This window comes from Nocardia sp. JCM 34519.1, assembly GCF_020361265.1.
Taxonomy (GTDB): Bacteria; Actinomycetota; Actinomycetes; order Mycobacteriales; family Mycobacteriaceae; genus Nocardia; species Nocardia arthritidis_A.
Window position 1 is genome coordinate 286,473 of record NZ_JAIRBR010000007.1, and the last position, 57,671, is coordinate 344,143.

The following is a 57,671-nucleotide window of genomic DNA, read 5'->3' on the forward strand; positions in this document are numbered from 1 at the left end:
ATGGCGCACCAATACGCGAAAACGGGTCCGATCGCGCCGCTGGCGGGCCGCAATACCGAACTCGGCGAGGCGAGCCTGCCGATTCTGCGGCATCAAGATCAAGATCTGTATTTCCGGGAACATGTCGACCGAATCGGGATCGGCTATTACGGCCACCGGCCGATGCCGATAGATCCGGTCGATTTACCGGAACCCGGTGTGGCGGCGAGCATGCCGTCGATGCTGCCGTTCACCGAGGCCGATTTCGGGCCCGCCTGGCACGAGTCGGTGGAACTGCTTCCGGCGCTCGGTGATTCGAAGGTGGAGGAAGGCTTCAACGGCATCTTCTCCTTCACCCCCGACGGTTTCTCGATCATGGGCGAACACCGCGAGTTGGCCGGATTCTGGGTGGCCGAGGCGGTTTGGGTGACGCACTCGGCGGGCGTCGCGCGCGCGACGGCGCAGTGGATCGTGGACGGCACGCCCGGCACCGACGTGCACGAATGCGATCTGTACCGCTTCGAGGACGTCGCGCGCAGTGCGGAATTCATTCGCGAAACCAGCGCGCAGGCCTTCGTCGAGGTGTACGACATCATCCATCCGCACCAGTACCGCACCGCGCTGCGCGGGCTGCGCACCAGTCCGTTCCACACCCGGCAGGTGGAGCTCGGCGCCTATTTCTTCGAGGGCGGCGGCTGGGAGCGCCCCGCCTGGTACGAGGCCAATGCCGAACTCGCGCAACGGCTTCGCGCGGCGGGTGTGCCGTTCCCGGAGCGCGACGAGTGGTCGGGCCGGTTCTGGTCGCCGATATCGATCGCCGAGGCGCACTGGACCAGGCAACGCGTCGCGATGTACGACATGACGCCGCTCACCCGCTACGAGCTGTCCGGCGCGGGCGCCCTGGCCCTGCTGCAGCGGCTCACCACCAACAACCTGGACAAGAGCGTCGGCTCGGTGACATACACCCTGCTGCTCGACGAAAACGGCGGTATCCGAAGCGATCTCACCGTGGCCAGGCTCGGTGCCCACCTGTTCCAGGTGGGCGCCAACGGTCCGCTCGACTTCGACTGGTTCACCAGACATCTGCCGGACGACGGCTCGGTGACGCTGCGCGATATCACCGGCGGCACCTGCTGCGTCGGGGTGTGGGGGCCTGCGGCGCGAGATCTGGTGCAGCCCCTGTGCCCAGACGATATCTCGCATGCGGCGTTCAAATATTTCCGCGCCCTGCGGACCCACCTCGGCGCGATACCGGTGACCATGCTGCGCGTCTCCTATGTCGGCGAGCTCGGCTGGGAAATCTACACATCGGCCGAATACGGCGGCGCGCTCTGGGATCTGCTGTGGACGGCGGGGCGGGCGCACGAGATGATCGCGGCGGGCCGGATCGCGTTCAACAGCCTGCGCATCGAAAAGGGTTACCGTGCTTGGGGGATCGATATGACTCCCGAACACTCGCCCGCCGCCGCGGGATTGGATTTCGCGGTACGCATGGATAAGGGCGATTTCATCGGGAAGGGCGCGTTGGAACACTCCGTACCCGAAAAGACGCTGCACAGCATAGTTTTCGATGATCCGGCGGCGGTGGTGCTCGGTAAGGAGCCGGTGTACGTCGGCGATACCTGTGCGGGTTATGTGACCAGCGCGGGCTATTCGGCCACCATCGGCCGCTGTATCGCCTATGCCTGGCTGCCCGCGGCGGTCGAGCCCGGCGCGGTGGTGCAAGCCGAATATCTCGGGCAGCGCCACACCGCGACCGTGCACGCGGAACCGGTGGTCGACCCGGCGATGGCCCGGATCAGGAGGTAGCCAATGACGACAGCATCGCGGAGCGATTCGGTGGGGGGTGGTGGTCGGGCGACGGGTGGGCCGACGGCCACTGGGGGTTACGACGTCATCGTGATCGGCCTCGGCGGAATGGGCAGCGCCGCGGCATATCACTTGGCCGCGCGCGGGCAGCGGGTGCTGGGTTTGGAGAAGTTCACCCCCGCGCACGATCGGGGTTCCAGCCACGGCGGTTCCCGGATCATCCGGCAGTCCTATTTCGAGGATCCCGCCTATGTCCCGCTGCTGCTGCGCGCGTACGAACTGTGGGAGCAGTTGGCCGCCGACAGCGGCAGCGAGGTCTTCCGGATCACCGGCGGCCTCTACCTGGGTCCGCCCGACTGCCTGACCGTCGCGGGCAGCCTGCGCGCGGCCCGCGAATGGTCGCTGCCGCACGATGTGCTCGACGCCGCCGAAATCCGCCGCCGCTTCCCGAATTTCACCCCGGATCGCGACGATATCGGTTTGTACGAGGCGAAGGGCGGATTCGCCAGGCCCGAGTTGACGGTGCGGGCACATATCGATCTCGCACTGCGGGCCGGGGCGACGCTGGCGTTCGGCGAGGAGGTGCTCGGCTGGTCCGAGGACGAGCACGGGGTGCGGGTCACCACCGCGCGCACCACCTACCGGGCGCATCAGCTGGTGATCTGTCCCGGCGCGTGGGCGCCGAAGCTGTTGGCGGAGTTCGGCATCCCGATCACCATCGAGCGGCAGGTGCTGTACTGGCTCGATCCGGTCGGCGGCATCCGGGCCTTCGAGGATCAGCCGGTGTACATCGACGAGGACGCGGCGGGCAGCCAGATCTATGGATTCCCGGCCATCGACGGTCCGGACGGCGGCGTGAAAATGGCATTCTTCCGCAAGGGAATCGAATGTACGCCCGACACCATCGATCGGGTGGTGCATCCGCAAGAGATCGCGGAGATGCGCGAGCGGGTCGGGAAAATCCTTCCGGCACTGGACGGTCCGGCCGTGCACACGGCGACCTGCATGTATTCCAACACCCCCGATCAGCATTTCGTCATCGCCCGGCATCCGGACGCGGCCAGGGTGACCATCGCCTGTGGCTTCTCCGGTCACGGCTTCAAATTCGTTCCGGTGGTGGGGGAGATCCTGGCCGATCTGGCCATCGAGGGGAAAACCACCCACCCCATCGCACTTTTCGATCCGCAAAGGTTGGTGACGGCATGACGACGACGGACGGGCCCGCGCTCATACCGACCCTGGGCGGCAACTGGTATGTCGACGACCGTGTTTTCGCGGCCGAGCAGGAGCGGCTGTTCGAGCGAATGTGGTTCTGCGCGGTGCGATCCGGCGATCTGGCCGAGCCCGGCCAGTTCCGGCGGGTGCAGGTGGGCCGGGAGAGCGTGCTGGTGGTGCGCGGCCGCGACGGCGAGCTGCGCGCCTTTCTCAATATCTGCCGCCACCGCGGGGCGATGCTCTGCACCGAGGACACGGGCCAGGTGCGCCGCAATCTGCAGTGCCCGTACCACGCCTGGACCTACGGGCTGGACGGAAAACTCGTCGCGGCACCGAATATCGCCGCGCTGAAGGATATTTCGGGGGTGCCGATCGACCGGACGGCCTACGGTCTGATCCCGGTGGCGCTGCGGGAATGGCTCGGCTACGCCTGGGTCTGCCTGGCCGACCAGCCGCCCTCGTTCGAGGCCGATGTGCTGGGCGCGGTCACCGAACGGCTGGGCGACCCGTCCGCCATCGACGCCTACGATATCGAGCGGCTCGCGGTCGGCCGCCGCGTCGTCTACGACGTCGCGGCCAACTGGAAGCTCATCGTGGAGAACTTCATGGAGTGCTACCACTGCGCCACCATCCATCCCGAGCTCACCGAGGTGCTGCCCGAATTCGCGCAGGGGCTCGCCGCCCAGGTCTTCGTCGGGCACGGCGCCGAATTCGGCCCGGGCATAGCGGGTTTCACCGTCGACGGCTCGGCCGGATTCGATCCGCTGCCCGGTATCCGGGCAGACCAGGATCGCCGATACTTCGCGATCACCATCCGGCCGCAGGTCTTCGTGAATCTGGTGCCCGATCACATCATCTTCCACCGGATGTATCCGCTCGCGGTCGACCGCACCGTGGTGGAATGCGACTGGCTGTACACGAAAGATGTTGTGGCACAGGGTCGGGACGTGTCGCGCTCGGTCGAGCTGTTCCATCGGGTGAACGAGCAGGATTTCGCGGCGTGCGAGCGCACCCAGCCGACGATGTCCTCGCGCGCCTACCGCGACGGTGGGGTGCTGGTACCGGCCGAGCATCACATCTCGGAGTTCCACGATTGGGTTTCGCGCCGAGTGAGTGCGCCCGCGCAGTCCGATTGCTCGGGAAGATCGCGAGCGCACGGGAGAGGTAGTGCCCGATGAACGGCGAGCCGGACCTGTTCATCGGCGGCCACTGGGTGCACGCCGCCGACGGTGGCATCCGCGAGATCATCGACCCCGCCAGCGGTTCCGTCGCCGCGACGGTGGACGAGGCGACACCGGACGATGCGCTGCGCGCGGTGGCCGCCGCCCGCGCGGCCTTCGATGACGGCGCCTGGGCGGCGACACCGGCCGCCGAGCGGGCCGCGCTACTGCTGCGAATAGCCGACCTGCTGGTGCGCGACCGGGAGGAACTGGCCCGGCTGGAGACCGTCGACACCGGAAAGACGTTGGCGGAGAGCCGGATCGATATCGACGATGTGGTCTCGGTATTCCGCTACTACGCGAATCTCGTCGGCACACAGGCGGATCGGCTGATCGATGTCGGCGATCCGGCGGTGCTGAGCCGGGTGGTGCGCGAGCCGATCGGCGTATGCGTGCTGATCGCGCCGTGGAACTATCCGCTGCTGCAGATGTCGTGGAAGGTGGCGCCCGCGCTGGCCGCGGGCTGCACCATGGTGGCCAAGCCGAGCGAGGTCACCCCGCTGACCACCATCGCGTTCACCCGGTTGGCGGAGGCGGCGGGGGTACCCGCCGGAGTGCTGAACCTGGTGCAGGGCAGCGGATCCGCGCTCGGCGCGGCGCTCACCGCCAATCCGGATGTCGACCTGATCTCCTTCACCGGCGGATCGGCGACCGGGCGGATCATCGCCAGGGCCGCGGCCGAAAACCTCACCAGGGTCGCGATGGAACTCGGCGGCAAGAATCCGCATATCGTCTTCGCCGACGCCGAATGGGCCAGCGCGGTCGATCAGGTGCTGACGGGCGTATTCCTGCATTCGGGCCAGGTGTGTTCCGCCGGAACGCGACTCATCGTCGAGGCGTCCATCGCCGACGATTTCGTGGCCGAATTGGCGGACCGGGCCGAACGGATCAAGGTCGGCCCCGGCCTCGATCCGGCGAGCGAGACCGGCCCGCTGGTCTCGGCCGCGCACCGGGCGAAGGTGGAAGACTATGTCGCGCTGGGTATTTCGGAGGGCGCCAAATTGGTCACCGGTGGTACGCGCCCGGCCGATCCGGCGCTCGCCGACGGCAGCTATTTCCTGCCGACCATATTCGATCACTGCGACCGCACCATGCGGATCGTCCGGGAGGAAACCTTCGGCCCGATCCTGACGGTGGAGCGGTTCACCACCGAGGCGGAGGCGATCCGGCTCGGCAACGACACCGAATACGGCCTCGCCGCCGGGGTGCGCACCACGGACGCCGCGCGCGGCGAGCGGGTGGTGCGCGCGCTGCGGCACGGCACGGTGTGGCTCAACGACTTCGGCTACTACACCGCGGCGGCGGAGTGGGGCGGATTCAAGAAGTCCGGGAACGGCCGCGAGCTGGGCCCCAGCGGGCTCGCGGAATATCAAGAGATCAAACATATCTGGCACAACACGGCACCGAAGCCGGCGGCGTGGTTCAAGGGCGTCTAGCAGCATTTTCAGTTTTACGGCCGGACAGCCCGTACGGCCACGCACCGCGAAAGGCACGGTGTCGCAATGGTAGTCAAGGAACACAGCGTTTCCGACGATAACGGCATGGGGGATTTCGGGTATCGCGAAACCCTCGACCGAAGTATCGGGAAGTTCGCGAGTTTCGCGGCCGGGGTGAGCTATATCTCGATCCTGACCGGCACCTTCCAACTGTTCTACTTCGGCTTCGGCAGCGCGGGCCCGGCATATCTGTGGTCGTGGCCGCTGGTATTCGTCGGGCAGCTCGCGGTGGCGCTGTGCTTCATGGAGCTGGCGGCGCGGTATCCGGTGGCCGGCTCGGTCTACAACTGGTCGAAGGCGTTGGGCAGCAAGCTCCTCGGGTGGTCGTCGGGGTGGCTGATGCTCACCGCGTCCATCGTGACGCTGTCGGCCGTCGTGCTGGCGCTGCAGCTGAACCTGCCCCGGCTGTGGTCCGGCTTCCAGCTGATCGGCGACGGCACCGGTCAATACGATTACGCCACCAACGCGGTGGTGCTCGGCACCGTCATGATCATCTTCACCACCCTGGTGAATGCCTTCGGGGTGCGACTGATGGCGATGATCAACAGCGCGGGCGTATTCGTCGAGCTGATCGCCGCCGTGCTGATCGCGATCATCCTGGCCGCCAACGCGACTCGCGGTCCCGCGGTGTTCTTCTCCACGCACGGATACGGTGCGGGGCAGGCGGGCGGCTATCTCGGCGCGTTCCTGGTGGCCACGCTCGCCTCGGGCTATGTGATGTACGGCTTCGACACCGCGAGTTCGCTCGGCGAGGAGACGGTGGAACCCCGCCGCACCGCGCCCAAGGCGATTCTGCGCGCCGTACTCGCCTCGTTCGTGATCGGCGGGGCCATCCTGGTTTTCGCCGTGATGGCCGCACCCGACCTGGCCGATAAGAAGATCGGCAGCAGCGACGGCGGCCTGCAATACATCGTGGAGCAGGTGATGTGGGGCCCGTTGGGCCGGATCTTCCTGTGCTGCATCGTGGTCGCGGTGACGGTGTGTTCGCTGGCCGTGCACACCGCGGCGATCCGACTGGCCTTCGCGATGGCGCGGGACAACGCGCTGCCGTTCGGCGAGAAGTTGGCCCGGGTGCACGCCAAGACGCAGACACCGCTGGTGCCCGCGGTGGTGATCGGCGTGCTTTCCGCGCTGATCCTGCTGATCAATATCGGTCAGCCCAAGATATTCACGGTGCTCACCTCGATCGCGATCATCATGATCTACCTGGCGTACCTCATGGTGACGGGCCCGATGCTGCGCAAACGACTCCAAGGGCAGTGGCCGCCAAGGGATTTGGTGGAGGGCGGATATTTCACCATGGGACGGTGGGGTCTGCCGGTGAATATCGCCGCGGTGGTGTGGGGTGTCGGCATGGCGCTCAACCTGGCCTGGCCGCGGGCCTCGGTGTACGGCACGCCCTGGTACAACACCTGGGGCGCGTTCGTCTACATCGGCGCCATTCTCGGGGTCGGGCTGCTCTGGTATCTGCTGAAGGGCAGGCGCGGTATCGGCACGCTGGCGTCGCATGCGGTCGACGCGGCACTCGAAGGGGCGAAAAGCGATGTCTGACAGCGGCTTCGACTATGTGATCGCCGGCGGCGGCACGGCCGGATGTGTGCTCGCGGCCCGGCTCAGCGAGAATCCGGACGTGACGGTGTGCCTGCTGGAGGCCGGACCCTCCGATGTCGGCAACGAGGACATCCTGCGGCTGGACCGGTGGATGCATCTGCTCGACTCCGGCTACGACTGGGACTACCCGGTCGAACCGCAGTCGCGCGGCAACAGCTTTCTGCGGCACGCCAGGGCGAAGGTGCTCGGCGGATGTTCATCGCACAATTCGTGTATCGCGTTCTGGCCACCCGCCGAAGGGCTCGACGAGTGGGCGGCCATGGGCGCCAAGGGCTGGAGTGCGGCCGAGGTGCTGCCATATGTCGCCCGGCTCGAAAACAACGATGCCCCAGGCGATCACCACGGGCGCGGCGGCCCGGTGCGGCTGCGCGATATCCCGCCCGCCGATCCGTGCGGGGTCGCGGTGCTGGAAGCCGCGGCGGCCGCCGGGCTGCCGACGGTCGAATTCAATCGCGGCGCGACGGTGCGCAACGGCGCGGGCTGGTTCCAGATCAACGCGGACGAGGACAACACCAGGATGTCGTCCTCACACGCGTATCTGCATCCGATCCTCGGTGCTCGGCCGAATCTGGTTGTGCGCACCGGGCATCGGGTCAGCGAAATCCTGTTCGACGAGGCGCGCAACGCGACCGGCGTGCGCTGTCTGCGGCCCGACCTGACCGGATACGATACGGTGTCCGCGCGCCGCGAGGTGATCGTCACGGCGGGCGCCATTGATACGCCGAAGTTGTTGCTGCTCTCCGGAATCGGACCGGCCGAACATCTGCGGGAGATCGGCGTGCCGGTGCGGGTCGACGCGCCCGGCGTCGGCTCGAACCTCGACGATCACGTGGAGGGGCTGGTGTTCTGGGCGGCCGCGCGGCCGATGGTGACCACCTCGACGCAGTGGTGGGAGATCGGGATATTCGCGACCACCGACGAGGCGCTGCGGGTGCCGGACATCATGATGCACTACGGCAGCGTGCCGTTCGATATGAACACCGTGCGCCACGGCTATCCGACCACCGACAACGGATTCTGCCTGACCCCCAACGTGACTCAGGGCCGCTCGCGCGGCACGGTCCGGTTGCGCAGCCGCGATTTCCGGGACCGGCCCCGGGTGGATCCGCGCTACTTCACCGATCCGGACGGCCACGACGAACGAGTGATGCTGGCCGGAATCCGGTTGGCGCGCAAGATCGCCGGGCAGACGCCGCTGCGGGAGTGGATCGCCGAGGAGTTGGCGCCCGGACCGGACGCGGTGACCGATGACGAACTGCTGGATTACGTTCGGGCGACGCACAACACCGTCTACCATCCGGCGGCTACCGCGCGGATGGGCGCGGCGGACGATCCGATGGCGGTGCTCGATCCCGAACTCCGGGTGAAGGGCGTCGCGCGGCTGCGGGTGGTGGATGCCTCGGCCATGCCGAAACTGCCTGCGGTGAACCCGAATATCACGGTGATGGCGATGGCGGAGAAATGCGCCGATCTCATCCGCGGCGGCTGACCTCATCGGCGGTGGCTGAAACCGGGGACTTATCCGGGTGGGCCGAGCCGGGAGTGATCGAGGTGCGGCGGCGACCTCCGCTTAGAATGGCGTTGTCATGGCGAAACAGGATCTCGAGGAGAGCGGGCGGACCGCCGCGGTGCAGTCCGTCGACCGCGCGCTGCTCGTCATGGAGATCATCGCCAAACTCGGCCAAGCCGGTGTCACCGAGATCGCCGCCGAACTCGGCGTGCACAAATCCACCGTTTCGCGGCTGGTCGCCGTGCTGGAATCGCGGGGGTACGTCGAGCAGCTGTCCGAGCGGGGCAAATACCGGCTCGGGTTCTCGATCGTCCGGCTGGCCGGATCCACCAGTGCGCAGGCCGATCTCGTCGGGCAGAGTCAGGGCGCGTGCAACGCGCTCGCGGCCGAATCCGGCGAGACGACGAATATCGCTGTGCTGGACGGTGATCGGATCATCAATATCGTCGAGGCGATCGGTCCGGGTTCGATCGCGCTGCGGTCCTGGGTGGGGCAGAGCTGCCCGGCGCACGCGACCTCGAGCGGCAAGGTGCTGCTGGCCGCGCTGGAACCGGCGGCGCTGCGCAAACTTGTCGGGACCAAGCTGGCCGGGTACACCGCGAACACCGTCACCAAGGTGACCGACCTCACTGCGGAGCTGGCGGGGGTGCGGCAGCAGGGCTGGGCCGGCGTGCGCGAGGAGTTGGAGATCGGGTTGAACGCGGTCGCCGTGCCGGTGTACGACAGCAGTGGTTCCGTCGTTGCGGCGCTGAGCGTTTCGGGGCCGTCCTATCGGCTCGGGCCGGAGAAGTTCGCGCGCACGGCCGAGTTGGCCCGCGCGAGCGCGGCGGGGATCAGCCGCAGGCTGGGTTACCTGGGTTGAGCGCCGCGTTGACAAGGGGTGTGACCCCGGCAATACTGAGTTGCGCATCGAACATCTGTTGCGTTTTACGCAACAATTGAAATACGCCGTAATTGAATAAAATATACAGCCGTTCAGCCGCGGCGAGAGATCTCCACTCCGGTGGAGAGCCGAAGGAGCAACATCCTCCCGGGAATCTCTCAGGCCCAGTATCGCCGCGGACAGGCAACTCTGGAAAGTAGTGCGCCGCAAGCGTACTCGCCGACGGGGCAAGCGCGATCGCCGCGCGAATCTCTCAGGCCATTGGACAGAGCGGGAGGAGCCGAAACCCCACGCATCCGCGTAGACGAAAGGCTCCCCATGGCCGAACCAGCATCCGCCGTCCATTCGCAGCTCGACCAGCCGCTGCGCGAATTCGACCCGGCAGTGGCCGAATTGGTCGACCGCGAAATCGACCGCCAGCGGCGCGGCCTGGAAATGATCGCCTCGGAGAATTACGCGCCGCTCGCCGTCATGCAGGCGCAGGGCACGGTGCTCACCAACAAATACGCCGAGGGCTACCCGGGCCGCCGCTACTACGGCGGCTGCGAGCACGTCGACGAGATCGAGGCATTGGCCATCGCGCGGCTGCGCGCGCTGTTCGGCGCGGAATACGCCAACGTGCAACCACATTCGGGCGCACAGGCCAATGCCGCGGTGATGCATGCGCTGCTGCGGCCCGGTGACGCCATCCTCGGGCTCGCGCTGGATCACGGCGGCCACCTGACGCATGGCATGAAGATCAACTTCTCCGGCCGGCTCTACGATGTCGCGGCCTACCATGTGCGGGCCGAGGACCAGCTGATCGATATGGCCGAGGTGGCGCGGTTGGCGCGCGAGCACCGGCCGAAGCTGATCGTCGCGGGCTGGTCGGCCTATCCGCGGCACCTGGATTTCGCCGAATTCCGCCGGATCGCCGACGAGGTCGGGGCCCACCTGATGGTGGATATGGCGCATTTCGCGGGCCTGGTCGCGGCCGGGCTGCATCCGTCCCCGGTGCCGCACGCGCACGTGGTCACCTCGACAACGCATAAGACCCTCGGCGGTCCACGCGGCGGATTCGTGCTCGCCACAGCGGAATTGGCGAAGAAACTGGATTCGGCGGTGTTTCCGGGACAGCAGGGCGGGCCGCTGGAACATGTGATCGCCGCGAAGGCCGTCGCCTTCAAGATGGCGGCCGAACCGGCATTCCGCGAGCGGCAGGAGCGCACGCTGACCGGCGCCCGGATCCTGGCCGACCGATTGCTTGCCGCCGACTGCCGGGACGCGGGTATCGGCCTGGTGAGCGGGGGCACCGATGTGCATCTGGTGCTCGTCGACCTGCGCGCCGCCGAACTGGATGGCAAACAGGCCGAGGATCTGCTAGCGGAAATCGGAATCACGGTGAACCGCAACGCGGTTCCCTTCGATCCGCGACCGCCGATGGTGAGTTCGGGGCTGCGCATCGGCACCCCGGCGCTGGCGGCGCGCGGCTTCGACCCGGCCGCGTTCACCGAGGTGGCCGATATCATCGCGGCCGCGCTGTGCCGCACCGAACCCACCGCGGCGCTCGCCGCCCGGGTAGACGCACTGGCGCAACGCTTTCCGCTCTACACCGGACTGCGGGGCCCGGCGTGACGATCAGCGTCTTCGACCTGTTCCGGGTCGGCATCGGGCCGTCCAGCTCGCACACCGTCGGGCCGATGCGGGCCGCGGCGGCCTTCGTCGACCGGCTGAAATCGGCTGGTCTGCTGCATGATACGGCCACGATATCGGTGGAGCTGTACGGTTCGCTCGGGGCGACCGGACACGGGCACGGCAGCGTCGAGGCCGTACTCGCCGGGCTCGCGGGGGAGCGGCCGGAAACGGTCGACCCGGATGTGGTGCCCGCCATCGCGGCTCGGGTGCGCGAGACGGGGCGGCTGTCACTCGGCGGCGTGCACCCCATCGCCTGCGCCATCGACGACGTTGTGCTGCTCGGCGGCACCAAACTGGCGTTCCACACCAACGGAATGTTGTTCCGCGCCAAGGATATCGATGGCCGGGTCCGGTTCGAGCGCACCTATTATTCGGTCGGCGGCGGGTTCGTGCTCGACGAGGACGAGATCGACCGGTCGATCACCGCATCCGTCGCGGTGCCGCATCCGTTCCATACCGCCGATGAACTGCTCGCGCTCACCCGCGCCACTGGACGGTCCATCGCCGAACTCGTACTGGCCAACGAAATGTCTTGGCGCGGTGCGGATCAGGTGCGCGGCGAGCTGCTCGGCATCTGGGATGTCATGCGGCAGTGCGTCGATCGCGGTATGACGGGCACCGGCGTGCTGCCCGGCGCGCTGCGGGTGCGGCGGCGGGCGGCGGCGCTGCACGAGCGGCTCTGCGCCGAATCCGACGAGCGCGATCCGCTGCGCGCGATGGAGTGGGTCACCCTCTACGCCATGGCGGTGAACGAGGAGAACGCCGCGGGCGGGCGGGTCGTCACCGCGCCGACCAACGGTGCGGCGGGCATCGTGCCCGCGGTGCTGCATTATGTCCGGCGATTCGTCACCGACAGCGCTGCCAGCGTCGTCGAATTCCTGCTCACCGCGGGCGCGATCGGGCAGCTGATCAAGGAGAACGCCTCGATCTCCGGCGCCGAGGTGGGCTGCCAGGGCGAGGTCGGTTCGGCGTGCGCGATGGCCGCGGCCGGACTCGCCGCCGTCCTCGGCGGCACGCCCGAGCAGATCGAGAACGCCGCCGAGATCGGCATCGAACACAATCTCGGCCTCACCTGCGATCCCATCGGCGGTCTGGTGCAGATCCCGTGCATCGAGCGCAACGGCATCGCCGCGGTCAAGGCGATCACCGCGGCGCGCATGGCCGTGCGCGGCGACGGCAGGCATCACGTCTCGCTGGACAAGGTGATCCAAACCATGCGCGCCACCGGCGCCGACATGCTCGACAAATACAAGGAGACCTCCCGCGGCGGTCTGGCCGTCGCCGTCGTCGAATGCTGACCGCGATCCGACGTGACGGATCGCGGTGCTGGAATAGCGATCAGGCCGTCGAGTCGGGAGGTTTTCGCATGCGCGCAGCCGTGGTAACGCGGTTCGGACCCGCCGCCGAGGTGGTGCGGGTTCAGGATTACGAGCCGCCCGCGCTCGGCGCCGGTGCGGTCTCGGTGCGGATGCTCGCGGCGGCGATCAACCCGTCGGATCTGGTGACCGTCTCGGGTGCCTACGCCTCGCGCACCGAGTTGCCGCTGGTGCCCGGATTCGAAGGTGTCGGGCGGGTCTGCGGCGTCGGGCCGGGTGTCACCACCCTGGCGGTGGGCGACCGAGTGCTGCCCATCGGAAGTGCGGGCGCCTGGCAGCAGGTGAAGACCACCGAGGCGCGCTGGTGTTTTCCCGTGCTGCCGGACCTGACCGACGAACAGGCCGCGCTGTCCTATATCAATCCGCTGACCGCGGTGCGGATGGTCACCGACTTCGCGCTGCCCCGCGGCGCGCCCGCGGTGGCGGTGAACGCGGCGGGCTCGGCCATCGGCGGCATGCTGGCGCGGCTGCTGAACCGGCACGGGATCCGGCCGGTCGCGCTGGTGCGCGGCGACGCGGGCGGACCGGGAACCGCCGGACCCGAATGGGCCGGGGTGCTCAGCACCCGGGAGCCTGGTTGGGAGCGGGAGCTGATCCGGTTGACCGGCGGCGGACCCGAAATCGGCTACGACGCGGTGGGCGGTGCGGAGGGCGACGCGCTTTATCGCGACGCTGCGGTCCGGCGGCAGCCTGGTGCATTACGGGCTGCTGTCGGGTCGTCCGCTATCGGCTCGCCGCCCCGACGTATCCGTCGTGCTGTACCGCCTGCGTGATTGGGTGCACCGGGCAGGACGCGAGGAATTGCGGTCGGCCTTGGACGAGGCGGGCCGCCTGGTCCTGGACGGCACTGCCGCCTCGACCGTGCAGGGGATATTCCCGCTCGACAACGTGCGCGCGGCGATTCTGGCGACCCAGCGATCCGGCGGGCGGGGAAAAGTGTTGCTGCTGCCCTGATTACAGCCGCACGCTTACTATCGGCGCATGCGTATCGCTGCGGCACAGGCTCGGCCGGCCTGGCTCGATTCAACGGCCGGAACGAAACTCGTGATCGAATGGCTGACCGAGGCCGCCGGACAAGGGGTCGAGCTGGTGGCCTTTCCGGAGACCTTCCTGTCCGGCTATCCGATCTGGTTGGCGCCGCTGGATGGGGCGCGGTTCGACGATCCGGTTCAAAAGGCCGCTTACGCTTACTATTTGGATGCCGCGGTCGAGCTAGACGGGCCGCAGTTGGCGACCGTCCGGGCGGCGGTCGGCGATCTCGGGATGTTCTGCTATCTCGGCATCACCGAGCGAGTGCGGGGCACGGTGTACTGCACACTGGTCGCGATCGACCCGGTTCGCGGCGTGGTCGGCGCGCACCGCAAGCTCATGCCGACCTACGAGGAACGCCTCGTATGGGGGATCGGCGACGGAAACGGTTTGCGCGCGCACGATTTCGGCGGATTCCGGGTGAGCGGACTGTCCTGCTGGGAGAACTGGATGCCGCAGGCCAGGCACGCGCTGTACGCCGACGGCGCGACCCTGCACATCTCCACCTGGCCGGGATCCATCCGGAATACCAGGGATATCACGCGTTTCATCGCGCTGGAGGGCCGGGTCTACTCCCTCGCCGCGAGCGCGGTCCTCGAATACGCCGATGTGCCAGCCGATTTCCCGCTGCGCGCCGAACTTCTCGCGCTGCCCGAGCCGGCGGGCTTCGACGGCGGATCCGCGATCGCGGGCCCGGACGGCCGCTGGCTCGTCGAACCCGTGGTCGGCGCGGAGCGGCTCGTCATCGCCGATATCGATCCGGCCGAGGTGGCAAGGGAGCGCCAGAATTTCGATCCCGCCGGTCACTACTCCCGGCCGGATGTATTCACGGTGACCGTCGACCGCAGGCGCCGGAACCCGGCCGTATTTCTGGAGGATTAGTCGATCGCCCTGGGTGGCAGCCGAATCCGGCTGCCACCCAAGCGTGGTCAATTCCCCTGCGCGGCAGCGGAAACGTCCTGCCATTCGCGCCACTGCGCCAGCCGGGACTCGTAATCCGCCGTGGCGATGATCAAAGGCGCGGTGCCGAGGAACAAACGCAGCGGCGGTTCGTCCGCGTCGACTACGGTCAGGATCGCGGTGCTGGTCGCGGTCGGATCGCCGGGGGTGAACCGGGTCCGCTGGGCCGCCCGCGCGGCGCGGGCCGGATCGTAGGCCGGGATCGGGGTGGCGTGCTTGGCCGACGGACCGGCCCAATCGGTGCCGAAACCGCCCGGTTCGATGAGGGTCACGTGAATGCCGAACGGCGCGACCTCCTGCGCCAGCGACTGCGAAAACCCTTCCAGCGCCCACTTCGACGCGTGATACGCGCCGAGGTTCGCGAATGCGGAGATGCCGCCGATGCTGGAGACCTGGAGGATATGCCCGCTGCCCTGTTCGCGCAGGATCGGCAGCGCCGCCTGGGTCACCCAGAACGCGCCGAAGACGTTCGTCTCGAATTGTGCCCGCAGCTCGTCCTCGCCGATCTCCTCGACCATCCCGAACTGTCCGTAGCCCGCGTTGTTCACGACGACATCGAGGCGGCCGAACCGCTCGGCCGTCCGGCGGACCGCCGCGAAATCACCTGCCCGATCGGTGACGTCCAACTGGATCGGCAGGAATGTGTCGGGATATTTGGCGACCAGGTCGTCCAGCGTGCCGAGATCGCGGGCGGTACCCGCGACGCTGTCGCCGCGCTCGAGGGCGGCGCTGGCCCATTCCCGTCCGAATCCCCTTGAAACACCGGTGATGAACCAAACTTTGCTCATGCCGGCCACGGTAGTCACCTGGAGTGCACTCCAAGCAAGAATTTATCCTGCCGGGAACTTCGGCGCGATCGGTAGCGTGGGGACCATGGATTCGCTGCTGCATCGGATACTCGATATCGCCCCGGTGTGGGTGTACCTGGTCGTCACCCTACTGGTCTTCGCCGAGGACGCGATATTCATCGGGTTCGTGGTGCCGGGCGAGACGGCGGCGGTGATCGGCGGTGTCGCCGCCAGCCAGGGACATGTACAGCTGTGGGCGATGATCCTGCTGGTGGTCGCGGCGGCCATCATCGGCGACAGCGTCGGCTATGAGGTCGGCAAACATGTCGGGCCGCGCCTGTTGCAGGCCTCGATGCTGGACCGGCATCGCGGACGGCTCGATCGCGCGCGGGATTTCCTGGCCCGCCGCGGCGGATGGGCGGTGTTCCTCGGCCGGTTCACCGCATTCTTCCGCGCCATGATGCCCGCGCTGGCGGGCACCGCGCGGATGCCGTACCCGAGGTTCCTGGCCTTCAACGCGGTCGGCGGAATCGTCTGGGGCACAACATTCGTGGTGCTCGGATTCGTCGCCGGACAGTCCTACGAGGCGGTGGCCAAGACCGTCGGCCGGGATATGGCCATCGGCGTCGCGGTGATCGTCGTTGTCGGACTTGTCGTTTGGAAGGTTCGTGAGCGGCGCCGCGACCGGACGATCGAGGCCGAATACGCCGCCACCCACGAAATCCAGCGGTCCTAGCTCTTTTTCACGCCTCGACCGTGGCGACGGTGTCGACACCGTAATTCTTGGCGTAGGCGTTCTCGACGCCGACCAGCAGTGCGACGATTTCGAAATACCGATCCCAGAACGGGGTTTCGCGAAGCGCCTCGATGACGAGCTCGTACGCGTGGTGGTCGCGTGCCTCCCACATCCAGACGTCGGTCACCTGCGCCGAATAGAACTCGGTGTCGAAGAAGCGCGATCTGACATCCTTCGCCTTTTCCCTTACCGTCGGGAGGATTTCGGTGGTGAACGCCGCGATCCGCTCGTCGATCGAGAGTGCGAGCCATTCGGGTGTCGTCTTCACCAGCATGAACGCCGTGACACCCGCTTCGAAGGGCTCTGCCGCCATGATCTTTCCCTTTCCCGCTGAAATCGATCCGCCGGAAATCCGGCACACCTCGAGTCTCGGCCGCCCGATGAGTTGCTGTCTACTGCAAAGTTGACAACTATTATTTGCGCACAACGCAATTCGATGTTCGGTGGCTCGCGCGGCGGCAAAAAAAATCGAGTCTCGAATCGTTGCCGCCGATACGCCTATGCTGTCGGGATATCTAATGAGATCGGCGTCACATCGGAGTGGATGGCCGGTGGCGTCCGTCGGCGGGGTGAGGAGGCCGGCATGGCTCGGATCGGGCTGCTGGGCAACGGATTCGCGAGGATCCGATGACCGGTGTGGCAACCGAGGAGCGCACCGCGCTGCTCACCATGAGCGATATCGTCAAAACCTTTCCCGGCGTGCGTGCGCTGCGCGGCGTCGATCTGACGCTGCACCACGGTGAGGTGCTCGCCCTGCTCGGCGAGAACGGCGCGGGCAAATCGACGCTGATGAACGTGCTCGCCGGGGTCTTCCCGCCGGATTCGGGAACCATCGAGATCGACGGCGACCCGGTGCATTTGCGTTCGCCGAAGGATGCGGCGCGGCACGGCATCGCGATGATCCACCAGGAACTGAACCTGGTGCCGGAGCTGTCCATCGCCGACAATCTGTTCCTCGGACAGGAATTGCGCACCGCGCGCGGCACCCTCGACCGGACCGCGATGGACGCGCGCACCCGCGAACTGCTCGCCACGGTCGGTCTCGCCCTGCCGCCGCGCCGCCTGGCCCGGCACTGCCGCCTCGCCGAACAGCAGTTGATCGAGGTCGCCAAGGCGTTGAATCACCATCTGCGCGTGCTGGTGATGGACGAGCCGACCTCCGCGCTCGCCGACGCCGAGACGCAGCATCTGTTCACCGTCATCCGGACGCTGTCCGCACAGGGCGTCGGCGTGGTCTACATCTCGCACCGCATCGAGGAATTGGCGCAGATCGCCGATGTGGTGACGGTGCTGCGCGACGGGGCCAACGCGGGCACCCGGGCCATGGCCGGGGTGAGCGCGGCCGAACTCATCCAGCTGATGGTCGGCCGCCCGCTCGGTGAGCTGTTTCCCCGTCGGCCGGAACAACATTCGGACGGTGCGGTCCGGCTGCGCGTCGACGGACTCTCGACCAGCGGCAATACTGTTGCCCTGCAGGATATTTCGTTCGAGGTGGCGGCCGGTGAGATCGTCGGGCTGGCCGGCCTGATGGGTGCGGGGCGCAGTGAGGTGCTGGAGGCGCTCTACGGGGCGGGGCACGAGGTCGGCGGCACCATTCGATTGAACGGCCGCCGCTATCGTCCGCGCGACCCGCGCTATGCCATTTCCCGCGGATTCGCGCTGGTCGCCGAGGATCGCAAGGCGCAGAGCCTGGTGCTGGGCAATACGGTGCGGTTCAACGCCTCGCTGGCCGCGCTCGGTCGCTATCTGCGGCCGTGGCGCACGGTCGACGTCGGCCGCGAACGGGCCGAGGTGACAACGCAATTGACCGAACTGCGGATCCGGGCCACCGGGCTGGCCACCGTGGTCGGCACCCTGTCCGGCGGCAACCAGCAGAAGGTCGTGCTGGCCAAATGTCTGCTCACCCGTCCGTCGGTGCTGCTCATGGACGAACCGACCCGCGGTATCGACGTCGGCGCGAAGGCCGAGGTGCACGCGCTGATGGATCGGCTGGCGACGAACGGCGCGGCGGTGCTGGTCGTCTCCTCCGAACTTCCCGAGCTGATCGGCATGTGCGACCGCATCCTGGTGTTGTGCGAGGGCCGGATCACCGGGGAATTCCACCGCGATCCCGCGCGCGGGGCGCCGTTCGATCAGGAGGCGATCCTCACCGCGGCCATGGCGCGGGCCGCGCACACCCTGCCCGCCGAGGACGATCTGCCCGCCGGGAACGATCTGCCCGCCGAGAACGACCAGGAGCTGCGATGACCGGCGACCGACTCAGGCCGTCACCCGACCGGACCGCCGAGGAGCTACCCGGCGAGCGGCAGGCCCTACCCGCCCGGATCCGCCTGACGCTGACCCGGCTGCTGCCGTATCTCGGTGCGGCCCAAGGCTATATCGGCCTGCTGCTGGTGATCGCGTTCGGCATCCTGACCAAGGGACAGTACTTCTGGAATCAGACCAACCTCACCAACGCGATCACCGCGTTCTCCTCGCGCGGCATCCTCGCAGTCGGCGTCACCCTGGTGATCCTGACCGCGGGCATCGATCTGTCGGTGGGGTCGATCATGGGCATCGGTTCGATGACCGCCGCCATGCTGCTGGTGCACCAGAATCTCGGCCCCTGGTTGATCGTGCCGGCCTGTGCGGCGGTCGGCGCGGTCTTCGGATTGGCCAATGGCTTGGGCACCACGGTGTTACGGATTCAGTCGTTCGTCATGACGCTGGCCATGCTCTCGATCGTGCGCGGTATCGACCGGCAGGTGTCGGGCAATGTCGCGGTGGGGACGGCCGTCGCCGGCGAGAACGGGCAGCCGACCCGGCAGGCCGCCGCGTTCGCACAGCTCGGCACGCCCGGCCACACCCTCTTCCAGGGCACCTGGCTGCCGCTGTTCGGCAAGGCCGGAATCGGTTATCCGGTGGTGGCTTTCATCGCCGTCTGCATCGTCTTCCAAATAGTGCTCACCAAGACCAGATTCGGCAGGCATATCTATGCTGTCGGCGGAAATCCCACCGCGGCAAGACTTTCCGGTGTGAACGTCACGCTGGTCGTGGTCGCCGTGTTCACGCTGTCCGGGCTGCTCGCCGGATTCGCCGGGCCGATCGACGCCGCGTACAGCGCCTCGGCGGATCCGCTGGCGGGCACCGGTTACGAGCTCGACGCCATCGCCGCCGCCGTCATCGGCGGGGCGAGTCTGGCGGGCGGCAAGGGCACCGTCACCGGCACCTTCGTCGGGGCGCTGATCCTCACTCTGCTCGACAATGTGTTGGGGCTCAACGCGATCAGCACGAACGCGCAGCTGATCATCAAGGGTTCGATCGTGGTGGTCGCCGTTGTCCTGCAGCGGCCCGGATTCTTCCGCGGTATCGCCGAGCCCATCACGCGGCTGTTGCGGCGGCAGGCCGCCGCGACCGCGCCCACACCGTCCGAACCCGGGCCATAACAAATCCCTCTTCACACAGGAGTCGACAATGCTGTTGCGTCGCTTCGCATATCTCGCCGTGGCGCTGGGCACCGCGGCCGCGTTCGGTTCGGCCTGCGCGGCGAATCCGCCCAGCTCGTCCGGGCCGGGAAAGCAGTTCGTCATCGGCTATTCGCAGTCCAACAATGCCGAACCCTATCGGGCCCAACTGAATCTGCAGTTGGAGTACTTCGTCAAGCAGCATCCCGACCTCAAACTGCTGCCCATCACCGACGCGCATCAGGACAGCGCGACGCAGGTGAGCCAGGTGCAGAACTTCATCCAGCAGAAGGTGGACGCGCTGATCGTCTCGCCGAACGAGCCCGCGCCGCTCACCGCCGCGGTGCAGCAGGCGTGCGCGGCGCATATTCCGGTGGTGGTCCTGGACCGCAGCGTGAACACCGACTGCTATTCGTCGTTCATCGGCGGCGACAACTACGACATCGGCAAGCGGGCCGGGCAGGCCGCGGTGCAGGCGCTGCCCAACGGCGGCAACGTGGTCGAACTGCGCGGCATCCTGTCCGACCAGCCGCAGGTCGATCGCGACAAGGGCTTCCGCGACGCGGTGGGGGGCCACAACATCACCATCATCGAACAGCAGGAAGCCAAGTGGCTCAAGGCCAATGCCACCACGACCATGCAGCAGTGGCTGGCGAAGGGCGACAAGATCGACCTGGTGTACGCGCAGAACGACGATATGGCGCTCGGCGCGGAGCTGGCCATACAGGGCGCCGGTAAGACCATCCCGGCCATCGGCATCGACGGCCTCGCCATCCCGACCGGCGGTATTCGCGCGGTCCAGAACGGCCAGCTGCTCACCACTTTCGTCTACCCGACCTGCGCCGAACAGGCCGCCGAGACCGTGGAGAAGCTCATGCATAATCAGTCGGTGGAGAAGAAGCAGGTGCTGCCGACCACCCAGGTGACCAAGGACAACGCCGCGCAGCTGTATCAGCAGTACGATATGTCCGGGAAGGTGGGGAAGTAGCGAATCACGTTGCCGGACGGGCTGGTTCGCTCAGGTCGACGCTAGAATAGCTCGATGTTGCGGGTTCGCTGCACCGTCGATGATCTGTTGCGGGTGTCGTTCGTCGAACATCCGGCACCGCTTGCCGAGCTGACCTACGCGATGCAGATGTTGCAGCGCCGGGATCCGGATCCGGTGTTCGGGCCGTGGCGGCAGCGGGTGGCGCATGCGCTGCCGAATCAGGCGCGACTGCTCACGCATCTGGTATCGCCCAAGGGCGCGGGCCCGTTCTTCCTCGATCCGCCCGATCCCACTCTGGCGGACGGGGTCGAGCGGGTGCTGTCCACGCCGCGCGCCCAGGTGGTGTCCGAACTCGAGCGGATGTGCTCGCTCGACCGTCCGCGCACGCCGTGGCTACGCAGGCTCGCCGACCAGGACGGCGAGGCATGGCAGGCGCTGGAACAGGGTCTGGTGCAGGCGTACGGCGCCATCCTGGCCAATCACTGGGAGAGCCTGCGCGCCGGTTTCTATGCCGAAATCGCCTGGCGCGCAAGAACGCTCGCTAGACACGGGCTGCACGCCACCCTGACCGGCCTCAGCCCGGCGATCCGTTTCTCCGGCACGACCCTGGAGGCCGACTTTCCCCGCGATGTCGAAATCACCCTGGCGGGCAACGGGATAACTCTGCAACCGGCGCTGGTGTGGACCGGCCATCCGATGATCGACTACAAACCCGGCGAACCCCTCGTGCTGATCTATCCGGCGCTCACCCCGCTGCCGCTGCTCGGTTCGCCCGAACCCCACGACGATCCGCTCACCGCCCTGCTCGGCGCGACCCGGGCACAGGCGCTGCGCTCGCTCACCCGCGAACAGACCACCACCGATCTCGCGAAGGAATTGTCGACCACCATCGCGGCCGCGTCCCGGCAGGCGAAGACGCTGCGGCAGGCCGGGCTCATCGCCTCCTACCGCGACGGAAAAGCCGTGTGGCACAGGTGCACCCGGCTCGGCCTCGACCTGCTCACCTCGCAGTCCGGCGCCTCGGATGCGGGAAGGTTTGCGTCCTGAGGTAAACCTTCGACCCCGTCGCCGAATCCCGGCATAGTTCGGCTGTCCGAGAAGAGGTCTCGCGCCGATGGTGACCGAGGTGGCGAATGGTGTTGCGCGACAGTGTCGCATTGGCGGGCGTGGTGGCGGACGGCTTCGACGAGTGCCGGGTCGGGATACCGCCGTCGCTGGCTCGGCTGATGCGCCATCCCGTCGGCTTCGGCGTCGCGGAACGGGCCCGCGCGGAGCTCGCCGGTCTGCTCGAACGGTATGTGCACCGCAAGCCGGGCGTCGTGGTGCTGACCGATGTGCCGACGGCGATCGCGGTGCCCGCGCTGATGTGTGTGACGGGTCTGTTGGGCCGTCCGCGGCCGCACAACCGCGATGGCGAGCTGATCGCGGAGATCGGTCGGCCGGAATACGGGCACCGGTTGGGCACCGATGCCGCCGATGGACCGCAGCCGACGCCGGATTATGTTGTGCTGCTATGTATTCGGCCGTCCAGCGGCGGCCGCGTGCTGGTGCACCTCGACGATATCGTCGCGGAATCGACGCCGGAGCTGATCGGCGCGCTGCGCCGCCCGTTCCACTTCGACCGCAACGGTGATCAACGTCTCGGCGAGCTGTCGACAGTGCGCAAACCGATCCTGTTCACCCAGAATGGGCGGCCCGCCATCGCATACCGGCGCGATCTCATCGAAGCGGGCCATCGGCGGAACCGGATTCCGCCGTTGACGGATGCTCAGATTTCCGCGCTCGACGGGCTCGACTCGGTGCTGTCCAGGCCGTCCATCCGGGTCGGGGGACGACTGCGCGCGGGCGAGCTCGCGATCTTCGACAATCTCTCGCTGGTGCACGGCTGGACCGAGTTTCGAGGGGACTCGCGACAGTTGTTGCTGCGCACGTGGATTCACGCCGACCCGGAACCGGTGCGGTTCCGGGTCGAACCTCAGCGCGGCAATCAGAATACGTAGCTCTGGCACTGCTGGTCGGGGGCGTGCAGGATCCAGCATTCGGCCGATCCGGTGATGGGGTAGAAGGGGCTCAGGACCGGCTGCCCTTTGGCGGTGGCCGGTTCGCTCGGCTGCAGCGGGAGCCCGGGCTCGGCGGAGGCGACGCCCGTCGTCATGCCGCCGATGATCGCCGCGGCCAGCGCGCAACCCGCGAGTGTGTACTTCACAAGGATCCTTTCGTCGAACTGTCTGTCGGACTAGCAGGTTACGGCCAACCGGTATACCCCGCGGTAGCCTCAACTGTGGTGGCTTGCACGGGTCCGAGACAACTTCCGGCAATCCGCGTCGAGCAGTAGTTCGCAAGCGCGCCAATATGATCGGGGCGGTGGAGACAGAGAATACGAAAGATCGTGCGGCGAACCGGCGTTCGGTCATCGTCGGCTCCGTCGCGGCGGCCGCCGGCGCGGGTGCGGGATTCATCGCCGGGAAGATCGCCGAGGCGGATCCGGATATTCCGACGGCGACGGGCTCGTTCAAAATCGTCGACAACCGGGGTAAGCAGCGGTTCCTGTTCGAGTCGCGCAAACCGCCGATTATCCACGGCGGCAAGACATACCCGCCGGAGGCGCGGCGCGGTTCGGTCGGCTCGTGCGTCGTGTTCAACGACGAGAACGGTGACGAGAAAGGCGGCATCAGCGTATCGAGCGACAACGCCACCTTCGCGCTCGACTATCCGAACGGCGATGCGCTCCATTTGGAAGCCGCGTGGGAAGGCAAAAGAGGCGCCGCCTCGCTGAGCATGAACCACTTCGGCGATCCGACAGCGCCGATCGACCAAGCGAAACACCCGCTGGGCGTTCGTCTCTACGCCTACAGCGAGGAAGGCGCCGGGCTCACCCTCTGCGACCCCCAGGGCCGCCCCCGAATTCAGCTCCGGGTGGCGATGGACGGCACCCCCTCCATCGCCTTCCTCGATGAAAAAGGCGCGGTGACAAAACAATTCTGAGCATATTTCCCAGTGTTGGGAAGGTCCGGCACGCCTATCTCGGCGCGTCGGCTACTGTCGTGCAACGACGCTCGATCGACGTGTGCTGACGACGGTTCGTCATCCGAGGTAGGGTAGGGAGTCTTCGCACCGGAGCGTCTGCGCTCATGGGCTTCGGCCTCACCGACCGGTTTCTCGATGCTGGGTGGCATCGAGAAGGTGTGAATCACTTGCGACTTCGGTGAGGTATGTCTTGAACAGGCTCGAATCAAGTGTTTCGCGTGTCATCGTCATCGGGGCGGGGCTCGGTGGGCTCTGCCTGGCGCAGGGGTTGCGCCGTAGCGGGATCGATGTGGCGGTCTACGAGCGGGATACTTCCCTGACCGCGCGAGCACAGGGGCATCGGTTGCACATCGATGCGCGCGGTCGGCGGGCGCTGAAGAAAACCCTGCCACCTCGGCTGTTCTCGCTCATCGCGGCCGTGGCGGGACGTCCGGCGCCGAGAGTGGGCGGTTTCGACGAGCTGCTGCGGCCGACCGGCGTGTTCGAACTGGATGATGCGGCGCTGGACGGGGATACGATGCCCGCGCACACCGTGATCGACCGGGAGCTGCTGCGGCGGATCCTCTTCACCGGACTCGACGAGGTCGTGCGGTTCCGGCACCGGTGCGTCGGTTACGAATACGACGGAGCCGCCGTCGTCGCGCGGTTCGCCGATGGCGGTATTGCCGAAGGCACGGTGTTGGTGGGCGCCGATGGGGTGGGGTCGGTGATCCGCGCACAGCGGTTGCCGCACGCGCGCGTCGTCGATTCCGGGATCCGCCTGATCTACGGGCGGGTTCCGCTGACTGCGGAGTTGCGTCGCGCGCTGCCCACGGCGATGTCTGGTGTCTTCAATTCGGTTGTCGGACCGGATCATCGGTTCGTCGGCATCGCACCCGTGGAATACCGTGAACCGCCGCGGACAGCCGCGGCCCGGCTGGCGCCCGAGGTCGCGCTCGAACCGGTCGCGGACAGCCTCGCGGTGCTGTTCGGCCGCCGTCTGGATCGGCTCGGGTGCTCCGATCGGGACCTGCGTGCGGCCTCCGGTGCGCAGCTGCGTCAACTGGTGCTCGGGCAGCTCGCCGGTTGGCATCCGTTCGTTCGCTCGCTCATCGAAAAATGGTCTGACGCAACGATTTACCCGATTACTGTGCGCCAGGGCGTGCCTATCGCGCCGTGGCCGACCTCGAACGTGACGGTGCTCGGTGACGCGATCCATGCCATGAGCCCGGCGGCCGGGGCCGGTGCGAATATCGCGCTGCGGGACGCCGCGGAACTCGCGGCCGCATTGACCGAGGCGGCGCGCGGGCGCGAACTATCTTGCGCGCTGGGCGATTACGAGCGGGCGATGGTGGCGGAAGGATTCGACGCCGTGCGGCTCTCCGCGGCGAACGGGATACGAACGCTCGGTGCGGATCCGTTGGCCTGAAAGGATCTCCGAGTCGCGTGGCCGCCGCCGGGTTCGGGCGCTATACCCGGGCGCGGCGGCCCGCTACGCGCTGACCGCGGCGTAGGCGGCCATCAGGATGTTCAGCGCACGATCGTAGTCGTTCCATAGCACCTGGTTCATCACATAGGAGACGGTCATTCGGTGGTCGAAGTCGTTGAATACCAACGATCCACCCCAACCGCCCCAGGAACAGGTACGGTTTTCCAGCCGATAGCCCAAACCCCAGCGGATCGGCTGCTTCAGTATGCGGTCGACGCCGCGGTACTGCTCCTCGAACACCCGCTCGCACCCGGCCCGCGACAGCAGCCGGACGCCGCCCGCCGTGCCGCCGCAGACCAGGATCGACTGCACCGCCGCCACCGAACGCGCGTTGCCGTGCCCGTTGATGGCGGGTATTTCGGCGCGGCGCCATGCGGGAGTGTTGGCATCGGATACACCGACCGGGAACCCGTCCGGCCGGTCGCCGTCCGGCGCGGGAACCAGGCTCGCGACCCGATGATCGTGCTCGGCGGCCAAGCCGATGTGGAAGTCGGCGCCGAGCGGCCCGGCCACCTCCTCGGCGAAGAATGCGCCGACGCTGCGGCCACTCACCCGAGCGATCACCTCACCGATCAGATAACCGAAGGTGATCGAGTGATATCCGCCCGCGCCGCCCGGCTCCCACAGCGGTGTCTGCGCGGCCAGTCGTGCCGTCATCTCCGGCCACCGGTAAAGGTCGGCGGCCGTCACCGGATGGTCCCAAACCGGAAGGCCCGCAGTATGTCCGAGCAGATGCCGCACCAGCACCTCCCGCTTCCCTGCGGCCGCGAACTCCGGCCAATACGCGGCGACCGGCGCGTCCAGCTCGAGCTCGCCGCGATCGGCGAGGATCAGCGCGCACAAGGCCACCATCGTCTTCGTCGTCGACCACACATTGACGATCGTGTCCCGCTCCCACGCGACCGTGCGCCCCGCATCCGCGTACCCGCCCCAAAAATCCACCACCGCTTCGCCGTCGACGAAGACTGCCGCCGACGCCCCGACATCGACACCGTCCAACGACGCCGCCAACACCTCAGCGACCCCGCCGAATCGCTCGGCGCAGTGCCCGTGGATTTCCGCCATCACCGCAACGTATCCGCGCCCGACGTGCCGCCGCCAGTCATTTTCGATGTCCGCGAATATGCCGATTGACAAGGTAATTCGCGATCGGCCTCGCATGCTGAGCGTCGATGGCGTCGCGGAATCGACGATGTGGTCGGCCGAGCAGCCGAACAGTGCCCGGAAATTCGGCTCTAGGCGGGTGTCGTTCCGTCGAGTTGTTCGATGGTCGCGGTGGAGGGGCGGCGGGTGCGCCGTAGGTCGCGGGCGACGTTCTCGGCGGCGCGGAGCACGCGAACGGCGTTGTGCCAGGTCAGTTTTCCGATGTCGGTGGCCGACCAGCCGCGGTCGAGGAGTTCGGCGATCAGGTTGGGGTAGCCGGAGACGTCGTCGAGTCCGGTGGGTAGATAGGTGGTGCCGTCGAAATCGCCGCCTATGCCGATATGGTCGACGCCGACCATATCGCGCAGATGATCGATGTGGTCGGCGACCGTCGCCACGGTGAGTGGCGGGCGCGGGTTGGCCGCCGCGAATTCGTGTCGGCACCGGGCCGCCTCCCGCGACCAGTCGAGCCAGTGAAAACCGTTGGCGTGCAGGTGTTCATCGGCCCGCTCCTGCCACTCCTTACCGGCGGGCAGCAGGAAATAGCCGACGAAATTGGCCATCGCGATACCGCCGTTGGCGGGCAGTGTGGCCAGCACGTCGTCGGGGATATTGCGCGGGTGGTCGCAGAGCGCGCGGGCGCTGGAGTGCGAAAAGATCACGGGCGCTTCGGATATCGCGATCGCGGCGCGCATGGTGTCGGGGGAGACGTGTGAGAGGTCCACCAGCATGCCGAGCCGGTTCATCTCCCGCACCACCTCCGCGCCGAATGCGGTGAGCCCGCCCGCTTTCGGCTCGTCGGTGGCCGAATCCGCCCACGGCACATTCTCGTTGTGGGTGAGCGTCATATACCGGACGCCCAAACGGTGCAGGGCGCGCAGGGTCGCGAGCGAACAGTCGATGCTGTGGCCGCCTTCGGCGCCCATCAGCGACGCGATCCGGCCCGCGGCCCGCGCCGATTCCATCTCGTCGGCGGTGCACGCCAATCGCAATCTATCCGGGTATCTTTCGGTCAGCGTCCGGACGAAATCGATCTGTTCGAGGGTGGCGCTGACGGCGTGATCCCCGGACCGATCGCCGGGCACGTACACCGACCAGAACTGCGCGCCGACCCCACCGGCGCGCAGCCGGTCGAGATCGGTGTGGAATCTGGCCCGCTGATCCGACGCCGGATCGATGGCGTCGAGATCGTAACCGGCGTGGATTCGCATGGCCCACGCGAAATCGTTATGACCGTCCACCACGGGGGTTTCGCGGAGGATGGCGCGTGCGCGATCGAGAAGGTGAATTGTCACCACTCCGTTCTATATCCGCTCGGTCGGCCTCGAACAGCCCGCGAGCCACGGAGAATCGGTGTGCGGACGGGGCGTATTCGCCTGTGGAGCAGGCGATTCGGGGTGGTTTGGCGCTTGCGGGTGACACTCAGGGGAGGCCGGCGCGCAGGTCGGTGATGCGGTCGACGGCGTCGGTGAAGGCGGTGCGGTCGAGTGTGCCGTTGGTGTAGGCGTCGGCGAGTGCGGTTGCGGCGTCATCGCCTTGGTTGATGTCGCGCGCCGAGCACAGGATGAGATCGACGCCCGCCGCGGCGGCGGCCACCGCGCGCTGGCCGGTGGTGCCGAATGCGTCGAGCGCTCCGGCCTCCAGTGCGTCGGTGATGGTGACGCCGCGGAAACCGTTGCGGTCGCGCAATTCCTGGTTCACGATCGTCGGCGACAGTCCGGCGGGATGGTCGGGATCGATGGCGGGGTAGACCGCCCAGGACAGCATGACCATTTTGACGCCGACGGTCGTGGCCGCCGGATAGGGGAGTTCGTCGACGGTGTGCAGTTTGTCCGAACTCACCGGCAGGACAACGGGACCGAGGTCGGTGTTCTGTCCGGCGGGCGCCGAGCCGAGGCCCGGAAAATGTTTGGCGGTGGCCGCGACGCCGGTGGCCTGCTGGGCGGCGATGAACGCCGAGCCGAGCGCGGCGACCAGGCCGGGATTGTCGCTGAACGAGCGTTCCGTGCGATCGATGAAGTTACCCGGTGTGTCGAATACGTCGAGCACCGGGGCGAGATTCACGTTCATGCCGACACTGCGCAGATTGCGGCCCGCACCCGTGCCCGCCTCGACGGCCGCGCCCACCGGGTCGGCGGATTGGCCGACCTTCTTCGCCGACAGCACCGGTTCGCCGGGCAGCCGGCGCACCCGGCCGCCCTCCTGGTCGGTCATCAACAGCAGCGGCTGATGGATCGGGCTCTGCGCCTGTGCCTCCCGCAGTTGCGCGACCACACCCGCGATCTGGTCGGTGCCGGAGATGTTCTCCCCGAAGAAGATCACCCCCGCCGCCCGCCCCTCGCGAATCGCGTCGAACAGGCTCTGCGGCGGAGTGAGGCCCTTGTACGAGTAGATCACCCGCTGCCCGGCCAACTGCCGCGGCGTCAGATCCGGCGGCCACGCGCCGGCCGGCGTCGCCATAGCCGCCGCCGAAACCATCAGACCCGCAAGCGCGACCGCCAAGAAGCCGCGCCGCCGACCACGTCTGCCTGAGATAATCTGTTGCCGCATAACGGAACTCCCTCACAACGACTATTACGATGGTCGCTCATCCGGAGCCGTAACGCAGCAACTTCACCGAAACCGACAGTCACCACAGCCCGCCGCCGAGATAGCCTGCGCACCACCGCATCCTGTCCTGTCAGCGGTACGAACTCCGCCAGTCCCATTCGCGCCCAACTACTTCCAGAACGGCCGTATGCAACCGCCCGTTGGTGAACACGGCCGCGCCGCCGAAAATATCGCGCCCGCCGCGCAGATCGCTGAACCGCCCACCGGCCTCCTCGACGATCGGCACCGCGGCGGCGATATCCCACGGACCGGCGGTGAGATGGAGGAACACATCCGCCTGCCCGGCCGCGACGAGCATCGCCCCCTGGCAGGCCCCGGACCAGTTCGACAGCGGACCACCGTTGTCGCATCGAGCGAGCAGCGCGGTGGCCGCGTCGAGCCGGTCCTGCGGAACCCGGTCGGCAACCGGCCAGATCGCGACGGTGGCGTCGTCGAGGGTCGGCGTCCCCGTCACCGTCAGCGGTCGGTGCGGTCCGAGCCGCCCCGCCCGACAGGTGCTGGTCCACGCACCCTCCGTGCGGGATGCCCACCAGCGGCGACCGAGCGCGGGCGCGGTGATCACACCGGTGTGCACCTCGCCGTATTCCTCGACCGCGATGAGGGTGCTCCACTCGCGCCGCCCGGACGCGAAATTCACCGTGCCGTCGATGGGATCGATCAGCCAGCGCCGTGTCGCATCACCGTGGCCGCCGAATTCCTCGCCGACGACCCGGTCACCGGGATGGGCGGCGTCGATCCGGTCGCGTAAGGCCTGTTCCACCGCGTGGTCGGCCGCCGTGACGGGGCTGCCATCCGCCTTCGAATGTGTCGCCACCGCGCCCGCGGCGAAATACCGCATCGAGATTGCGTCGGCGGCATCGGCCAACCGCTGGGCGAGGGACAGGTCTGCCGTCGATATCACAGCTACCAGAGCATAGGCGGACGCAATGGGAATGGCTTCGGGATGTCGAGCCCCGGAGGGTCGGCACTGACCGGCCGTAGAATATGCTGCGCCGCAATATCTTTCGGCGCGATCAGCTCTCCGGCGGTGTGAAGACGGCCACCACCCGCAGGTCCTCGCTGATGTTGTGGAAGCGGTGCGCGACGCCCGCCGGTACGTAGACGACGCTGCCGTGAACGACCTCGGCGGTTTCGGAGCCGACCGTGATCGTGGCGCGGCCGCTCAGCACGATGTACACCTCGTCCTCGGTGTGCGGGCTTTGCGGATCGGTGCCGAGGACATCGAGACCGTACAGCCCGGCCGATAGGGTCTGCTCACGCAGAAACTCCAGGTAGGCAACGTTTTTCGCGTGGCGATCGGCATCGAGTTCGTCCAGCCGGAAGGCCTGCATATCATTCTCCCCACATTCGGTCGCCCCGCCGGGGGCCAGACGAGAGTATGCCGGATCCGGCTGCGCCGTGCGGCACAACGCCTTTGCGGGCCGAACTTCGTGATCGGCAAGCCGCGCCTCGTGCGTGACTACTTCACCCGATAGGTGAGCACCGCGAATTGGCCCATTCTGTCGACGGATTCGAGCCGGATGCGTGCGGACGGGATTCGGCGCGGCAGCAGCGGGGCTCCGCCGCCGAGGGTCACCGGGGCGATGCTCGCGATGATCTCGTCGAGAAGTCCGGCGTCGGCGAACAACCCGACCAGTTCGCCACCGCCCATCAGCCAGATGTTCTTATCGCCTGCCGCTTGCGCTATCTCCGCGTGGACCGGTTCGACGGGGCCGGAGACGAACCGCACATTCGCTCCGGGGATCGCGGGCAGGTCGCGGTGGGTGAACACCCAGCACGGCAGATCGCCATACCATTTCGCCCAATGGTCCGGTTCGTCGTTGGCCGCGATCCATTCGTAGGTGGTCGAGCCCATGCACATGGCGCCGACGCCTTGCACGAACGCGGCGATGGTCTCCTCGGCGCGCCCGTCGTCATCCACCTCGAACAGCCAGTCGAGGGAATTGTCCGAGTCGGCCAGGAAGCCGTCGAGGGTGGTGGCTGTGTAGTACTGAGTTGCCATGAACTCGATCGTTCCGGTAAAACCTGACACCAATTGTCAAGCTTTCCGGTGTGATTCACGCCATCGCCGACGCATCGCATGATGCGAAGCCGGAATTGGGGAGGTCGCCAGTGCGCGAACCCGTTGTGGCGCGTGGGCGACCGGCATATCACTGAGGTGTCACCGCATCGGAGTAATCGTCATTCTCCTGACGAAAAGTGCTGGGCGCGTTGGTAATTCGAAATAATACAGCCTTACGGAAGGTGAAATATCATGCTGTGTAAGTTCAGATCCCTGCTGCCGGTCGCGGTCGCCGCATCGGCCCTGGTGGCCGGTCCGGCCTTGGCGGCGGCGCACGCCGACCCGCAAACGATCAACTCCTACGTCACCTCGTACGGCTACAACGACAACGACGACGGCAACGGCCACTACGGCACCGCCGTCATCTCGTATCCGCAGATCCACCAGCAGGCGACCGAGGATCTCGGCACCTACGACCGGCCGTCCACCTTCGCCACCGACAAGGACGAGTTCGCCCCCGGCACCATCATCTACGTGGCGAATGTGCGGAAGTACTTCATCATGGAGGACGGCTGCGTCGAATGCAGCGGCGACTGGAAGCAGCACAAGTACCGCGTCGACCTGTGGATGGGACCGGCGAGCATGCAGCCGGAACCCGCCCTGGACAACTGCGAGGCCTCGATCACCGGCAACTTCGACATCATCGTCAACCCGGATCCGGGCCTGCCGGTGGATACGAACCCGATGTTCTCCGACGGTCAGTGCACGGTGCACACCTATCCGTGAACAGGGATTGTCGGCCGACAAATATTTCTGAATGGTTGTCAACAAATAACCTGCGGTGCGAATATTTCGAGTGATCGGAGATCGCACCGACCGGTCGGCAGAAATTTGCGGCCCTCGACAATCCAGCAGCGCGGACCCGGTTGCCCCGAGGGGAAACCGGGTCCGCGATCCAGCTATTTCAATAATCAGACGCGGCCGCGGCGGCCGTGCACATATTGCCCGGACGGACCGGACTTGGGTTCGGCGGCATGTTCCTTGGGTGAACCTTTCGGATTCATCCCGAATACGCCGCTGAATACGTCACTCGGATCGGCCGGGTCGTTGCTGGTCACCGCGAACAGCGGGCGGAATTTGCCGTGACCGACCACCGCGAGCCCCTCGTAGTCGCCGAGGAAGTGACCCCAGGTCGCGTACGGCGCCTTCAACCAGTCGAAGACCGGGGAGATCTGCCGTTCCCCGGGGGTGGCCTCGTCACCGCATCCGAAGGTGAGCATGAACTCGGCGGTCGGCACGGTCGTGGTATCGCCGGGCTGCAGGTTGCGCAGATCCTTATAGGTGAGGGCCACATTGCCGTCCTCGTCCACCACGATGGACGGGGTGAACGCGGGCGCGGTGGGCACCTGACTCATCAGGATCGGTTTGGTCCAGGTCGCACCGCCGTCGGACGAGCTGACCAGTTCGATCTGGTCGTATTTGCCGTCGCTGAAATCGCTGCCCTCATAGGTGGCGTACAACTTGCCCGACGTCGGGTCGATCGCCGCGCTGATCAGGTTCGCGCCGGCCCGCAGCGCCTTGGTGGTGTCGGTCGGCGCGTTCGGATCCACCTCGGGGACCGAGGTATCCGGGGTGATCGCGGTCGGCTTGCTCCAGGTCTGGCCCTGGTCGGTCGACTTGACGAAGGCGAAGTGCACGTCGGAGGTCTTGCTTCCGGTCGCGTCGGTATAGGTGATCCAGTCGAAGAAATCGTAGAGGACGTCGTTATTGGCATCCGGCACGATGATGTTGCCGATGGTCTGCGTATTCGGCGTGACGCCGGTGTCGACGAAGACCGCCGGTTTGCTCCAGGTCTTGCCGTGGTCGGTGGTGATCGAGATGAACGCGGGGCCGTTCAGGGTGGTCGCGGTCTGGTCGAGCCGGTCCCACACCTGGTATGCGTAGCCCTCGTGGTTCGGGTCGGCGGTCACCGAATTCTTGTCGTTGCCGAATTCGGCCTGGGTGTCCTGGATGAGCGGCTGGATATTCTCCCAGGTCTTGCCGTCGTCGGATGAGGTCGCGGCGGCGACGGCGGTGCTCGGATCGCTGACGTTGAATACCAGGCCGCTGGCGTAGGCCACCCCGTCCGGGCCGTAGCTGACCCAAACATCGGATGCCCGTTCGTATTTCAGGCCGTGGTCGGCGCCGCCCGCGCAGGCGTCGAACGGCAGTACCCCCTTGGTGAAGTGCTTGCCGTCGTGGCTGTAGCTGGTGCCGAGGCCGTGCGAGCCACCCGCCGCCGACCAGCGATCCTGCTGGTAGGACGCGATGGTCCGCCGCGGGTGTTGCGGGTTGACCGCGACCCACGGCTCGGCTTCCGAGCCGGTCGAGACCACCGCGCCGGTGCTGCCGCCGATGGTGCAGTTGGCGAACAGGCTCGGACCCGCCGAAACCGATTCGGCGGTTGCGCCGGTCGCTTCGAGGGCTTCGCTGTCGTCATCGGCGTACGCGGTCCCGCCGAGCGCGGCGACGATCGCGAGCGCCGCGCATATGGTCAGCGGTCTTTGGGGTTTCATCGGGGTACCTCCCTGAATTCGCGTGACCGGCGAATATTTCCGCACCGGCCACCGGAAAACGATAGGACCGACGACGCGCGATTCCCCAATTCCCCATTTCTATCGAATTCCCCATTTGTTGGGAAGACGCTGTGCAATTACCGGAATCTGTGGAAATCCTGGGAGGAATTCATCGGAATGTTCCGGAACATGAGTCCTGAATTTGTGGTTCGGCCGGTTTATTCGAAATCCGGCCCGGCCACCAGTTCCACCGTCCGATCAGCAGCGCGATCGCCGGGATGGTGACCGTGCGCACCACGAGCGTGTCCAGCAGCAGCCCGATCGCGATGGTGAAACCGATCTGGGCGATATTGGTGATGTCGGAGAACATCAGCGCCACCATGGTGAGCGCGAAAACGATTCCGGCCGTGGTGATTACACCACCGGTGCGGGTGAGCGCCCTGGCGACGGCCGCCCGCAGACCCGCATCGGGCTTGGCGCGCAGCTCGTCGCGCACCCGCGACATCAGCAGCAGGTTGTAGTCGGCGCCGACCGCGGTGAGCGCGATGAACGACATCGACGGCACCGTCCAGTGCAGCGGCTTGTCCAGCAGGTGCTGCCACAGCAGCACGCTGAGCCCGAGCGCCGCCAGATAGGACAGCAGCACGGTCCCGAAGACGTACAGCGGTGCGACCAGGCTGCGCAGCACCACCGCGAGCACCAGCAGGATGAGCACCGACGCCGCCGCGACGATGGTCGCCAGGTCGCGGATGGACATGGTGCGCAGATCGGCGTAAGTGGCTGCGAGACCGGTGGTTTCGATCGTCGCGGTGGACAGCGGGGTACGTCCGGCCGCGGTCCGCGCGGCATCGGTCACCCGCTGTGCCAGCGCCATGCCCTCGGCGCTGAACGCATTCGCCTTGCCGATCACGATCATTCGCGCGGAATGTCCGTCGGGGGAGAGGTAGTACTTGGACGCGACGGCCAAATCCTGGTTGCTCATGGCGAATTGGGGGAGGTTGAAGCCGCCCGCATCCGGCGCGATGGTCTGATTGTCGCGCAGTTCGCTCAGATAGCCGACGGCTTGATCGAGTCCGGCGGGCAGTTGGTCGTATACCTGGGTCATCTGGGTGACGCCGTCGCGCACCTGACCCGTTCCGGTGGCCAGGGCGTCGGCGCCGGTTCTGGCCTGGCCGATGCCGGCGCCGAGGTCGCCGATGCCCCGATTCAGTCGGGCCTGACCGTCGGCGAGGGCGGCCGAACCCGTCTGTGCGGTACCGAGTCCGGCTCGCAGCTGGGCGATTCCGTCCGCCAGTTGGGCATGGCCGTCGGACAGCGCGTGCACGCCGTCGCGCAGGCGACCCAGCTCGCCGACGGCGGCGCCGACCGAACTGCTGTCGAAGGCGGTGAGTGCGGCCTGGGCGGCGGCGCACAACGGCGTTGTCGCACAGTGCGGATCGCCCGCGACGAGCGCGCGCAGGCCGTCGATGGCGGACAGCGGGCCCTGGACCGGAGCCAGTGCCGCATCCACGCCATCGGCCAGTTCGGCACTGCCCGCGCGCAGGCGCTGGGCCCCGGAATCGAGGTCGGCCGCGCCCGCGGCGAGACGATCGATGCCGCCCGCCAGGGTGCGCGACCCGTCGACGAGTTGCGCGGAACCCTGCGCGGCCTGCGCGGAACCGGCCGCGAGACCGCCGAGGCCGGTGGCGAGCGCCTGCGCGCCGTCGTTCAATTGCGTTACACCGCCGGACAATTGCTGCACCTGGGGTCGTGCCGCGGCGAGTTGGCTTGCGGCCGAACCGAGTCGGTCGCTCACCATGCCGATCTGCGTGGTGACCGCCGCCTCGGGGATCGGGACGCCGAGCGGCCGGGAGACCGACCGGACCGAGGCGACACCGGGCAGCCGGGAGATCTCGGTGGCGAGCGTTTCGATCGCGGCGTAGTCGCGGGAGGTGCGCATGTCGTGGTCGGACCGGATCAGCACGAAGGTCGGCAGCAGCTCGTTGGCGGGGAAATGCGCTGCGGCGGCGGCATATCCGCGATTGCTCGGCGTGCCGGACGGTTGGGTCGCGCGTTCGTCGTAGCTGATGGCCAGCGTCGGCGCGATCGCGGCGAGGACGGCGATCACGGCGAGCGATGCGGCGAGCATCCGGGCGGGATGGGCGGTGATGGCGTCGGCCAGTCGCTGCCAGTACCCCGCGGTGCCGCGGCCGGTGGGTTCGGCGAGACCGCGATCGGCGGCGATCATCAGCAGTGCGGGCGTCAGCGTCATCGCCGCGACCATCGTGACCAGCACGCCGACCGAGCAGGGGATGCCGATGGTGCGGAAGACCCCGATCCGGGTGACCGTCATCGCCGCGCAGGTGAGCGCGACGATGAGGCCGGAGGCGAGGATGATCGGCATGATGCGGCGGTAGGCGGCCCGGTATGCCTCGCGCGGGGGCAGCGCACCGCGGCGGCCCTCGTGGTAGCGGCTGATCAGGAAGATCGCGTAATCGGTTCCCGCGCCGAGGATCATCGCCGACAGCAGCGCCACCGAGAAGATCGATGTCGGCAGTCCGTTGGCGCCGAGCAGTGAGACGAGTGGTCGCGCGGTGCCGAGCGCGAGCCCGATGGTGAGCAGGGCGACCATGGCGGTGGACAGCGATCGGTAGGTCACCATCAGCAGCACGGTGATGAGCCCGACGGTCAGCAGGGTGATGATGGCGAGCGCGCGATGGATGCCGTCGAGTTCATCGGCGAATGTCGGTGTCGGCCCGGTGATGTCGGCCGAAAGACCGGCGGGGCGGGGTACCGACGCCACCGCGGCGCGCGCCGCGTCGAGCGAGCGGGCGGCCTGGGTGGTTCCGGTATCGCCCGCCAGCCGGATCTGCGCGTACACCGCCTTCTTGTCGGCGCTGACCACCGATCCGGCGGTGACCGGGGACGACCACAGATCCATCACGGATTCGACGTGTCCTCGGTCGGCGTCGAGCGCCGCGACGACCTTGTCGAAGTAGGCGTGGTCGGCGTCGGTGAGCGGATCGGTGCGGGTGAGCACCAGGTAGGCGGTGCCGGATCCGGTCGACTCGTGGAACTGCTTACCCATCTCCAGCAGCACCCGGGAGGCGGGCGTATCCCGCGGAACCATCGGGGTGGAGTGGTCGAAGACCGTCGATTCCAGTTGCGGCACGGCCAGATTCAGTATTCCCGCCGCGAGCAACCAGATCGCCACCACCAGGTAACGGAATCGCAGCACGAGTGTGCCGAGTCGGTCCAATAGGCCGGTTCGCATCCGGTGTCCTCTCTTGCCGCAATGTTGCGAAGATCCTAGGCGAGGAGGGAGTTTCGGGGCCGAGAGCCTCCTAATCGGCACTGTCGACGAAGTCGTCCACAGACCTGCGCATGGCCGGAGCGAATGCGGAGGTACGCCTATTGCCGCGCACAACGATCGCGACAAACCGCACCGATGCGAATGTGGAGCGGTGAAGTGATCGCGGGCAGCGGATTTCGCGGATATACCGAATAATTCTGCTCGAAAATCCCGGCGAAGATTCGGAAAGTCCGGGCGCGCAAGTATATTCACTCGTGCACGTTCGGAACAGTATCGATGATACGTCAAGGCGTAGACAGCGGCGGTGAGCTCGGTGCTGTCGCCGTCATTGTCCGGCAAGGACTTCCAGAAGTCTTCGGGATACTCGACACCTCCGCTGAAGTCGCGCCGAACTCAGGCGCTCGCGATTTCCATGCGGCTCAACCTCTCTCGCTATCCGCGCCGCGAGACGCCCTCGCGAGATGATACTTGCAGATACCGGCGGTATCGGCATCTTTTGTGAAAGACGCTGTGCCGCCGCTGGATTCGAGCACGTCAATCGGGGTGCTGACGCGGCGGCCCGGGATGTCGGGGTCGCCGAACCCCGCCGTGCAGGCGGTCCTCCGATGATCCCGTCAGGCCGCGGAAACATCATGGAAACAACCGTCATTCGATGATCCGTAACTGTCGCCGATCTGATGAGAATGTGATACCTGTATGCATGACAACGGAATACCCGTGTCCGTGAACCGCGGTGGCGAGAAGTCTGAGAAGGTGGCTTCGCCGCACCGCGGTCTTAGGCTGTGTCACTATCGGAACCCCGCATACTTGACTCGAAGTCACAACCGAATCATTATTTACGGCAACGAGTTTCGGAGCTAGTCTAGTCAGCTAGACGGCTGCCCGATTCACGCTGGGAGGCGATGATGCTTGGAATCGTTGGTGACGCGTGGACAATTCGACCTACCGTCACAGCGGCTCAGAGGTAGTCGCGCTGCCGACGATTCCGTTGATTCGGCTTGACCAGCTGGGCGACGGGCGGGATTCCGCGATACCATCGCGGTGACTCCGGAATCGTTGACGATCAGGCAGTTTGCCCAACCGCCGATCCGACCTTCCGTCGAAGATTACATCGCGAGGGGGCGTATTCATCTCGTTAATACTGGCAGCGTGCTTGTGAAAGTTGTTGCTGCCATATGAAATAGTTTTGTTGTAAAGTGAATGTTGTTGCTGCCATGTGATTTACGAACGCCGACCAAGCCATCGACTTGATCGAGGCCTTCGAGCTGGACCGGCGTCACGGTGCCGACAGCGCGGTCGGCCACCGGAGGGTCACCTCGAATCCAAACCAACGCCCGCCGGGCTCATCGCTGCCCGCCGCGCGTCCGACTCGGCCACCGTGATCACACCAAAGGAGCTCACCGCCATGGACGATTCCACGTTATCGCCAGGACACCGTCAGAACGCTCGCCTGGTGGCAGCACGGTCCGGACGGTCCAGCACCGCGCAAACCGTTGCCGGCGGCCCCATCCGCACCACCGTGTCGAACGGGCAGCTACCCGCCGCCGAGATCTTCCAACCGTCCGCCATCACCGACCGATTGCACGAAATCCTCATCACCGGAGGAGATTTCGACGCCATCTACCGGCACATCCTGGCCGCGCCCGGCAAACGCGTCCGCGCCCGCCTCGTCCTGGACTGTCACCGCCTGCTGCCGTCGGTGGTCGCGGTGCCCCGGTCCGACGCGATCGACCTGGCCTGCGCGATGGAGATGTTCCACGAATCATCCCTGGTACACGACGATATCTGTGATGGCTCACTGCTGCGCCGCGATTCCCCCTCGGTACCAGCCCAATTCGGTGTCCGCACCGCGGCGCGGGCCGGATTCCACATGGCGGGCACCGCATTACAGGTCGTCGCGCGGGTGCTCGCGGACAACCCGGTGGTGTGTGCGCGCCTCGGCGAGGCGCCCGGTGTCACCTATCTGGACCGGATCTCGGATCTCTCGGCCGGGCAGCTCGTCGAGACGATGGCGCCCGAGGTCGACGATGTCACCCTGCGCCGCCACTACGAACTCGTCGCGGCCGCGAAGACCGGCACGCTGTTCCGGCTGGCCTGCTCGTACGGCGGCACGGCGGGCGGCGTCGACCACGACCGGCTGCGCACGCTGATGGAATATGCCGAACAGTTCGCCCTCGCCTTCCAGATCATGGACGATGTGCGCGATGTCGAGGGCGATCCGGCGCTCGGCAAGGAGGCCTGCGGCGATCTGGACCGCCGGGTGCCGACCTGGCCGGTGATCGAATGGCTCGCCATCAGACCCGACGCCCGCGAAATGTGGCTCTCCGCAGCGACTTCCAGTGCCGAGCTGCAGGCCGACCTGGTGCGCAGCGGGGCGATGGGCGCGGCGCGGGATGCGGCGGTTCGCGCCGTCGAGACGGCCTGCCGGGCTCTGGACGTATTCCCGCCGACCCCGGCGCGCGACGATCTGTGCGACCTGGCGCGGCAGGTGATCACCCGATGAACCGGCTCCGCATACTCGTCAGCGGCCTGCGCGACCTGCGCCGCGCACCCGACCTCGCCGCGCTGCGGGCCGCCGGATCGCCCGAGGAGCTGGCCCGGCTCGCGCTGATCCCGGCGGCCAGGAATATGGGCATCGCGATCGGATTCCTGCCGCCGGATCTGCGCGCGGAGGCCACCGCGGCCCTGCTGTCCTGCCGTGTGCTCGACGCGTACGAGGACCTCATCGATCGCCCGCTGGCCAGCAGCGCCGTCCGCGCCGCCGCCGAATACCTCAGCGGCGCAACGGAAACCCCGCCACCGCCGCCGGATGGGGTCGCGGTGCGCGACAGCGAGGCCGTGGACCTGGTGCTGGCCGAGCGCGTCGACGACGTCCGCGCGCTCGTTTCGGCGCTGCCCGCCGCGGCACGGGACCGGGTCGGCGCGATGCTGCTCGATATCGGGCGGGTGATGGCGCGCAACCTCGACGCGCCGCTGTCCCGGGTGGTCTACAGCGAGGGCGTGCTCGGGCGGGTGACGCATTACGCGTGTTCGCTGGTCGCCGAGGGCGCCTTCACCGAGGCCGATCTCAGCGAGCTGACCGCATGCGTCGGCGTCATCGCCCAATCGGCGAACGATCTGCGCGACGGTGAGTTGGAGATATACGGCGTCGCCGACCGCGCGGAACTCACCAGGACGGTGATGCTGCAACTGCTCGCGCCCGCGCTGGGCGGCTTCGCCCTGCTGGCCCGGTTGGGCAGGCGCACGCCGAGCCGCGGCGCGCGGGCGGCGATGGCGTACATGACCATTACGACATCGGCGTTCCTGTGCACCGCGGTCGGGGCTCCGGTGCCGTACCGGCGGCCGGTCGCCGCGGCCGCGCTGGCCGCGTGGTCGCCCGCCTACTGGACCAGGATGTTGCATCGGGTCCGGCTCTGCGCCGACGGCGCGATCCACCGGGTGCTCGACACCGCGCCCGAACTCGGCGCGGGACCGGAACAGGCGGGGGTGTTCGGTGCGGTCGATCCCGGCGCGCTGGCGCCCGCGGTGATGCCGCTGATCGTGGACACCACGTTCGCGCTCGTGCGCGGGCTGCCGGAGGCGCCGCTGACCGGCAAACTGCCCGACGCCGATATCCGCACCATGATGATCGCCGATCACCTCGCCTTCGGCGCCCTGGAGCGGCTGCCACCGCGCGGGGCCCAGGAGATGCTGGCGCTCGCCGAGCGGTTCCAACTCGCCGCACTCGAGCCGATGACCACGGAAGATCGTGCAGGACAACGACTTCCGGCTCCTTCGAAGAACCCCGCAGAAAGGACGGTGCCCTAGTGACCGATGCGTCACCCCGAATTCTTGTCACCATCACATTAGGAGATCGCCCATGACCACCGCGCCGATCCGTCCCGGCGACAAGACGCCCGCCGCGTCGTCGGAAGCAATCCCGTTCAGCCGCAGGGTGTTCAAGCTGGAGCATCCGGCGAATATCGGCCCGCTGCTGCATATCGTCGGCTGGCTCGCGCTGCTGGCCTTCGGTCTGTTCGTGCCCGCCGCCACCGAGTGGTACCTGGCGGTGCCGCTGATCATCCTGCTGACGCTGGCGAATTTCTCGCTCACCATCGGCGTGCTGCACATGCATACGCACCGGCCGCTGTTCGTATCGCGGCGGGCGAACCGGGTCGTCGACCTCATGTGCTGTCTGCCCGCCACGTTGACGGCGGCGGAGATGCGCGAGGTGCACGTGCTCAACCATCACCGCTTCAACGACGGACCCGGCGACGTCACCTCCACCGAGGGACGCGATTCCGGGCTGCGCGCCGTCTGGTACTGGTTCCGGTACGGCACGGTCGTCAAGAGCCACACCGTTCGGATGATCTTCGCCGCGAACCCGTCGGACAACCGGCGTAAACGCCGCTACCAGTTCATCATCGACCTCACGCTGACGCTCGCGGTGGCGGTCGGCATCTGCTACGTGGCGGGCTGGGAGCGGTTCCTGCTCTTCTGGTTCGTCCCGTTCCTCATCACCCAGGTGAACTCCGGCTACTTCGCCTGGCTGACCCACGCCCCGGCCAGGGGCTATGCGGACGACCCGAGCAAATCGCTGAATACGGCGGGCAACATCCTCAACTTCTTCATCTTCAACCAGGGCTACCACAGCGTGCACCACCGCTACCCGGGCGTGCACTGGAGCCAGATCCCCGAGAAGCTCGACTTCATGCGGCAGGTCGACGCGGGCGTCGTCGTGCCCTACTGGATGACGATCAACTCGGCCTGGCGCGTCGCGTTGCCGGGCGGCTTCCTCGACGCGTCCTACGGCGAGCGCTGGAAGGCCAAGTTGGAAAAGCGCATCGAGGAGGGTACCGTCCGCGCCCGGTACCTGCCGTGGTTCGCATGGATCTGACCACCGCACAACATCAGGCCCGGGACGTGCTGACGGACCGCCGCCGGCTCGTCCCGTTCCTGCTCGCCTTCGCCGTATACGGCTTCGCCGGGATAACCGTTCCGCTGTTCCTGCTGTTCGCCGGGGGCTGGTGGCTGCCGAAGACGATCGACAAGGGGCCGCATCTGTCGACCGGTCCGGCGGTCGTCATCGATGTACTGCTGCTCGCGCTGTTCGGTATGCAGCATTCGGTCATGGCGCGGCCGTCGGTGAAGGCGTTCATCACCCGCTGGCTGCCCGATGCCCTGGAACGCACCGGCTACATCGTCATGACCTGTCTGGCCGTGTGGCTGCTGTGCCTCGGCTGGCAGCCGCTGCCGCACCGGATCTGGGCGGCCGACGGTGTGGTCGGGACGGTGCTGGACGTCGGATTCTGGCTGGGTTTCGCGCTGGTCTACGCGGCGACCCTGCTGCTGGATCACTTTCACCTGCTCGGGATCCGTCAGGCCTACCGCCAGTACGTGACCCGGGTGCCCGACGCCACCGCCGACCGGCTGCAGGTGCACGGACCGTACCGGCTGGTGCGGCATCCGCTGATGACGGGCCTGCTGCTCAGCTTCTGGTGCGCGAGCGTGTTCACGGCCGGGCACCTGCTGTGGGCGCTCGGGCTGACCGGCTACATCCTGCTCGGCACCTTCCTGGAGGAGCGCGATCTCGTCGCGCGCTTCGGCGCGGCCTACCGCGCCTATGCCGCGAGGGTGCCCGCCTTCTTCCCGTCGCCCATCGGCGCTTCGGCACGAATCCGGTTGCGGGAGAACGTTTTACGACGCTCGGCCGAGCGGCCGTGACGCATCGCCGCCGACGGCGCCTGCGGTGAGTTCGGCCACGTCCGATTGATGAAGTACGCGCGCTCGCAACAGAATCCAAGTGGGTTGTCCATCGCGGCGTGCCAGCGCGCCGTGCGGGTGAACCCGATCCGCCGTCGCATCGCAGCGCGGGACGCGACGCCGGAACCTGCCCGAGTATGGAGGTGAATCGACGTGAACAGTAACGGTGTTCGCGAGAGCGGACATCCGGTCGCCGGTGTCGGCGCCGGTGGCGCGCACGGCAAGGCGATCCTGCTCGGCGAACACACCGTTGTGCACGGCACGCCCGCCATCGCGTTTCCGCTGCCGACCCTGGCGGTGCGCGCGGCGGCCCGGGTGAGCGATCCGGGAGAGGTGCCTACCGTCGATATCGGAACATCCCCCGCGGGCTGGTGCTTCCGTTTCGTCGCCGGTAATGCGCCCGCCGCGGCCCAGACGCTGTCCGGGCCGCAGGTCGCGGTGGGAGAAGCGTTGCGGCGGTGGGGAATCGGCGACGAGACCGTCGAGGTCACCGTCGATTGCGCGATACCGCCCGCCCGCGGTCTCGGATCGAGCGCGGCGTGCGCCGGGGCGGCGGTGCGCGCGGTCGCCGATCTGCACGGCCGGACCCTCGACGCCGCATCGCTGTACGAATTGGTGCAGTGCGGTGAACAATTCGCGCACGGCAAGGCCAGCGGCGTCGATGCCAGCACCGTACTCGCGAACGCGCCCATCTGGTTCCACGCGGGCGCGACTCGCGCGCTGGAGATCGGCCTCGACGCCGAACTGGTGCTCGCCGACACCGGAACGTCGGGCGCCACCCAGCGCGCCGTCGCCGCCGTGCGTCGCAGGCTGGACGGCGACCGGCTCGCCGCGCAGCGGTTGCTGGAGCGTGCGGCGGACCTGACCTGGGCCGCGGCGGCGGATCTGGCGGCGGGGCGCGCGGCGTCGCTCGGTAAGGCGCTGCGCGAATTCCAATGCATACTCGGCGAACTCGGCGTCAGCACGCCCGAAATCGACACCCTGGTCGCCGCGGCGCACGCCGCCGGATCGCTCGGCGCGAAACTCACCGGCGGCGGACTCGGCGGCTGCGTCATCGCGCTCGCCGAAACCGGTGACGCGGCACGGGTGAGCGAGGCGCTGCGCCGGGCGGGCGCGGTACGCACCTGGCTCGTCCCGACCCGGGCGGTGCGGCCATGACAATTTCCCGATCTCACGCGAAACCGGATACCCGCCAATGACATTCATGCCAGCAGCAGACGCGGCCGCACCCCGGATCCGCGACGAGGGCACTGCCGTCGCACATCCGAATATCGCCCTGGTGAAGTACTGGGGCAAGCGCGACGAATCGATGTTTCTTCCAGTCACCGGAAGCCTTTCGATGACCCTGGACATCTACCCGACCACCACCACGGTGCGATTGACCGCGGGCCCGGCCGATGTCGTTGTGCTCAACGGCAATACCGCGACCGGTACGGCACACAGCCGCGTCGAGCGATTCCTCGACATGATTCGCGGCAAGGCCGGACGCGACGAACGCGCCGAGGTCATCTCCACCAACACCGGGCCCACCGGCGCCGGCCTCGCCTCCTCGGCGAGCGGTTTCGCCGCGCTGGCCACCGCGGCGGCCGCCGCATACGGACTGAACGTCAACGCCCGCGAACTGTCCCGGCTGGCCCGTCGCGGTTCCGGATCGGCATGCCGGTCCATCTTCGGCGGATTCGTGGTGTGGCATGCCGGGGAAGGCGACGGCGAGGCGGGCGACCGGAGCTCGTACGCGGAACCGATCGATGGCGACGCGCTGGATCCCGCCCTGGTGGTCGCCGTCGTCGACAATGCGGCCAAGGCGGTGTCCAGCCGCGATGCCATGCGGCTGACCTGCGCGACCTCGCCCTTCTATCGGCCGTGGGCCGAGGCGTCGGCGGTGGATCTCGACGAGATGCGCATGGCGATCGCGCGCCGCGAGCTGGCCGCGGTCGGGGAGATCGCCGAGCGCAACGCGCTCGGCATGCACGCGAGCATGCTCATGGCCCGGCCGTCGATCCGGTATCTCTCGCCGCAGTCGGTCGCGATCCTGGACCGCGTGCTGGCGCTGCGGGCCGACGGTGTCGCCGCGTACGCGACGATCGATGCGGGGCCGAATGTCACTGTGCTGTGCGCGCGTTCGGATACTCAGCGGGTGGACGCCGCGCTGCGCGAGGTCGGCGATTTCGTCGACACCAGGGTCGCGCATCTCGGGCCGGGTGCGGCCCTGGTCCCCGGCGGCGACCGATGATCACCTGTCGCGCCCCCGGAAAGCTCTTCATCGCAGGTGAATACGCGGTGGTCGAGCCGGGGCACAGCGCGGTCCTCGTCGCGGTCGACCGCTATGCGACCGCGACCATTGCCGAAACCACCGGCGAGACCACACTGCATACCGAATTGGACGGCGGCGCGTCGCTTTCCTGCGGCCGCGACGGCGGCCGCATCGTCCCGCTCACCGCCGACGCCACCGTGCCCGCGGCGTTCGAATACGTCTTCGCGGCGGCGGCGGTGGTCGACCAGTTGCTCATCGAGCGCGAAATCGATCGGCGCCCTTATGAATTGAGCATCAGCACCGACCTCGCCGACAAAGACGGCACGAAATTGGGTCTCGGATCCAGCGCCGCGGTCACCGCCGCGACCGTTGCGGCATTGGATGCGTTCCACCGGCTCGATCTCGGCTCGATGGACCGGTACCGGTTGGCGATGCTGGCCACCATCTCGGTGAATCCGCGCGCCTCCGGCGGTGATGTCGCGGCGAGCACCTGGGGCGGCTGGCTCGCCTACAGTTCACCCGACCGCGGCCTGGTCGCCGAGCTGGCCGCGCGAAAAGGGATCGAGGCCACGCTCGGCGAACCGTGGCCCGGATTATCGGTGCGATCGCTGCCTACGCCGAAAAGCCTTGCCCTGCGGGTCGGCTGGACCGGAACGCCCGCGTCCACGCCGAAGCTGGTCGCCGGGTTCCGCGAAAGCCGGGACCATACCGTCTTTCTCGCGGACAGCGAGCACTGCGTGCGGCGGCTCGTCACCGCGATCGAAGCCGACGACCTGGTCGGCATCAGCGCCGAAATACGCCGCGCCAGAACGCTTCTGATCGATCTCGATAACTCGGCCCAGCTCGGCATCATGACACCGCGACTGCGGGCGCTGTGCGAGGCGGGTGAGGCGGTGGGCGCCGCGGCCAAACCATCCGGCGCGGGCGGCGGCGACTGCGGTATCGCGCTGATCGACCACAGCGCCGGCGCCGAACTCACCGACCGCTGGGTCGCCGCGGGCATCCGGCCGCTGCCGCTGCGGACGCACCCATTCGAAGGGGTTGTCCATGAACCGTAAAGACGAGCACGTCCGTCACGCCGTGCGGCAGCAGCGAACCGGCAACGGCCGCAACGACTTCGACTCCATCACCTTCATCCACCACGCCCTCGCCGGAATCGACGCGCGAGATGTTTCGCTGGCCGTCGACGTCGCCGGAAAGCGTTGGGACACACCGCTGTACGTCAACGGTATGACCGGAGGCAGCCCCGACACCGGAGAGATCAACCGCCAGCTGGCCATCGCCGCGCGGGAGACCGGCATCCCGATCGCATCCGGATCGATGAGCGCCTACTTCCGCGACCCCTCGGTCGCCGAGACCTTTCGGGTGCTGCGGCAGGAGAATCCGCACGGTTTCGTCATGGCGAACGTCAATGCCACGGCGACGCCGGATCAGGTGCGCCGGGCGATCGATCTGCTGGAGGCCGATGCCCTGCAGATCCACCTCAACGCGGTCCAGGAGACCGTAATGCCCGAGGGCGACCGGAATTTCGGGTCGTGGCCGCGCCGGATCGAGGAGATCACCGCCGCGGTGCCGATCCCGGTGATCGTCAAGGAGGTCGGGTTCGGGCTCAGCAGGCCCACCGTCACCTGGTTGCGCGACGCCGGGGTCGCCGTCGCCGATGTCGGCGGGCGCGGCGGCACCAATTTCGCGCGCATCGAAAACGACCGGCGCAGCGCGGGCGATTTCTCCTTCATCGAGGATTGGGGTCAGTCGACGCCCAACTGCCTGCTCGACTGCGCGGGTATCGGCGGCATCGATATCTTCGCCTCCGGCGGCATCCGCTCGCCCCTCGACATCGCCCGCGCTCTCGCGTTGGGCGCCAACGCAACCGGGGTCGCGGGCCGATTCCTGGACACGGTCGTCGGCCAGGGCGCCGAAGCCTTGGTCGAGATGATTCGCACCTGGCTGACGCAGTTGCGGCAGATCCTGACCGTGCTCGGCGCGCCGACGCCGGCGGATCTGGCGGGCAGCGATCTGTTGATCACCGGCGAGGTGGAGACCTTCTGCCGGGTGCGGGGCATAGATTCCGCCGCTTATGCCCATCGCAGCCTGTGGTGGAACGAAAAGGATAGGGGTTAGGGCGCATCCATGAAAGACACTGACGACATCTCCAGTGCGGCTGTTCCGCTGCGGTGGGTCGGTCCGGTCCGGATCACCGGCAATGTGGTCGACGACTCCGTCGACATCCCGCTGGCCACCTACGAATCACCGCTGTGGCCCTCGGTCGGTCGCGGCGCGCGGATCTCGACGCTGACCGAACGCGGTGTGGTCGCCACCCTCGTCGACGACCGGATGACCCGCTCGATCCTGCTGGAGGCCGACGACGCGTACACCGCGCACACCGCCGTCGAAACGCTGAAAAGTCAATTCCCCCAACTGCAAGAGGTGGCGGCGGGCAGCAGCCGCTTCGCCCGCCTCATCGATCTGCATCATCAGATCACCGGGAATCTGCTGTTCCTGCGCTTCGAATTCACCACCGGCGACGCCTCCGGCCACAATATGGTCACCCTCGCCTGCGACCACCTGATGAACCACATCCTGGCGACGCGGCCGGGCCTGCGCTACGTCTCGATCTCCGGAAACTATTGCACGGACAAGAAGGCGACGGCCGTCAACGGGATTCTCGGGCGCGGCAAGAACGTCGTCACCGAATTGCTGATACCGCGCGACGTCGTGGAAAGGAGACTGCACACCACCGCTCGACAGGTGGTCGAGCTGAACATCCGCAAGAACCTCATCGGCACGCTGCTGGCGGGCGGAATCCGTTCCGCCAACGCGCATTACGCCAACATGCTGCTGGCGTTCTACCTGGCCACCGGGCAGGACGCAGCGAATATCGTCGAAGGATCCCAGGGCATAACGCATGCCGAGGACCGCTCGGGGGACCTGTATTTCTCGTGCACGCTGCCGAACCTCATCGTCGGAACCATCGGCAACGGCAAGGATTTGGGTTTCGTCGACGAGAACCTGACCCGCCTCGGCTGCCGCCAGGATCGGGATCCGGGCGATAACGCCCGACGGCTCGCCGTGATCGCCGCCGCCGCCGTGCTGTGCGGCGAACTGTCGCTGATGGCGGCGCAGACCAACAGCGGCGAACTGATGCGCGCCCACACCCAGTTCGAACGGCCCACCGCAAGCAACGGAGTACAGCCATGACAACGATTCCGATCGGCATCCACGACCTCTCCTTCGCCACAACGCATTACGCGCTAGACCACGCCGTGCTCGCCGAACGGCTCGGCGTCGATCCGGATAAGTTCTATCTCGGCATCGGCCAGGACAAGATGAGCGTCGCCGCCGCCGACGAGGACATCGTCACCATCGCCGCGGCCGCCGCCCAGCCGATACTCGAACGCAGCGGCGTCGACAACATCCGCACCGTGCTGCTGGCCACCGAAAGTGGTGTCGACCAATCCAAAGCCGCTGGCCTGTACCTGCATCCGCTGATCGGTCTGCCCAATACCGCCCGCGTCGTCGAGCTCAAGCAGGCCTGCTACGGCGGCACCGCCGGACTGCAATTCGCCGCCGGCCTCATCGCCCGCGACCCGTCGCAGCGGGTGCTGGTGATCGCCGCCGATATCGCGAAATACGAACTCGACAGCCCCGGTGAACCGACGCAGGGCGCCGCCGCGGTCGCCATGCTGGTCAGCGCGGATCCGGCGATTCTGCGCCTGGAACCGCACTCCGGTCTGTACAGCGCCGACATCATGGATTTCTGGCGTCCGAACTACCGGACCGCCGCGATGGTCGACGGCAAGACCTCGGTGAACGCCTACCAGAAGGCCACCCAGGAGGCGTGGACCGATTACCGGCGGCGCGGCGGTCGGGATCTCACCGAATTCGCCGCGTTCTGCTACCACCAGCCCTTCACCAAAATGGCGTACAAGGCGCACCGGCATCTGCTCGAAAGTCAGGGCCACACCGCCGATCCGGCCGAAATCGACGCGGTGATCCGCCACACCACCAGCTACAACCGCACCGTCGGCAACAGCTACACGGCATCGCTGTACCTCGGGCTCGCGTCGCTGCTCGACAATGCCGACGATCTCACCGGGAAACCGCTCGCGTTCATCAGCTACGGATCCGGTAGCGTCGCCGAATTCTTCAGCGGCACAGTGGAACCCGGATACCGCGAACATCTGCGCACCGAGGCCAACCGTCAGGCCATCGAAACCCGCGCGCCGCTCGACTACGACCACTACCGCGAATTGCACGAGGCCCAATCGCCCTCGGACGGTATGTATCACGCCACCCCCGAGGAGACCGGCCGCCCATTCCGGCTCGCCGCGATCTCCGGGCACAAACGCATTTACGAATCGCGATGACCGATTCACGAGTCCGGCAACGAATCCATCCACAATCCCGGTGAGGGGGCCCAGATGAGTGGCCAAGTTATCAAAGAGGGGCACGGGACCACCGCGCGCCACGCGCATGTCGTCATCGTCGGTTGCGGATTCGCCGGACTCGGTACGGCAATTCGGTTGATCGAGCGCGGATTCACCGACCTGCTGATCCTCGAGCGCGGCGACGATGTCGGCGGAACGTGGCGCGACAACACCTATCCCGGCGCCACCTGCGATGTGCCCTCGCATCTGTATTCGTATTCGTTCGCGCTGAATCCGGAATGGACGCGGTCGTTTTCACCGCAGCCGGAGATCCAGCAGTACCTGCGGGATATCGCCGACCGGTATCAGGTGCGCGAGAAGGTCGTCTTCGGCTGCGAAATGCTCGACGCGCAGTGGAACGAGGCGGATGCCAGGTGGGAGATCCAGACCAGCCAGGGCCCGTTCACGGCCGATATCGCGGTATCCGCGGTCGGGGCGCTCTGTGAGCCGAAACTACCGGATATCAAGGGAATTCACACATTCGAGGGGAAGATATTCCATTCCGCCCGCTGGGATCACGAAGCGGAGCTGACGGGTAAGCGGGTCGCCGTCGTCGGCACGGGCGCGTCGGCGATTCAGATCGTGCCCGCCGTCGCGCCCGACGCCGCACAGCTCGACGTATATCAGCGCAGCGCGCCGTGGGTGTTGCCGCGGTTGGATCGCGGATACTTCGCGCTGGAGCGCTTCGCCTTCAAACACGTACCCGGCCTGCAACGGCTGCTGCGCGCGGCCATCTATGCGAACCGTGAACTGTTCGTCTTCGGCCAGACCAAATATCCGAGGCTGGCCGTGTTCTACGAATTCATGGCGCGGGTGAAGATGTGGCTGGAGATCCGCGATCCGGCGCTGCGCCGGAAGGTGACGCCGGACTACCGCCTCGGCTGTAAGCGCATGCTGATCTCGAACAATTACTATCCGGCCCTCGGTCGCGACAATGTCGAGGTGGTCACCGGCGGTATCAAGGAGATCCGGGAGAATTCGATCGTCGCCGAGGACGGCACCGAGCGCCCGGCCGATGCCATCGTGCTGGCCACCGGATTCCGGGTCACCAACTCGCCGACCTGGGATCTGTTCCGCGGCCGGGATGGCCGCACGCTGGCCGAGATATACGCCGCCGAGGGCGCGCACGCCTACAAGGGCACGGCCGTCGCCAATTTCCCGAACGCCTTCGTGATACTCGGCCCGAATACCGGATTGAGCTACACCTCATCGATCTACACCATCGAATCCCAGATCAACTACATCGTCGACGCGGTCGCGACGATCGCCGAACGCGGTCTGCGGACAGTCGAGGTGCGAAAGGATTTGGAAACCGAATACACCCGGCAGGTGCAGCAAATGATGGACGGCAGCATCTGGCTCGCCGGCGGCTGCACCAGCTGGTTCCTGGACGAAAACGGCAAGAACACCACGCTGTGGCCGGACTTCAGCTTCCGGTTCCGGCGGCTGGTGCGAAAGTTCGACGCGGAGGCGTACGAGACGACGACCCGCGCGGACGAGGTGATCGCCCGAACGGCCTGAGCGAGTTCATCGGTCGCTCGGCAGCGCCGCCGGGCGGCCTCTCGGCCCTGGGAACAGGGCCACAGCGACTGCGCCCGCATCCTTGATAAAACCATGACTCGGCGGTCGATTTGCCGTCGACAACGGTGAATTATCTTGTGAGAGGGAGTAATTCATGAAGAGTCTGAAGGCGCTGGTATTGGTTGGCGCGGCGGCGGGCGGTTTACTGCTGGTCGGCTCGGGCGTCGCCGCGGCCGATGAACACGCCGCGGCGGTTCCTGGCGATGATCATGGCATGGTGGTACCTGCCGATAATCACGTCAGCTTCCTGCCGGGTGACAAGGTGGACGTTCAGCAGATCGACGATCACATCGGCTTCCTGCCGGATGGCAACGTGGACATCCAGCAGATCGACGATCACGTCAGCTAGTGCCGAGCGACCTGTAATCCGCGCGCGGCGGCACAGTGACCGGGTCGTCGCAGCTGCTCGGTGGGTCGACATACGAACAGGCGAGCGGCGGGCGGGTCGGCAGGTAGTCGCGGGGGACGCCGCCGGCGTGCACGATGGTGCGGTAGGCGTCGGCGGCGTCGGTCGGGGTGCGGGTGAGCGCGGGATCGGTCCGGACGTTCACCGTGTAGAGGCCGAAACGCGGTGTGTAGGAACCCCATTCGTAGTTGTCGGTGAGGCTCCAGTAGTTGTAGCCCATCAGGTTCATCCCGTCCATGCGGGCGCGCTGCAGCCAGTAGACGATATCGCGCAGATAATCGGCGCGGTCGTAGCCGTCGGGGCGGGGCTGCCCGTTCTGGGTCGGCATGCCGTTCTCGACGACATAGAGCGGTTTGCTCGGAAATTGGCGGGCGTAGTGGCGCAGCGCGTAGTAGACGCCCTCGGGTTGTAAAGGCAGCTCCCATATTTGGCGGTCGCCCGGCGGCGGCGCGTTGGGATCGTCCGCGCCGTAGTAATAGTCGACGCCGATGTAGTCGAGCCGGTCCTTGATGCGGTCGACCATCGGCTGGTTCACCTGGGTCTCGCTGCCCGCGACATAGCCGATGTTGCTGGTGACCAACGCATCCGGTTGCACATGGTGGATGTAGTCGTATATCCCGTTGTGCACCGCGGCGATTCGCTCCTCGATGACCGGCCCGGTGACGCCGGTCTGCTGCTCCTCGTGCACGATATAGGCGACGGGTTCGTTCACGGTGACCCACAGCGGTTTTCGCGCCGCGTACCGGTCGACGACCGTGCAGGCGTTGGCCAGCCAGTCGTCCACCATGTGCGCGTCGTTCCAGCCACCCCGGTCGGCCCGCCAGCCCGGATACACCCAGTGATCCAGCGTCACCATCGGCCGCATGCCCGCGGCGGCGATCGCGTCGAGCAGCGAATCGTAGAAGCGGAATCCGCTCTCGTCCCACTGTCCCGGCTGCGGCTGTACCCGGGCCCATTCGATGCTGATCCGGAATACGTTGAGCCCCATCGCGCGCGCGAGCGCCAGATCGGAGCCGTACCGGTCGTAGAAATCGATCGAGTCGCCGTATGCCTCGTAACCCGACCGGGCGATGTAGCGCACCCAGTTGCTGTCCGGGGCGTGCCCTTCGGATTGGAACCCCGAAGTGGCTACGCCCCAGAGGAATTCGGGGCCGAACGGGTCCACCGATGCGGGCGGTTGAGTTGCCATACCCCACGGGTACCCGTTTTCGGCGTAGTTCAGCCCGCGCCGAGGCGCTTGCGGACCTCGGGCAGCACCTCCTCGCCCATCCGCTTGATATTGGCCAGCACGCTGTCCTGATCCCCGGCGACCTCCACCTGGCACAGCACCCGGCGGCAGCCCGAGCCACGGATCTGTTCGACCAGCCGCTCGACGCAGACCCGCGGCTCACCGACCGGATGGGCGGCCAGCGCGGCCGCGGCCAACCGGTCGGCGACCTCATCCACCGGGGCGTGGCGATCGATCCGCTGCGGCGCCTCGATGAGCGGCTGGTACTGCTGGTTGGCGAGGACGAATTCGCGTGCGGCCCGGCGCATCACCCGCGCCGCCTCGTCCGGGTCGTCGGCCACGTGTGCGAAAAGTGCTGTCCCATGGGGATATTCGGTGTCGTGGTGGCCCGCCGCGCGGGCGATCCGCGCGTGCTCGGCGACCATCGCGGCCTTGGTTTCGGCGTCCTTGTCGAAGAACAGCAGCATCGGCAGCCCGCGGGTCGCGGCCAATTCCACCGATGTCGGTGCGTTCGCGGCCAGATAGATCGGGGTCGACCGGCCCGGCGCCGGCCCGGGTTCGGGGCGCACCTCGCGGAAGCGGTAGAGATCGGAGTCGGCGGACACCCGGCCGGCCATCGCGGCCGTCACCAGATCGAGCGCCTCGGGCAGCCCGCGCCGCCAGTATTCGACCCCGCGCCCGATGACCTCGTAGTCGACGACCGGCTGCGCCCGGCCGATGCCGAGATCGAACCGGCCGTCGGACAGGTGATCGAGCAGCATGGCCTGCTCGGCGACGTGCACGGGCGAATGCAGCGGCAGCACGGTGACGGCCGTGCCGACCCGCACCGTACTGGTCCGGCCGAGCAGATATCCGGCGAAGGTCAGCGCGGACGGATTGACCCCGAACGGCACGAAATGATGTTCGGTGACCCAGATATCGTCGAATCCGGCCGCCTCGGCTGCCTGTGCGGTGGCAACGCCGCGCGCCAGCACCTCCGCGGCCGACTGCCCCTCGTACCGGCTGGTGAATACGAACGCGCCGATCCGGACCTCGTCAACTATGTTCATGACGAGTATCGTCGCGCCGCAACGCATTCCGGCGCTTGGAAAAATGGTACCCGGACCTATTTGCCGTTGTGGTGCACGCCGATCTGCCGGATCAGGGTGCGAACATCGGTGAGCAGCTGCGGCGACTGGCTGCAATCGTCGGTGCTGACTTCCTTTGTGGTGGAGTCGGAGTAGGTCACGGTGACGCGGTAGAAGAACTGGTCACGACATTTGTTCGGGACCGAGTAGGTCTGCTTCAGCGTGCGGAACTGTTGGCCCGCAACCATATCGAAGAGTTGGTCGCGGCGCTGATCGGCGACCCCGCTGTCGACGGTGTAGACCTCGTCGACGCCGGCGAGTCCGCCGGTCTGGTTCAGCTCGACCCGCACGACGGCGGGAGGCGTTGCATCGCTTGGTTTCTCCGATGTCTGCATACTCGAGACCGTTCCACAGCCTATCGATCCGACGAGGAAGGCGGCCACTCCGGCCGGGACCGCCGCGCTGAATGCTCGACCGGGGTGGAACCGAGGTTTCCACATGCTCCGACTCTACCCACCCTGCGGTCGATCGGACATCTGGGGATTTCGCGGATACGAACCGCGGCCGCCGTACGTGTGCACCGGCGGCCGCGATCGTGAAAATTGTTGGCCTGGCTCAGCGCACCAGGCCGTCGAGCCAGTTGTGCAGCCAGCCGGTCGCGGTGGTGCCGCTGCTGTCGACCACATAGTTCGGGTACGACTGGTGCGCGCCGGAGGCGAGGAAATCCTGGATCTGCTTCTTCCACTGTTCGCTCGCCGGATTGTCGGCGGGCGCGGAGAGAATGGCCTGGCCGCCGGGGACCAGCGCGTCGTTGAGGATCGACTGCAGGGTCTGCGCGTAGTTGCCGATCTGCAGCGGGTCGGGCGCGGAGAGCTGGGCGGCGAATCCGGCGAAACGGCCGGCCAGGTCGTCGTTGGGCACCGAACAGTACAGGTCGCCCTGGGCGCAGAAGGTCCGCACCTTCGGGGTGAGCCAGCCGAAGCCGCCGATACGCGCACCGCCGGCGCCCGCGCCGCGCACCGGCGGGCCGATCAGATCGTCGGCGGGGGAGCGGCGCGGATCGGCGAGCAGGCCGACGGCGATCACCCGGTCCGGCGATACGACACCGTGTCCGGTGCCGATCTCGGCGGCGAGGTCACCGGCCGCATCGGCGCCCTGGCTGTAACCGAGCAGTGCGAAACGCGTTGTGTCGCAACGGGCCGCCACATCGGCGAGCAGGGCGCGCGCATTGTTGAGCGCCTCGCGCTTGGACTGCCCGTACACCTCGCCCTCCCACGGGAGCGCGGTGGCCGCGTAGCTGACGTAGTCGGTGTGCACGGTACCCGGCAGACCGCGGGTGACCAGGGAGAGCATGCCCTGGCGCGGATCCTCGCGGGAGGTTTCCCAGGTGCCGGGGACGGCGATGATGTTCACGTCCGGGCAACCGGCGGGTGCGGCGACGGCGCGCGGCGCGTCGGCGGTGGACAGCACACCTGCCGCAACCGCGACCGCCGCAGCGGCCACCGAACATGCCGACTTGAACGTGCGGGCGGTTCGAGTTACCAAGTCCGACACTCCTTTTCACCAGTTTGCGGTTGGCTCCAACCCTACCTGTTGGCGATGTCACGGCACCGGTTTGTTCCCGGTGGTGGCGAGCGGCGAACCAACGGCAACTGGCGCGGTGCGGACACCAAAATATCAAGAAACCGGCCAGTCGGCTGTGTATACGCGCCAAGTCGCCTTGGGGCATCGAGGTAGGGCCGCGCGAGTAGATCGGTCGTCCGATATGGACGCGCATTCGGTCGTCGGCGTGATGATTCGATTCGAAAATTTCTATCTGAAATTTGCTAGAAATGCACTCGATCGATAAACATTGCTGAATCTTCGCTCGCCGCCGCCTTTGCGGTGGGCGATAAGTTGATACATCGGATGCGATAGATATACTTTATTGCTCGCTCCGGCGCGGCGCGACTACGATGCGGTATATGGATTTCGACACACCGGGCAAAATGTATTGGAACAATTCCTACGTATTATCGAGTCAGCCGAATCTGTGGGGCGATCCGCCGGTGCCGTTCGTGGAAAGCGCGATTGACATATTCGCTGCGGATTCCGCGCGCACCGTGCTCGATCTGCCCTGCGGCGACGGGCGCAATATCCTGCCGCTGGCCAGCAAGTTCGAGATGGTCGTCGGGGCCGATTCCGCCGGTAACGCGCTGGATATCACGGCTCGCCGCGCGAAGGCCGCGGAGTTCGACAACATTCTGTTATTGCGGTCCGACATCTACGACACCGGCTTCGAGGATGCCATGTTCGACGGCATCTTCTGCTGTGATGTGCTGGGGCATCTGCAGGAACCGGAAAAGGCGGTGCGCGAACTGCTCAGAATCTGTCGCCCGGGCCGCCGGGTGATGGCGAACATCTTCGCGCTGGAGGATTCCACCCGAGGCGACAGAATGCGTCCCGTCGGCGATGAGGAATACATCTTCGACGATCGATTCTACTTCCATTTCTACAGTGAGGCGGCGGCGCGGGAGCTGTGCGCGAAATTCGCCGACGACGCGGAACTCGATTCGATCGAGCGCGTCAGCTGGATGGAACCACCGCACGAGGGTTATCGGGAATACGAGCACGAACATACGAGTTGGCTGTTCGTGCTGCGTCGGCGCTGACGGGCGGTGAATGGTCGATCAACGAGCGTCGGACGGTCCCGGGGAGCTGAACGGGAGGCAGGCCAGCGCACCGCGATCGACCTTGCCGTTCTCGCTGAGCGGTAGCCGCGTCAGATAGTGAAAGTCGTTGGGCACCATATAAGTTGGTAGCCGGCGGAGCAGCGCCGCCGATAGTTCGTCATTGGGGACGGGTCGTCCGGTGTAGAACGCCTGGAGCAGGCCGGCGCCACCCACGTGGACGACCACCACGGCGGCGTCCAGCACGGTGGGATGCTCGCGCAGCACCGCCTCGATCTCGCCCGGTTCGATCCGATAGCCGCGCAGCTTTATCTGACTGTCGACGCGGCCCAAGTAGACCAGGTTGCCGTCGGGCTGCACTCGCACGCGATCCCCGGTGCGATACCAGTGCTCCGGGGTCAGCGGGCCCGCACCGGTGTACACAACGGCGGGGCCGGGCGGCCGGTAGGACATGAACCGGCCGATATCGTCCGCCGGATCGAGATATCCGGCTATTCGCTGAGTGCCGCGGATACACAGCTCACCCTCGGTGGCCTCCCGGCCGTCCTCGTCGAGCACGACGTAGGACAGTCCGGGATAGACGGTGCCGATGGGCACCGTGCCGTTGCCGGTGGCTGGCAGTTCCGCACCCGGCGCGACGTGGAAGCCGGTGCAGGTGATGGTGAGTTCGGTCGGCCCGTAGACGTTGCCGAGTACGGTGTTCGGCGCCGCCGCCCGCCAGGCCTCGGCCTGCCGAACCGTCAACGGCTCCCCGCCGAACAGGCTGTACTGCAACTCCGGCAGCGAATCGGCGGGCAGCCTACGCAGCTGTGCGGCAAGCGATATCGCCGACGGCACCGACAACCAGTGCGTAAGCTGTTGGCGCCGTGCGTAACCCGCCGGATCGAGCAGATCGTCCCGGCCCGCGACGACCAGCGTGGCCCCGGAACCCCAGCTGACGAACAGGTCGTAAACCGAAGGGTCGAAGGTGAGTTCGTAGGTGTGCGACATCCGGCAGTCCGGCCCCACCTCGTAGCGGTCGATGATGTAGTCGAGATAGGCGCAGATGTTGTCGTGGCCCACCGGAACGCCTTTCGGCGTGCCGGTCGAGCCCGATGTGTAGAGGATGTAGGCGATGTCGTGCCGGTCGTGCGCCGGCGGCGCCGTCTCGATCCGTTCGTCGGATTCGGCGCCCGCGAATATCTCCGCGCCGGACGCGGCGATGATGGTGCGGACGCGGTCCGGCGGATATGCGGGAACCACCGGAACGACGGCCGCGCCCAGCCGCAGCGCGGCGAGGTAGCCGATATAGCCGCGCGGGGTGCGATCGGCGAGCACCACCACCCGCCGCGGCGCGCGGCCGAGGGTTTCACGCAGGTCAGTGGCGCGCCGCCGCACCTCGTGCGCGAGTTCCCGGTAGGTGAACTCCGTCCCCGCGATATCG

At 67.0% G+C, this 57,671-nt stretch carries 51 protein-coding genes and 1 riboswitch (2 of these 52 cut by a window edge); of the genes, 34 read left to right on the top strand and 17 right to left on the bottom strand.

The genetic code is table 11. From position 1 onward, the window contains the following. From LGY53_RS20160 to LGY53_RS20215, 12 genes are all read left to right on the top strand, one after another. Positions 1-1,788 carry the 3' portion of an FAD-dependent oxidoreductase gene (locus LGY53_RS20160; RefSeq protein WP_225728233.1) on the top strand. The gene continues 663 nt to the left of window position 1, outside the view, so only the last 1,788 of its 2,451 coding nucleotides appear in the window; its start codon lies beyond the left edge, outside the window; the stop codon is at positions 1,786-1,788. A gap of 108 nt (positions 1,789-1,896) precedes the next feature. Then, positions 1,897-2,994, top strand: coding sequence for an N-methyl-L-tryptophan oxidase (gene solA / locus LGY53_RS20165; RefSeq protein WP_255664623.1), 1,098 nt, complete (start codon positions 1,897-1,899; stop codon positions 2,992-2,994). Beyond that, positions 2,991-4,181, top strand: a complete 1,191-nt coding sequence (locus LGY53_RS20170; protein WP_225728235.1) for an aromatic ring-hydroxylating dioxygenase subunit alpha — start codon at positions 2,991-2,993, stop codon at positions 4,179-4,181. The genes solA and LGY53_RS20170 overlap by 4 nt, the downstream gene beginning before the upstream one ends. Next, positions 4,178-5,659: an aldehyde dehydrogenase family protein gene (locus tag LGY53_RS20175; RefSeq protein WP_225728236.1), complete on the top strand. Its 1,482-nt coding sequence runs from the start codon at positions 4,178-4,180 to the stop codon at positions 5,657-5,659. Before LGY53_RS20170 ends, LGY53_RS20175 begins: the two co-directional genes overlap by 4 nt. A gap of 66 nt (positions 5,660-5,725) precedes the next feature. Next, positions 5,726-7,270, top strand: coding sequence for an APC family permease (locus LGY53_RS20180; protein WP_225728237.1), 1,545 nt, complete (start codon positions 5,726-5,728; stop codon positions 7,268-7,270). After that, positions 7,263-8,819, top strand: a complete 1,557-nt coding sequence (locus tag LGY53_RS20185; RefSeq protein WP_225728238.1) for a GMC family oxidoreductase — start codon at positions 7,263-7,265, stop codon at positions 8,817-8,819. The genes LGY53_RS20180 and LGY53_RS20185 overlap by 8 nt, the downstream gene beginning before the upstream one ends. Positions 8,820-8,916: 97 nt before the next feature. Then, complete coding sequence (locus LGY53_RS20190) at positions 8,917-9,702, top strand: IclR family transcriptional regulator (protein ID WP_225728239.1); 786 nt, start codon at positions 8,917-8,919, stop codon at positions 9,700-9,702. A gap of 200 nt (positions 9,703-9,902) precedes the next feature. Beyond that, positions 9,903-10,002: riboswitch (glycine riboswitch) on the top strand. 39 nt (positions 10,003-10,041) lie between these two features. Then, a complete protein-coding gene (glyA, locus tag LGY53_RS20195) occupies positions 10,042-11,337 on the top strand; it encodes a serine hydroxymethyltransferase (protein ID WP_225728240.1) in 1,296 nt (431 codons plus the stop codon). Next, positions 11,334-12,695 (top strand): L-serine ammonia-lyase, encoded by a 1,362-nt coding sequence (locus LGY53_RS20200; protein WP_225728241.1) that lies wholly within the window; start codon positions 11,334-11,336, stop codon positions 12,693-12,695. Before glyA ends, LGY53_RS20200 begins: the two co-directional genes overlap by 4 nt. Positions 12,696-12,763: 68 nt before the next feature. Beyond that, complete coding sequence (locus LGY53_RS20205) at positions 12,764-13,546, top strand: zinc-dependent alcohol dehydrogenase family protein (protein WP_225728242.1); 783 nt, start codon at positions 12,764-12,766, stop codon at positions 13,544-13,546. Beyond that, on the top strand, positions 13,527-13,727 hold the full coding sequence (locus LGY53_RS20210; protein ID WP_225728243.1) for a hypothetical protein: 201 nt from the start codon (positions 13,527-13,529) through the stop codon (positions 13,725-13,727). Before LGY53_RS20205 ends, LGY53_RS20210 begins: the two co-directional genes overlap by 20 nt. A 27-nt stretch (positions 13,728-13,754) precedes the next feature. After that, positions 13,755-14,684 carry a carbon-nitrogen hydrolase family protein gene (locus LGY53_RS20215; protein WP_225728244.1) on the top strand — a complete coding sequence of 310 codons (930 nt, stop codon included), beginning with the start codon at positions 13,755-13,757 and terminating at the stop codon, positions 14,682-14,684. Between the two features lie 47 nt (positions 14,685-14,731). Here LGY53_RS20215 and LGY53_RS20220 read toward each other — a convergent pair whose 3' ends face one another. Then, positions 14,732-15,550, bottom strand: coding sequence for an SDR family oxidoreductase (locus tag LGY53_RS20220; protein ID WP_225728245.1), 819 nt, complete (start codon positions 15,548-15,550; stop codon positions 14,732-14,734). A gap of 85 nt (positions 15,551-15,635) precedes the next feature. On the opposite strand from LGY53_RS20220, the gene LGY53_RS20225 reads away from it, so the two are divergent. Next, positions 15,636-16,286, top strand: coding sequence for a DedA family protein (locus LGY53_RS20225; RefSeq protein WP_225728246.1), 651 nt, complete (start codon positions 15,636-15,638; stop codon positions 16,284-16,286). Positions 16,287-16,293: 7 nt separating this feature from the next. Here LGY53_RS20225 and LGY53_RS20230 read toward each other — a convergent pair whose 3' ends face one another. Further along, positions 16,294-16,659, bottom strand: a complete 366-nt coding sequence (locus tag LGY53_RS20230; RefSeq protein ID WP_225728247.1) for a darcynin family protein — start codon at positions 16,657-16,659, stop codon at positions 16,294-16,296. A gap of 314 nt (positions 16,660-16,973) precedes the next feature. Between LGY53_RS20230 and LGY53_RS20235 the strand changes: the two genes are divergently transcribed. The 5 genes from LGY53_RS20235 to LGY53_RS20255 all read left to right on the top strand — a co-directional run bounded on the left by LGY53_RS20235 (position 16,974) and on the right by LGY53_RS20255 (position 22,777). Beyond that, positions 16,974-18,593 carry a sugar ABC transporter ATP-binding protein gene (locus tag LGY53_RS20235; RefSeq protein WP_225728248.1) on the top strand — a complete coding sequence of 540 codons (1,620 nt, stop codon included), beginning with the start codon at positions 16,974-16,976 and terminating at the stop codon, positions 18,591-18,593. Then, positions 18,590-19,771, top strand: coding sequence for an ABC transporter permease (locus LGY53_RS20240; RefSeq protein WP_225728249.1), 1,182 nt, complete (start codon positions 18,590-18,592; stop codon positions 19,769-19,771). The genes LGY53_RS20235 and LGY53_RS20240 overlap by 4 nt, the downstream gene beginning before the upstream one ends. A 28-nt stretch (positions 19,772-19,799) precedes the next feature. Next, positions 19,800-20,777 carry a substrate-binding domain-containing protein gene (locus tag LGY53_RS20245; protein WP_225728250.1) on the top strand — a complete coding sequence of 326 codons (978 nt, stop codon included), beginning with the start codon at positions 19,800-19,802 and terminating at the stop codon, positions 20,775-20,777. Between the two features lie 54 nt (positions 20,778-20,831). Next, a complete protein-coding gene (locus LGY53_RS20250) occupies positions 20,832-21,824 on the top strand; it encodes a DUF5937 family protein (RefSeq protein WP_225728251.1) in 993 nt (330 codons plus the stop codon). A gap of 86 nt (positions 21,825-21,910) precedes the next feature. Then, positions 21,911-22,777 carry a TauD/TfdA family dioxygenase gene (locus LGY53_RS20255; protein ID WP_225728252.1) on the top strand — a complete coding sequence of 289 codons (867 nt, stop codon included), beginning with the start codon at positions 21,911-21,913 and terminating at the stop codon, positions 22,775-22,777. Here LGY53_RS20255 and LGY53_RS20260 read toward each other — a convergent pair. After that, a complete protein-coding gene (locus LGY53_RS20260; RefSeq protein WP_225728253.1) occupies positions 22,765-22,983 on the bottom strand; it encodes a hypothetical protein in 219 nt (72 codons plus the stop codon). The genes LGY53_RS20255 and LGY53_RS20260 overlap by 13 nt on opposite strands. Before the next feature lie 146 nt (positions 22,984-23,129). On the opposite strand from LGY53_RS20260, the gene LGY53_RS20265 reads away from it, so the two are divergent. Both LGY53_RS20265 and LGY53_RS20270 read left to right on the top strand, forming a co-directional pair. Then, complete coding sequence (locus tag LGY53_RS20265; protein ID WP_225728254.1) at positions 23,130-23,762, top strand: hypothetical protein; 633 nt, start codon at positions 23,130-23,132, stop codon at positions 23,760-23,762. Positions 23,763-23,994: 232 nt separating this feature from the next. Beyond that, entirely contained in the window at positions 23,995-25,212 is a 1,218-nt protein-coding gene (locus tag LGY53_RS20270; RefSeq protein WP_225728255.1) for an NAD(P)/FAD-dependent oxidoreductase, read from the top strand. 63 nt (positions 25,213-25,275) lie between these two features. Here the strand turns inward: LGY53_RS20270 and LGY53_RS20275 are convergent, their stop codons facing one another. From LGY53_RS20275 to LGY53_RS20300, 6 genes are all read right to left on the bottom strand, one after another. Then, on the bottom strand, positions 25,276-26,337 hold the full coding sequence (locus tag LGY53_RS20275; protein WP_225728256.1) for a serine hydrolase domain-containing protein: 1,062 nt from the start codon (positions 26,335-26,337) through the stop codon (positions 25,276-25,278). Between the two features lie 170 nt (positions 26,338-26,507). After that, complete coding sequence (locus tag LGY53_RS20280; RefSeq protein WP_225728257.1) at positions 26,508-27,710, bottom strand: dipeptidase; 1,203 nt, start codon at positions 27,708-27,710, stop codon at positions 26,508-26,510. Between the two features lie 127 nt (positions 27,711-27,837). Next, complete coding sequence (locus LGY53_RS20285) at positions 27,838-28,965, bottom strand: glycoside hydrolase family 3 N-terminal domain-containing protein (RefSeq protein WP_225728258.1); 1,128 nt, start codon at positions 28,963-28,965, stop codon at positions 27,838-27,840. A gap of 130 nt (positions 28,966-29,095) precedes the next feature. Continuing rightward, on the bottom strand, positions 29,096-29,926 hold the full coding sequence (locus tag LGY53_RS20290) for an inositol monophosphatase family protein (RefSeq protein ID WP_225728259.1): 831 nt from the start codon (positions 29,924-29,926) through the stop codon (positions 29,096-29,098). Between the two features lie 112 nt (positions 29,927-30,038). Next, complete coding sequence (locus tag LGY53_RS20295) at positions 30,039-30,356, bottom strand: cupin domain-containing protein (RefSeq protein ID WP_225728260.1); 318 nt, start codon at positions 30,354-30,356, stop codon at positions 30,039-30,041. 128 nt (positions 30,357-30,484) lie between these two features. Beyond that, complete coding sequence (locus LGY53_RS20300) at positions 30,485-31,027, bottom strand: dihydrofolate reductase family protein (protein WP_225728261.1); 543 nt, start codon at positions 31,025-31,027, stop codon at positions 30,485-30,487. Between the two features lie 252 nt (positions 31,028-31,279). Here LGY53_RS20300 and LGY53_RS20305 point away from each other — a divergent pair, with 252 nt between their 5' ends. Further along, positions 31,280-31,813, top strand: a complete 534-nt coding sequence (locus LGY53_RS20305) for a hypothetical protein (RefSeq protein WP_225728262.1) — start codon at positions 31,280-31,282, stop codon at positions 31,811-31,813. Positions 31,814-31,998: 185 nt separating this feature from the next. Here LGY53_RS20305 and LGY53_RS20310 read toward each other — a convergent pair whose 3' ends face one another. The 3 genes from LGY53_RS20310 to LGY53_RS20320 all read right to left on the bottom strand — a co-directional run bounded on the left by LGY53_RS20310 (position 31,999) and on the right by LGY53_RS20320 (position 38,178). Further along, positions 31,999-33,582, bottom strand: a complete 1,584-nt coding sequence (locus LGY53_RS20310; RefSeq protein ID WP_225728263.1) for a sialidase family protein — start codon at positions 33,580-33,582, stop codon at positions 31,999-32,001. Positions 33,583-33,751: 169 nt separating this feature from the next. Continuing rightward, positions 33,752-36,835, bottom strand: a complete 3,084-nt coding sequence (locus tag LGY53_RS20315) for an RND family transporter (protein WP_225728264.1) — start codon at positions 36,833-36,835, stop codon at positions 33,752-33,754. Positions 36,836-38,001: 1,166 nt separating this feature from the next. After that, positions 38,002-38,178 carry a hypothetical protein gene (locus LGY53_RS20320; protein WP_225728265.1) on the bottom strand — a complete coding sequence of 59 codons (177 nt, stop codon included), beginning with the start codon at positions 38,176-38,178 and terminating at the stop codon, positions 38,002-38,004. Between the two features lie 149 nt (positions 38,179-38,327). On the opposite strand from LGY53_RS20320, the gene LGY53_RS20325 reads away from it, so the two are divergent. The 12 genes from LGY53_RS20325 to LGY53_RS20380 all read left to right on the top strand — a co-directional run bounded on the left by LGY53_RS20325 (position 38,328) and on the right by LGY53_RS20380 (position 51,227). Continuing rightward, a complete protein-coding gene (locus tag LGY53_RS20325; protein WP_225728266.1) occupies positions 38,328-39,377 on the top strand; it encodes a polyprenyl synthetase family protein in 1,050 nt (349 codons plus the stop codon). Further along, positions 39,374-40,681: a hypothetical protein gene (locus tag LGY53_RS20330; RefSeq protein WP_225728267.1), complete on the top strand. Its 1,308-nt coding sequence runs from the start codon at positions 39,374-39,376 to the stop codon at positions 40,679-40,681. The genes LGY53_RS20325 and LGY53_RS20330 overlap by 4 nt, the downstream gene beginning before the upstream one ends. 52 nt (positions 40,682-40,733) lie before the next feature. Further along, entirely contained in the window at positions 40,734-41,750 is a 1,017-nt protein-coding gene (locus LGY53_RS20335; protein WP_225728268.1) for a fatty acid desaturase, read from the top strand. After that, the gene (locus LGY53_RS20340) at positions 41,741-42,577 is read left to right on the top strand and encodes an isoprenylcysteine carboxylmethyltransferase family protein (RefSeq protein ID WP_225728269.1); all 837 of its coding nucleotides are present in this window, start codon (positions 41,741-41,743) and stop codon (positions 42,575-42,577) included. Before LGY53_RS20335 ends, LGY53_RS20340 begins: the two co-directional genes overlap by 10 nt. A gap of 192 nt (positions 42,578-42,769) precedes the next feature. Beyond that, a complete protein-coding gene (mvk, locus tag LGY53_RS20345) occupies positions 42,770-43,774 on the top strand; it encodes a mevalonate kinase (protein WP_225728270.1) in 1,005 nt (334 codons plus the stop codon). 46 nt (positions 43,775-43,820) lie between these two features. Beyond that, a complete protein-coding gene (gene mvaD / locus LGY53_RS20350) occupies positions 43,821-44,849 on the top strand; it encodes a diphosphomevalonate decarboxylase (protein ID WP_308102933.1) in 1,029 nt (342 codons plus the stop codon). Next, positions 44,846-45,928 (top strand): phosphomevalonate kinase, encoded by a 1,083-nt coding sequence (locus tag LGY53_RS20355; protein WP_225728272.1) that lies wholly within the window; start codon positions 44,846-44,848, stop codon positions 45,926-45,928. Before mvaD ends, LGY53_RS20355 begins: the two co-directional genes overlap by 4 nt. Next, positions 45,918-46,991, top strand: a complete 1,074-nt coding sequence (gene fni, locus LGY53_RS20360; RefSeq protein WP_225728273.1) for a type 2 isopentenyl-diphosphate Delta-isomerase — start codon at positions 45,918-45,920, stop codon at positions 46,989-46,991. Before LGY53_RS20355 ends, fni begins: the two co-directional genes overlap by 11 nt. A 9-nt stretch (positions 46,992-47,000) precedes the next feature. Further along, positions 47,001-48,068: a hydroxymethylglutaryl-CoA reductase gene (locus LGY53_RS20365; RefSeq protein ID WP_225728274.1), complete on the top strand. Its 1,068-nt coding sequence runs from the start codon at positions 47,001-47,003 to the stop codon at positions 48,066-48,068. Next, positions 48,065-49,237, top strand: a complete 1,173-nt coding sequence (locus tag LGY53_RS20370) for a hydroxymethylglutaryl-CoA synthase (RefSeq protein WP_225728275.1) — start codon at positions 48,065-48,067, stop codon at positions 49,235-49,237. The genes LGY53_RS20365 and LGY53_RS20370 overlap by 4 nt, the downstream gene beginning before the upstream one ends. Before the next feature lie 54 nt (positions 49,238-49,291). After that, the gene (locus LGY53_RS20375; RefSeq protein ID WP_225728276.1) at positions 49,292-50,818 is read left to right on the top strand and encodes an NAD(P)/FAD-dependent oxidoreductase; all 1,527 of its coding nucleotides are present in this window, start codon (positions 49,292-49,294) and stop codon (positions 50,816-50,818) included. A gap of 154 nt (positions 50,819-50,972) precedes the next feature. Next, positions 50,973-51,227 (top strand): hypothetical protein, encoded by a 255-nt coding sequence (locus tag LGY53_RS20380; protein WP_225728277.1) that lies wholly within the window; start codon positions 50,973-50,975, stop codon positions 51,225-51,227. Here the strand turns inward: LGY53_RS20380 and LGY53_RS20385 are convergent. The 4 genes from LGY53_RS20385 to LGY53_RS20400 form a co-directional block, all read right to left on the bottom strand. Continuing rightward, positions 51,220-52,473, bottom strand: a complete 1,254-nt coding sequence (locus LGY53_RS20385; protein ID WP_225728278.1) for a family 1 glycosylhydrolase — start codon at positions 52,471-52,473, stop codon at positions 51,220-51,222. The two genes, LGY53_RS20380 and LGY53_RS20385, sit on opposite strands and share 8 nt — an antisense overlap. A 29-nt stretch (positions 52,474-52,502) precedes the next feature. Continuing rightward, entirely contained in the window at positions 52,503-53,561 is a 1,059-nt protein-coding gene (locus LGY53_RS20390) for an LLM class flavin-dependent oxidoreductase (RefSeq protein WP_225728279.1), read from the bottom strand. Between the two features lie 56 nt (positions 53,562-53,617). Then, on the bottom strand, positions 53,618-53,974 hold the full coding sequence (locus LGY53_RS20395) for a protealysin inhibitor emfourin (protein WP_225728280.1): 357 nt from the start codon (positions 53,972-53,974) through the stop codon (positions 53,618-53,620). Positions 53,975-54,194: 220 nt separating this feature from the next. Next, the gene (locus tag LGY53_RS20400) at positions 54,195-55,124 is read right to left on the bottom strand and encodes a cutinase family protein (RefSeq protein WP_225728281.1); all 930 of its coding nucleotides are present in this window, start codon (positions 55,122-55,124) and stop codon (positions 54,195-54,197) included. A 419-nt stretch (positions 55,125-55,543) separates the two neighbouring features. Between LGY53_RS20400 and LGY53_RS20405 the strand changes: the two genes are divergently transcribed. Next, the gene (locus LGY53_RS20405) at positions 55,544-56,230 is read left to right on the top strand and encodes a class I SAM-dependent methyltransferase (protein ID WP_225728282.1); all 687 of its coding nucleotides are present in this window, start codon (positions 55,544-55,546) and stop codon (positions 56,228-56,230) included. A gap of 18 nt (positions 56,231-56,248) precedes the next feature. On the opposite strand, the gene LGY53_RS20410 is transcribed toward LGY53_RS20405, so the two are convergent. Further along, a protein-coding gene (locus LGY53_RS20410) for an AMP-binding protein (protein WP_225728283.1) crosses the window boundary here: on the bottom strand, positions 56,249-57,671 show its 3' portion. The gene runs 59 nt beyond the window's last position; 1,423 of the gene's 1,482 nt are visible here — the last part of the coding sequence; its start codon lies beyond the right edge, outside the window — the gene reads right to left on this strand; the stop codon is at positions 56,249-56,251.

Bases quoted from the DNA above. Each gene is read 5' to 3' on its own strand.
- solA (WP_255664623.1), top strand. From the start codon at position 1,897: ATGGGCAGCGCCGCGGCATATCACTTGGCCGCGCGCGGGCAGCGGGTG.
- LGY53_RS20170 (WP_225728235.1), top strand. From the start codon at position 2,991: ATGACGACGACGGACGGGCCCGCGCTCATACCGACCCTGGGCGGCAAC.
- LGY53_RS20175 (WP_225728236.1), top strand. From the start codon at position 4,178: ATGAACGGCGAGCCGGACCTGTTCATCGGCGGCCACTGGGTGCACGCC.
- LGY53_RS20180 (WP_225728237.1), top strand. From the start codon at position 5,726: ATGGTAGTCAAGGAACACAGCGTTTCCGACGATAACGGCATGGGGGAT.
- LGY53_RS20185 (WP_225728238.1), top strand. From the start codon at position 7,263: ATGTCTGACAGCGGCTTCGACTATGTGATCGCCGGCGGCGGCACGGCC.
- LGY53_RS20190 (WP_225728239.1), top strand. From the start codon at position 8,917: ATGGCGAAACAGGATCTCGAGGAGAGCGGGCGGACCGCCGCGGTGCAG.
- glyA (WP_225728240.1), top strand. From the start codon at position 10,042: ATGGCCGAACCAGCATCCGCCGTCCATTCGCAGCTCGACCAGCCGCTG.
- LGY53_RS20205 (WP_225728242.1), top strand. From the start codon at position 12,764: ATGCGCGCAGCCGTGGTAACGCGGTTCGGACCCGCCGCCGAGGTGGTG.
- LGY53_RS20215 (WP_225728244.1), top strand. From the start codon at position 13,755: ATGCGTATCGCTGCGGCACAGGCTCGGCCGGCCTGGCTCGATTCAACG.
- LGY53_RS20220 (WP_225728245.1), bottom strand. From the start codon at position 15,550: ATGAGCAAAGTTTGGTTCATCACCGGTGTTTCAAGGGGATTCGGACGG.
- LGY53_RS20225 (WP_225728246.1), top strand. From the start codon at position 15,636: ATGGATTCGCTGCTGCATCGGATACTCGATATCGCCCCGGTGTGGGTG.
- LGY53_RS20230 (WP_225728247.1), bottom strand. From the start codon at position 16,659: ATGGCGGCAGAGCCCTTCGAAGCGGGTGTCACGGCGTTCATGCTGGTG.
- LGY53_RS20235 (WP_225728248.1), top strand. From the start codon at position 16,974: ATGACCGGTGTGGCAACCGAGGAGCGCACCGCGCTGCTCACCATGAGC.
- LGY53_RS20240 (WP_225728249.1), top strand. From the start codon at position 18,590: ATGACCGGCGACCGACTCAGGCCGTCACCCGACCGGACCGCCGAGGAG.
- LGY53_RS20245 (WP_225728250.1), top strand. From the start codon at position 19,800: ATGCTGTTGCGTCGCTTCGCATATCTCGCCGTGGCGCTGGGCACCGCG.
- LGY53_RS20250 (WP_225728251.1), top strand. From the start codon at position 20,832: ATGTTGCGGGTTCGCTGCACCGTCGATGATCTGTTGCGGGTGTCGTTC.
- LGY53_RS20255 (WP_225728252.1), top strand. From the start codon at position 21,911: ATGGTGTTGCGCGACAGTGTCGCATTGGCGGGCGTGGTGGCGGACGGC.
- LGY53_RS20265 (WP_225728254.1), top strand. From the start codon at position 23,130: ATGATCGGGGCGGTGGAGACAGAGAATACGAAAGATCGTGCGGCGAAC.
- LGY53_RS20275 (WP_225728256.1), bottom strand. From the start codon at position 26,337: ATGGCGGAAATCCACGGGCACTGCGCCGAGCGATTCGGCGGGGTCGCT.
- LGY53_RS20285 (WP_225728258.1), bottom strand. From the start codon at position 28,965: ATGCGGCAACAGATTATCTCAGGCAGACGTGGTCGGCGGCGCGGCTTC.
- LGY53_RS20295 (WP_225728260.1), bottom strand. From the start codon at position 30,356: ATGCAGGCCTTCCGGCTGGACGAACTCGATGCCGATCGCCACGCGAAA.
- LGY53_RS20300 (WP_225728261.1), bottom strand. From the start codon at position 31,027: ATGGCAACTCAGTACTACACAGCCACCACCCTCGACGGCTTCCTGGCC.
- LGY53_RS20305 (WP_225728262.1), top strand. From the start codon at position 31,280: ATGCTGTGTAAGTTCAGATCCCTGCTGCCGGTCGCGGTCGCCGCATCG.
- LGY53_RS20310 (WP_225728263.1), bottom strand. From the start codon at position 33,582: ATGAAACCCCAAAGACCGCTGACCATATGCGCGGCGCTCGCGATCGTC.
- LGY53_RS20315 (WP_225728264.1), bottom strand. From the start codon at position 36,835: ATGCGAACCGGCCTATTGGACCGACTCGGCACACTCGTGCTGCGATTC.
- LGY53_RS20330 (WP_225728267.1), top strand. From the start codon at position 39,374: ATGAACCGGCTCCGCATACTCGTCAGCGGCCTGCGCGACCTGCGCCGC.
- LGY53_RS20335 (WP_225728268.1), top strand. From the start codon at position 40,734: ATGACCACCGCGCCGATCCGTCCCGGCGACAAGACGCCCGCCGCGTCG.
- LGY53_RS20340 (WP_225728269.1), top strand. From the start codon at position 41,741: ATGGATCTGACCACCGCACAACATCAGGCCCGGGACGTGCTGACGGAC.
- mvaD (WP_308102933.1), top strand. From the start codon at position 43,821: ATGCCAGCAGCAGACGCGGCCGCACCCCGGATCCGCGACGAGGGCACT.
- LGY53_RS20355 (WP_225728272.1), top strand. From the start codon at position 44,846: ATGATCACCTGTCGCGCCCCCGGAAAGCTCTTCATCGCAGGTGAATAC.
- fni (WP_225728273.1), top strand. From the start codon at position 45,918: ATGAACCGTAAAGACGAGCACGTCCGTCACGCCGTGCGGCAGCAGCGA.
- LGY53_RS20365 (WP_225728274.1), top strand. From the start codon at position 47,001: ATGAAAGACACTGACGACATCTCCAGTGCGGCTGTTCCGCTGCGGTGG.
- LGY53_RS20370 (WP_225728275.1), top strand. From the start codon at position 48,065: ATGACAACGATTCCGATCGGCATCCACGACCTCTCCTTCGCCACAACG.
- LGY53_RS20375 (WP_225728276.1), top strand. From the start codon at position 49,292: ATGAGTGGCCAAGTTATCAAAGAGGGGCACGGGACCACCGCGCGCCAC.
- LGY53_RS20380 (WP_225728277.1), top strand. From the start codon at position 50,973: ATGAAGAGTCTGAAGGCGCTGGTATTGGTTGGCGCGGCGGCGGGCGGT.
- LGY53_RS20385 (WP_225728278.1), bottom strand. From the start codon at position 52,473: ATGGCAACTCAACCGCCCGCATCGGTGGACCCGTTCGGCCCCGAATTC.
- LGY53_RS20390 (WP_225728279.1), bottom strand. From the start codon at position 53,561: ATGAACATAGTTGACGAGGTCCGGATCGGCGCGTTCGTATTCACCAGC.
- LGY53_RS20395 (WP_225728280.1), bottom strand. From the start codon at position 53,974: ATGCAGACATCGGAGAAACCAAGCGATGCAACGCCTCCCGCCGTCGTG.
- LGY53_RS20405 (WP_225728282.1), top strand. From the start codon at position 55,544: ATGGATTTCGACACACCGGGCAAAATGTATTGGAACAATTCCTACGTA.